The 57,671-nt window shown below is 74.9% G+C and carries 40 protein-coding genes (2 of these 40 running past the window's edge); 19 read left to right on the top strand and 21 right to left on the bottom strand.

Going from position 1 to position 57,671, the window contains the following annotated elements; all coding sequences use genetic code 11:
- The 11 genes from O7625_RS22100 to O7625_RS22050 all read right to left on the bottom strand — a co-directional run.
- A protein-coding gene (locus O7625_RS22100) for a LuxR family transcriptional regulator (protein ID WP_282341173.1) crosses the window boundary here: on the bottom strand, positions 1-2,826 show its 5' portion. The gene continues 27 nt to the left of window position 1, outside the view; the window shows 2,826 of its 2,853 coding nt (coding positions 1-2,826); the start codon lies at positions 2,824-2,826; its stop codon lies beyond the left edge, outside the window.
- A gap of 384 nt (positions 2,827-3,210) precedes the next feature.
- Positions 3,211-3,786, bottom strand: a complete 576-nt coding sequence (locus O7625_RS22095; protein ID WP_282341171.1) for a DUF305 domain-containing protein — start codon at positions 3,784-3,786, stop codon at positions 3,211-3,213.
- A gap of 142 nt (positions 3,787-3,928) precedes the next feature.
- Positions 3,929-4,702: a lytic polysaccharide monooxygenase gene (locus O7625_RS22090; RefSeq protein WP_282341169.1), complete on the bottom strand. Its 774-nt coding sequence runs from the start codon at positions 4,700-4,702 to the stop codon at positions 3,929-3,931.
- Positions 4,703-4,988: 286 nt separating this feature from the next.
- A complete protein-coding gene (locus O7625_RS22085) occupies positions 4,989-7,118 on the bottom strand; it encodes a transporter substrate-binding domain-containing protein (protein WP_282341168.1) in 2,130 nt (709 codons plus the stop codon).
- A gap of 315 nt (positions 7,119-7,433) precedes the next feature.
- On the bottom strand, positions 7,434-10,523 hold the full coding sequence (locus tag O7625_RS22080) for a M48 family metalloprotease (RefSeq protein ID WP_282341166.1): 3,090 nt from the start codon (positions 10,521-10,523) through the stop codon (positions 7,434-7,436).
- Between the two features lie 94 nt (positions 10,524-10,617).
- Positions 10,618-11,241 (bottom strand): hypothetical protein, encoded by a 624-nt coding sequence (locus tag O7625_RS22075; protein WP_282341165.1) that lies wholly within the window; start codon positions 11,239-11,241, stop codon positions 10,618-10,620.
- Between the two features lie 171 nt (positions 11,242-11,412).
- Complete coding sequence (locus tag O7625_RS22070) at positions 11,413-12,507, bottom strand: zinc-binding dehydrogenase (protein ID WP_282341163.1); 1,095 nt, start codon at positions 12,505-12,507, stop codon at positions 11,413-11,415.
- On the bottom strand, positions 12,507-12,869 hold the full coding sequence (locus tag O7625_RS22065; protein WP_282341160.1) for a hypothetical protein: 363 nt from the start codon (positions 12,867-12,869) through the stop codon (positions 12,507-12,509). Before O7625_RS22065 ends, O7625_RS22070 begins: the two co-directional genes overlap by 1 nt.
- On the bottom strand, positions 12,866-13,729 hold the full coding sequence (locus O7625_RS22060) for an extradiol ring-cleavage dioxygenase (RefSeq protein ID WP_145920058.1): 864 nt from the start codon (positions 13,727-13,729) through the stop codon (positions 12,866-12,868). The genes O7625_RS22065 and O7625_RS22060 overlap by 4 nt, the downstream gene beginning before the upstream one ends.
- Positions 13,730-13,767: 38 nt before the next feature.
- Positions 13,768-14,565, bottom strand: coding sequence for a citryl-CoA lyase (locus tag O7625_RS22055; protein WP_282341155.1), 798 nt, complete (start codon positions 14,563-14,565; stop codon positions 13,768-13,770).
- Positions 14,547-15,707, bottom strand: coding sequence for a CoA transferase (locus tag O7625_RS22050; RefSeq protein WP_282341154.1), 1,161 nt, complete (start codon positions 15,705-15,707; stop codon positions 14,547-14,549). Before O7625_RS22050 ends, O7625_RS22055 begins: the two co-directional genes overlap by 19 nt.
- A 250-nt stretch (positions 15,708-15,957) precedes the next feature.
- Here O7625_RS22050 and O7625_RS22045 point away from each other — a divergent pair, with 250 nt between their 5' ends.
- Both O7625_RS22045 and O7625_RS22040 read left to right on the top strand, forming a co-directional pair.
- Positions 15,958-17,418 carry an amidohydrolase family protein gene (locus O7625_RS22045; protein WP_282341153.1) on the top strand — a complete coding sequence of 487 codons (1,461 nt, stop codon included), beginning with the start codon at positions 15,958-15,960 and terminating at the stop codon, positions 17,416-17,418.
- Between the two features lie 59 nt (positions 17,419-17,477).
- Positions 17,478-18,293 carry an IclR family transcriptional regulator C-terminal domain-containing protein gene (locus tag O7625_RS22040; RefSeq protein WP_282341152.1) on the top strand — a complete coding sequence of 272 codons (816 nt, stop codon included), beginning with the start codon at positions 17,478-17,480 and terminating at the stop codon, positions 18,291-18,293.
- A gap of 82 nt (positions 18,294-18,375) precedes the next feature.
- On the opposite strand, the gene O7625_RS22035 is transcribed toward O7625_RS22040, so the two are convergent.
- Positions 18,376-19,026 (bottom strand): TetR/AcrR family transcriptional regulator, encoded by a 651-nt coding sequence (locus tag O7625_RS22035; protein WP_282341151.1) that lies wholly within the window; start codon positions 19,024-19,026, stop codon positions 18,376-18,378.
- A 188-nt stretch (positions 19,027-19,214) separates the two neighbouring features.
- On the opposite strand from O7625_RS22035, the gene O7625_RS22030 reads away from it, so the two are divergent.
- The 5 genes from O7625_RS22030 (at position 19,215) to O7625_RS22010 (ending at position 25,162) form a co-directional block, all read left to right on the top strand.
- A complete protein-coding gene (locus tag O7625_RS22030; protein WP_282341149.1) occupies positions 19,215-20,381 on the top strand; it encodes an acyl-CoA dehydrogenase family protein in 1,167 nt (388 codons plus the stop codon).
- The gene (locus O7625_RS22025) at positions 20,371-21,510 is read left to right on the top strand and encodes a CaiB/BaiF CoA-transferase family protein (RefSeq protein WP_282341147.1); all 1,140 of its coding nucleotides are present in this window, start codon (positions 20,371-20,373) and stop codon (positions 21,508-21,510) included. The genes O7625_RS22030 and O7625_RS22025 overlap by 11 nt, the downstream gene beginning before the upstream one ends.
- A 138-nt stretch (positions 21,511-21,648) precedes the next feature.
- A complete protein-coding gene (locus O7625_RS22020; RefSeq protein ID WP_282341144.1) occupies positions 21,649-23,256 on the top strand; it encodes an RICIN domain-containing protein in 1,608 nt (535 codons plus the stop codon).
- A 101-nt stretch (positions 23,257-23,357) separates the two neighbouring features.
- Complete coding sequence (locus O7625_RS22015; RefSeq protein WP_067308334.1) at positions 23,358-24,338, top strand: ATP-binding cassette domain-containing protein; 981 nt, start codon at positions 23,358-23,360, stop codon at positions 24,336-24,338.
- Positions 24,335-25,162 (top strand): ABC transporter permease, encoded by an 828-nt coding sequence (locus tag O7625_RS22010; RefSeq protein ID WP_282341141.1) that lies wholly within the window; start codon positions 24,335-24,337, stop codon positions 25,160-25,162. Before O7625_RS22015 ends, O7625_RS22010 begins: the two co-directional genes overlap by 4 nt.
- On the opposite strand, the gene O7625_RS22005 is transcribed toward O7625_RS22010, so the two are convergent.
- Both O7625_RS22005 and O7625_RS22000 read right to left on the bottom strand, forming a co-directional pair.
- Positions 25,122-28,346, bottom strand: a complete 3,225-nt coding sequence (locus tag O7625_RS22005) for a BTAD domain-containing putative transcriptional regulator (protein WP_282341139.1) — start codon at positions 28,344-28,346, stop codon at positions 25,122-25,124. The genes O7625_RS22010 and O7625_RS22005 overlap by 41 nt on opposite strands.
- A gap of 49 nt (positions 28,347-28,395) precedes the next feature.
- Entirely contained in the window at positions 28,396-29,598 is a 1,203-nt protein-coding gene (locus O7625_RS22000) for a hypothetical protein (protein WP_282341137.1), read from the bottom strand.
- Positions 29,599-29,863: 265 nt separating this feature from the next.
- Here O7625_RS22000 and O7625_RS21995 point away from each other — a divergent pair, with 265 nt between their 5' ends.
- From O7625_RS21995 to O7625_RS21985, 3 genes are all read left to right on the top strand, one after another.
- Positions 29,864-31,513, top strand: coding sequence for an ABC transporter ATP-binding protein (locus tag O7625_RS21995; protein WP_282347050.1), 1,650 nt, complete (start codon positions 29,864-29,866; stop codon positions 31,511-31,513).
- Between the two features lie 50 nt (positions 31,514-31,563).
- The gene (locus tag O7625_RS21990; RefSeq protein WP_282347048.1) at positions 31,564-33,243 is read left to right on the top strand and encodes an ABC transporter ATP-binding protein; all 1,680 of its coding nucleotides are present in this window, start codon (positions 31,564-31,566) and stop codon (positions 33,241-33,243) included.
- A gap of 63 nt (positions 33,244-33,306) precedes the next feature.
- Complete coding sequence (locus O7625_RS21985; protein WP_282341135.1) at positions 33,307-34,050, top strand: VOC family protein; 744 nt, start codon at positions 33,307-33,309, stop codon at positions 34,048-34,050.
- Between the two features lie 90 nt (positions 34,051-34,140).
- On the opposite strand, the gene O7625_RS21980 is transcribed toward O7625_RS21985, so the two are convergent.
- Complete coding sequence (locus O7625_RS21980) at positions 34,141-34,440, bottom strand: STAS domain-containing protein (RefSeq protein ID WP_282341133.1); 300 nt, start codon at positions 34,438-34,440, stop codon at positions 34,141-34,143.
- Positions 34,437-38,564 (bottom strand): SpoIIE family protein phosphatase, encoded by a 4,128-nt coding sequence (locus tag O7625_RS21975; RefSeq protein WP_282341131.1) that lies wholly within the window; start codon positions 38,562-38,564, stop codon positions 34,437-34,439. Before O7625_RS21975 ends, O7625_RS21980 begins: the two co-directional genes overlap by 4 nt.
- Before the next feature lie 366 nt (positions 38,565-38,930).
- Here O7625_RS21975 and O7625_RS21970 point away from each other — a divergent pair, with 366 nt between their 5' ends.
- Positions 38,931-39,947, top strand: a complete 1,017-nt coding sequence (locus O7625_RS21970) for a LacI family DNA-binding transcriptional regulator (RefSeq protein WP_067308301.1) — start codon at positions 38,931-38,933, stop codon at positions 39,945-39,947.
- Between the two features lie 101 nt (positions 39,948-40,048).
- Here the strand turns inward: O7625_RS21970 and O7625_RS21965 are convergent, their stop codons facing one another.
- Complete coding sequence (locus O7625_RS21965) at positions 40,049-40,699, bottom strand: formylglycine-generating enzyme family protein (protein WP_282347047.1); 651 nt, start codon at positions 40,697-40,699, stop codon at positions 40,049-40,051.
- A 179-nt stretch (positions 40,700-40,878) separates the two neighbouring features.
- The gene (locus tag O7625_RS21960; protein ID WP_282341129.1) at positions 40,879-42,537 is read right to left on the bottom strand and encodes an FAD-binding dehydrogenase; all 1,659 of its coding nucleotides are present in this window, start codon (positions 42,535-42,537) and stop codon (positions 40,879-40,881) included.
- Between the two features lie 95 nt (positions 42,538-42,632).
- Between O7625_RS21960 and O7625_RS21955 the strand changes: the two genes are divergently transcribed.
- From O7625_RS21955 to O7625_RS21935, 5 genes are all read left to right on the top strand, one after another.
- On the top strand, positions 42,633-43,922 hold the full coding sequence (locus O7625_RS21955) for a helix-turn-helix domain-containing protein (protein ID WP_282341127.1): 1,290 nt from the start codon (positions 42,633-42,635) through the stop codon (positions 43,920-43,922).
- A 32-nt stretch (positions 43,923-43,954) separates the two neighbouring features.
- Complete coding sequence (locus tag O7625_RS21950; RefSeq protein ID WP_282341126.1) at positions 43,955-45,592, top strand: copper resistance protein CopC; 1,638 nt, start codon at positions 43,955-43,957, stop codon at positions 45,590-45,592.
- A 111-nt stretch (positions 45,593-45,703) separates the two neighbouring features.
- Positions 45,704-46,957: a kynureninase gene (kynU, locus tag O7625_RS21945; protein ID WP_282341125.1), complete on the top strand. Its 1,254-nt coding sequence runs from the start codon at positions 45,704-45,706 to the stop codon at positions 46,955-46,957.
- A 79-nt stretch (positions 46,958-47,036) separates the two neighbouring features.
- Positions 47,037-48,602, top strand: a complete 1,566-nt coding sequence (locus O7625_RS21940) for a Na+/H+ antiporter (protein ID WP_282341124.1) — start codon at positions 47,037-47,039, stop codon at positions 48,600-48,602.
- A 275-nt stretch (positions 48,603-48,877) separates the two neighbouring features.
- A complete protein-coding gene (locus tag O7625_RS21935) occupies positions 48,878-49,048 on the top strand; it encodes a hypothetical protein (RefSeq protein WP_282341122.1) in 171 nt (56 codons plus the stop codon).
- A 48-nt stretch (positions 49,049-49,096) separates the two neighbouring features.
- On the opposite strand, the gene O7625_RS21930 is transcribed toward O7625_RS21935, so the two are convergent.
- Positions 49,097-49,897 carry a helix-turn-helix transcriptional regulator gene (locus O7625_RS21930; protein WP_282341120.1) on the bottom strand — a complete coding sequence of 267 codons (801 nt, stop codon included), beginning with the start codon at positions 49,895-49,897 and terminating at the stop codon, positions 49,097-49,099.
- 103 nt (positions 49,898-50,000) lie between these two features.
- On the opposite strand from O7625_RS21930, the gene O7625_RS21925 reads away from it, so the two are divergent.
- The 3 genes from O7625_RS21925 (at position 50,001) to O7625_RS21915 (ending at position 53,795) form a co-directional block, all read left to right on the top strand.
- Positions 50,001-50,489 (top strand): VOC family protein, encoded by a 489-nt coding sequence (locus O7625_RS21925; RefSeq protein ID WP_282341119.1) that lies wholly within the window; start codon positions 50,001-50,003, stop codon positions 50,487-50,489.
- A gap of 133 nt (positions 50,490-50,622) precedes the next feature.
- Positions 50,623-52,344 (top strand): pectinesterase family protein, encoded by a 1,722-nt coding sequence (locus O7625_RS21920; protein WP_282341118.1) that lies wholly within the window; start codon positions 50,623-50,625, stop codon positions 52,342-52,344.
- 71 nt (positions 52,345-52,415) lie between these two features.
- Positions 52,416-53,795, top strand: a complete 1,380-nt coding sequence (locus O7625_RS21915) for a glycosyl hydrolase family 18 protein (protein ID WP_282341117.1) — start codon at positions 52,416-52,418, stop codon at positions 53,793-53,795.
- Positions 53,796-53,899: 104 nt separating this feature from the next.
- On the opposite strand, the gene O7625_RS21910 is transcribed toward O7625_RS21915, so the two are convergent.
- A complete protein-coding gene (locus tag O7625_RS21910; RefSeq protein WP_282341115.1) occupies positions 53,900-55,759 on the bottom strand; it encodes a LamG-like jellyroll fold domain-containing protein in 1,860 nt (619 codons plus the stop codon).
- A gap of 242 nt (positions 55,760-56,001) precedes the next feature.
- On the bottom strand, positions 56,002-57,671 hold the 3' portion of the coding sequence (locus O7625_RS21905; protein WP_282341112.1) for a carbohydrate-binding module family 20 domain-containing protein. Its footprint extends 529 nt past the window's final position; 1,670 of the gene's 2,199 nt are visible here — the last part of the coding sequence; its start codon lies beyond the right edge, outside the window — the gene reads right to left on this strand; its stop codon occupies positions 56,002-56,004.

Raw genomic sequence — 57,671 nt, 5'->3', positions numbered from 1 at the left:
CACCCAGGCGACCAGACCGGACCGGGACTCCACCCCCGCCTTGCGGTAGATCCGGGTCAGGTGCGCCTCCACCGTGCGGGGGCTGATGTGCAGCCGGCGGCCGATCAGCCGGTTGGTGACGCCGGTGGACGCCAGCCGGGCGATGTGCCACTCCCGGTCGGTCAGCGCGGTCTCGGCGAGTGCCCGGACCGGTCGGGTCAGCCGCAGGCCGACGCGTTCGGTGCCGCAGCGCGCGGCCAGGTCCAACGCCTGTTGCCGGGCCCGCGCGGCGGGACCGCCCTGGTCCACCGCCTCGGCCGCCCGGGCGACCGCGACCAGGGCGAGGCTGTGCCGCAGGGTCATCCCGGCCATCCGGAACCGGTCCGCCGCGGTACGCAGGTACGGCATGGCGGCCGCCACCTCGCCCCGGGCGAGCAGCACCTCCCCGTACGCCGACTCGGCGAAGGCACGCTGCCCGGACAGGTCGATCAGGTCGGCGGCCGCCAGCGCCTCCCGGGCCCGCCGCTCCGCCTCGGCCAGGTCCCCGCCGGCCAGGGCGGCGGCGCAGAGCAGTTCGTGCCACATCGGCCGCAGGGAGGCCTGGAGGCGGGTCAGCCGACCGTCGCCACCGGCGTCGGTGAGCATCTCCACGCAGGTGTCCGGGTCACCGGCGAGCAGCGTCGCGGTGGCCAGCGCGGTCGCCGCGGTACGCCCGGACCAGCTGTCCAGGTCGGTGGCCAGCTCCACCGCGCCGCGGGCCAGGGCGACCGCCCGCTCGTCGTCGCGGGGGCCGCCCCGCCAGGCGGTGGCCTGCGCCTCGAAGGCGAGGGCGAAGCTGAGCAGGGAACGGCTGCCGATCCGGCGGGCGACGATCCCGGCCTCGGTGGTCAGGCCGATCACCGTGCCGAGCTGTCCCCGGTGGTAGGCCACCTGGCTGCGGCCGAGCAGCAGCTGGCAGAGCCCGTCGTCCCGGTGGGCGTCACGGACCAGGGCGATCCCCCGGTCCAGGTGCCGGGTGGCGTCGGTGGGCCGTTCCAGGAACAGCTCGGCCAGCCCGAGCGCCAGCAGACAGTCGGGGTGGTCGCGCAGGTCCCGGTCGGGTAGCGCGTCGACGATCGGCGCACTGGTGGCGACCAGGTCACGGGCCAGGTCGACGGCACCGTCGTGGGCGGCGGCGAGTCCGCGTACCGCGAGCAGGCCGGCCCGGTCGATGCCGCTGGCGTCCCCGTCGGGAGCGTCGCCGGACATCGGCGCGGGATGGCCGGACAGGATGCCGACCGCGCCGAGTTCGGTGGCGAGCTGGTACGTCCCGGCGGACCGGGTCGGCGTGCCGATCAGCTCACGACGGCTGATCGCGGCGGCCTCCGCGTAGTTGCCGAGCAGTCGTTCGACCCGTACCCACTGGGCCACCGCCCGGGCCCGGCGGCCGCCCGGGTCGGCGGGCAGTTCGGGGACGACCTCCCGCAGCAGCGCCCGGCTCTCGGCGAGGTTGCCGGCCTCCCCGGTGATCCGGGCCAGCAGCAGGGTGACGTCGTGGCGGCTGGTCGGCGAACCGGCCGGCGGCCGCAACGCGCGCAGCGCCGTGCGTAACCAGCGCACGGCCAGGTCCGGGGCGTCGCGGCGAATCTCCTGGGCGGCCCGGCAGAGCACCTCGACGTACGGGCCGACCGGCCGGTCGTGGGGCAGGGTGAGCAGCGCCTCGACCTGCGCCACCCGCGCCGCCGGGGGCGCGCCCCGGGCGACCAGCGCGCCCAGCGCCCGGTGCTGGGCCTCGACCCGCCAGGCCGCGTCGGTGTCCTGGCCGACCGCGGCGCGCAGCACCGGGTGCCGGAAGGTGAACCCCGCCGCTGCCGGGGCGGCCCGCAGCAGGTCACGACGGACCAACCGCCAGGCCGCCTCGTTGGCCACCGGCGCCGGCAGCTGCGCCACCTCGGCGAGCAGGTCCACCGGGCAGGGGGCGTCGAACACGGCGGCGGCCCGCAGACACACGGCGTCGACCGACGGCAGACCGGCCCACTCGGCGCGCAGGGTGGCGACCGCCCGGTCGGTCAGCCGGGACGGACCGGGCAGCGGGGTGGCCGCCCGGTCGGCGTCGACCGGCGCGACGTCGGCCAGCGCCGCGAGGTAGCCGGGATTGCCGCCGGCCCGGTCGTGGCGCTCCCCCAGCTCGGTCGGGTCGGACCCCGGGTACAGCTCGACGGTCTCGGCGAGGCTGAGCGACCCCAGCTCGATCCGGTCCCGGCAGCGGTCCGCCGGGGCGGCGGGGTCGGGCGGGCCGAACGGCATGACGGTGGCCGTCTGCCGGGGCCGGTAGACCAGGACCAGCAGCAACGGCGCCGGCACCGGGTAGCGCAGCAGATGGGTCACCAGGCCGGTGGAGGAGGGGTCCGCCCAGTGCAGGTCGTCCAGGACCAGGGCCAGCCCCTCCCGGGCGGCCAGGGTGAGCAGTCGGCGGGCCAGTTGGTAGGTGCGGAACAGGCGCACGTCGAGCGGGCCGGCGTCGCCGGGCACCAGTGCCCCGTCGGCGTCGAGCCCTCCGACGGGCTGTCGTCGCGGCCCGGAGTCGGCGGGATGGAGGGCGCCGAAGGCGTGCCGGAAGACGTGGAACGGGATGTCCCGTTCGGCTTCCGCACAGGTGCCGACGACCCGGGGCAGGGCGGGGCCGCAGCGGTCCAGCGCGGCGTGGACGAGGCGGGTCTTGCCGATTCCCGGGTCGCCGACCACTTCGCACGCCACCTGCCGCCCGGTGTGCGTGCTCTCGGCGTGTGCGGCCTGGATACGCGCGATCTCCGGGCGCCGCCCGACGAATGGTGGGCCGGACAGCGCATTTTCCAGTCCAGCTGCCATCACGCAGATCACGTGCTTTCCCTGCGACACTCCAATGGGGATTGACGGGACTATACCCGGGGGGCGGGAAGACGAGGAACATCGATGTCGGCGGGGTGGCCGAACGATTCGCCCCGATGACCGTACGGATGGCGGAATTGGCCGCTTCGGTGTCACGACGATCCTGGAAACCGATTCCGTCGGCAGTTCGCTTCGGATCGCCGGCTATCACGCCGGATCTGTCGCGGTAATGGTGACCGGTTGTGGATTCTGCTTTTCGCGCGTTTTTCCCGGGTTGGGGATCCGGCGGGACCGGTGGTCAGTTCCACGGGGGCTCCGGGGACCAGGCCCGGCCGGCCGCCGACGGCGGACCCCGGTGCGGGTCGCCGCCGGTACGGCCGCCGGTCAGGGCGTGGGCCGGGCGACCGGCAGCGCGGCGAGCAGCCGCAGCTGCGCGGTCCGCGACTCGTCGATACGCCGGGCCAGGTCGCGCACGACCGGGGAGACGGCCAGCGCCAGGTGGGCACGGGCCAGTTCCGCGGCCTGCCGTTGCTGCGGTGCCAGCACCGCCACCAGAGCGGCGTCGTAACCGGCTGCCGGGGTGCCCCGCAACCGGGCCACCGGGTCGGCGTCGCCGGTCGGCCCGGGGTGCTCGTGCCGGTGCCCGCCGGATTCCGGGTCGGCGGCCCGGATCCACTCGCGGGCGCGGGCCACCTCGTCGGCCTCGGTCGCCTCCACCGCCGCGACGAGGGTCCGCAGTGCCGGCTGACGGATCCGTTCCGGGGCGACCCGCAGGATGGCCAGGGTGCGGTCCTGGTGGGCCGTCATGGTGTGCAGGAACACCAGGTCGAGCCCGCTGACCGCAGCCGGTGGCCCCGATCCGGTCGCGGCCGGGTGCGGCGGGTCGACCGGGCGGGTGGCGGCAGCGCACCCGGCGAGCGACAGGCTCACCACGACCAGCGCGACGGCCAGGCACCGCACCGGCGCCGACGGTCGCACCGCCGCCGGACGGGGCGCGACGGCGGGCGGTCCACACGCCCCGACGGTCGCCCGTCGCGAGCCCCTACCGGCCCCGCCCGACCCACCCCGTCCCCGCTCGACGACTCTCATCGGTGCGGCCGGGTCAGACCTGGGTCCACAGGGCGGGCACGTAGGGGGGCTCCCAACCGGGGAGGGCGGTGTGCGCCTGCCGGCACCGGTAGCCCACCCCCTGGTAGGTGACCAGGTCACCGACCTGGTAGCTGCGGCCGGCGGTCCAGGTGCCGCCGGCGGTCGGCGCACCGGTCGGGGTGGCCGGCGGCGGGGTGGCGGTGCGGGTCGGCGTCGGGGTGGGGGTGGGGGTGGGGGTACGGGTCGGCGTCGCGGTGGGGCTCGGGGTCGGTCCACCCCCGCCGATCTGCACGTCCACGCAGGAGTAGAAGGCGTTGGCGGTGTCGGAGATGTTCCAGACGGCGAGGATCTTCTGTCGACCGGAGAAGCCGGCCAGGCTGACGGTGTGCGCCACGGTGGCCTCGGGCTGCCGACCACCCCCGTCGACGATCCCGACCCGGGTGCCGCCGATGAAGTACTCCCAGTTGCGGGTGGCGTGCCGGGCGGTGTTCACCCAGGTGAAGGTGACCGTGCTGCCGACCGACGTGGCCGGCCAGCCCCGGGCGTCGTCGTCGAGGACCGCGAACTGGGTGATCCCGGCGCTGCAACTCCGCAGCCCCTTCACCCCTTCGACGCTCTGCGGCTCGTACCGGATCTGGCCGCAGTCCGGCACCTTCCCCTGGGCGCAGAGCGCCTGGCGGCTGGGTGGGGCGGAGACGTAGCCGTGGGCCTGGGCCGGCAGCGCGAGGCCCAGCGAGGTGACGACGGCCCCCGTCGCCACCAGGGGGACGGTGATGGTTCGACGCATGGCGTACTCCTCGACGGTCGAGCCGGTCCGGACGGGCTCGGTGGACTCCGGTGGGCCCGGGCCGTCCGACGACCCCGCACCCGGTCGGATCGGATCCACCTCGGGACGATTGCCATCACGGTAAATTAAAGTTTGTTAACAGTAAAGCGTCCTTACGATTTTTCTCCGCATGCCGGTGGACGGCCTGAGCCGACGCCTCGGGACGGCGCCGAGCCGGATCGACGTCGCCCGGCCCGCCGTGGCCGAGCACCGTCGCTGGCTCGGCCGCCCGGGACGGCGGCCGGGCCTAGCCGTCGGGACGCAGCAGACAGCGCGGATCCTGCACCGTCGTCGGCCGTTGCCGGCGGGCCAACGCCTTGAGCAACGACTCCCGCAGCGGCAGGCCGAACAGCTCCGCCGAGTCGCCCGGCAGGTCGACCAGACTGGGGCAGGACACCCGCGACCTGATGACGTCGTTGGCGACGATCTCCACCCCGCCCCGGTCGGACAGTACGGTGGTCGCCTCGTCGTCCGTCGAGACGACGTACCCGCGTAACTGGCGGGTCGGCGGGTCGGTGTCCGGATCGTTCGGGGCCGGTGACCCCGACGGGGCGGGGGTGGGCGGCGCGGCCGTCGGCACGGCCACCTGGATCGCGGTGGACGGCAGGATCGGCGTGCTCACCACCGCGTACAGCACGCCCAGCGTGAGAAGGACGGCCAGCAGGGCCGCAGCCCGGACGAAGGCGGCCACCTGCCCCGGACGCAACGGCCCGGTGGCACGGGTGAGCAGCAGTACGGCCGGCCAACCGGCGATCAGGGCGAGCGCCTGCTCCCCCTCGGCGAGAGCCGCCCCGACGGCCGCCCCGACGACTGCGGCGTAGAGCAGCAGGCCCACCGCCACCCAGCCGCGACCCGGCCGGCGGCCACCGACCCGGCCGGCGGCCCCGCGCCGACCGACGACCCGCAGCGCCAACGCCCAGGCCGGGACGAACACCAGCGGGGTACTGGCCGCGGCGGCCAGAATGCTGCCCCACACCGCCCATCCCGGTGCCCGGTCCGTCCAGCGGGCCACCGCGTACCGGTCCCGCAGCCGCCGCCGGTCGGCGCCGTCGACCGCCGCCCCGAGCACCACCGCGCCGATGATGAAGACCAGGGCGGGCAGAGCGGGGAAGACCCACACCACGGAGAGGCTCACCGCGGCGAGGAAATTGATCGGGTTGATGCTCTGCGCCAGCATCAGGGTGAACTGGCGGTCACCACCGGACTGGATCCACAGGTACAGCGCGGAGACCGCGACCGGCACCCCGACCAGCAGCGACCACACCCCCGGCGCGGCGCCGCCCGGCCCCGGCTCGCCCGCCGGGGTACCCCCGACGCGGGCCGGCCGGCGGGTGACCGTCCGCCCCGACGTGCGGCGGCGTCGCCGGTGTGCCAGCGTCCGCCCCCGGCGGGACCTCCCCGCCACCACGGGCGACACCGCCGCCGGCAGGCCGACGATCCCACCCGTGCCGTCCTGCCCGTCACTGCCGTCGCGCAGCAGCCGCCCCGGCGCGTACGGCTGCGAGCCGGCGAACCCCGCCTTGCGCAGGGTGGCGTCCATCGCCTTCTCCCAGGCCCCGGACTTCTTCTTCCGCAGGCTGGCCACCAGGAACGAGTCGACCAGAGCCTTCAGCGCGGGATCGTCGCGGGCCACCCCGATGCCGTACGCGATCGTCGCCATGCCGGGGAACGGGACCACCTTCCACCCCCGTCCCGCGGCCCAGACCAGACCACGCAGCAGGATCTCGTCACCGACCACCGCGTCGGCCCGGTCGGCGCTGACGGCGGCGAGGCAGCGCCGCAGATCCGGGGCGAGCAGCAGCGGGTGCCCCGACCGGGCGGCGTCGGCCGCGGCGGCGGAGCCCGGCACCACGCACAGGCGACCCGGCTCCGAGCCGGGTGGCCAGCCGGTACGGGTGGCCATCACGGTCTCGCCGATCAGGTAGGGGCCGGCGAACTCGACGACCCGTTGCCGCTCCGCGGTGATCACCAGGCCGCCGAGGAGGACGTCGACCCGACCCGAGGTCAACGCGTCCAGCCGCTCCGTCGACTCCAGCGGCACGAACTCGGCGGACACCCCGATCGACCGGGCCAGGAAGGTGGCCAGGCTGGCGTCGAAGCCGGTGAACTGCTTCTGGGCGTCCGGGTCCGTGGTGCCCGGGTCCTTGACCGGCGTGCTCAGCAGCGGTTGGTCGGCCAACACCCCCACCCGCAGCTCGCGACCGGCGATCGAGGACCGCCGCAGGTAGTCCGCGATGGTGGGGCTCTTCGACGCGACCAGGGAGAACGCGGCGGTGGAGACGGCCACCAGCGCCAGGGCGAGGAACGGACCGGTGCCGCGCCACGGATCCACCCGGCCAGGTACCCGGCCGGGCAGACGGCGGACGCGCAGACGCATGGCACCATCCCGGCGGGTGACGAGCGGCAGCGGACCGGCCGCGATCGGTTCTCCGAACCTGTCCACATCGGAGTCCTCAGTCAGATCATCAGGCGGTCGATCCGCCCGCATCCCCCGGTCGGCCACACCGGCTGTCGGCAACCGGACCCGGTCGCACCGGTCGTCCTCCCCGGCGGCAGCGCACCGCCACCGGCCGGTCGCACGGCGTCCGGCCCGGACCCGGTGTCCGACCGGCCGGGCAGGGGCAACGGTCCGCCGGGTTCCGACCGGCAACCAGCCGCGCGGTCGGGTGGCCGGGCCGGCGCATGCCGACGGTCAGGGCCGGTCGAGGGCGTCGACCACGGTGGTCACCACGTCGGCGAGCAGCCGCTCGTCCAGTGGCTCCGCCACCGCGACCACCGAGACGGCGACCAGGTTGTGCCCGACCCGCACCAGGACGAGGGCGCTGGCGCCGGTGATCCGGCTCCGACCACTGCCGACCGTCAGGGCGTAGTCGACCCGCCAGGACTGTTCGCCCAGCGCGGGGGCGGGCCGACCCCCGACGGTGAACCGCACCCCGCCGGCGGTGAACCGTCGACAGGCGGTCCGGGCGGCCCCGGCGGCGGCGAACACGGCCCCGGGCACCGGCTCGGCGTACGAGGTGACGTCGACGGCCACCGTGGTCGAGGCGATGCCGAGCCGGCCGGGCGGGGTGGCGTACCTGACCTCGCCCCGGGCCCGTTCCCCCGGCCGGAGCCGGTCGAGGTATCCGCTGCGGGCCAGGGGGCGGCAGTCGGCGGGCTCGATCGGGTCGTCGCCCTCGGGGGTGACCGGTCGGGTCACCCAGGACCCCGGCAGCGCCGACCGGGCGGCCCGGCTGACGGCCCGCGCCTCGGCGGTGGTGAGCCGCCTTCCCGGGACGGACGAGGTGCCGGACGCCGGGCCGGCGGCAGTCGGCCGGCCGGTCGGCGTCCCGCCCGGCGAGGTCGGCAGGGCCGGCGGGGCCGCCGCGGTCGGCTGGGACCGGGGCACGGACGGGGTGCCGGCCGCCGGCAGCGGCACCCGGGTGCCGGGCACCCCCGGCCCGAGCACCAGCAGCGTCAGCGTCAGCGTCAGCGTCAGCGTGGTCAGCGCCACCACCGGCGGCAACGCCCGTGCCGGCACCGGCCACCGGCGGCGGTCGACCCGGCCGGGCCGGGCCAGCAGCAGGAACGGCACCCCGAGGGCGGTCAGGTACAGCAGCCAGACCAACGGGTTGCCCACGGTCAGCCGGAACGCCGGTCCGTCGGCGGAGCGGCCGGCCAGCACCGCGTCGAGGTACTGGAGCAGCGCGGACCCGAGGGTCGTCGCCACCGCGGCGGGCAACGCCCGGCCGAGCCGGTCCGCCATGCCCCAGGTGATCGGGCTGGACCCGGCCGGGACGGCCCCGGAGGCGGTGTCGTCGGTCGAGGAGGCGGTGTCGGGTGAGGAGTCGGTGGCTGCGGGGCCGGGGTCGGTCGCGGACCCGGCCGCAGTGCCCGCGCCGGTCCCTGATTGCGGGCGGGTCGCGGTCGCCAGCAGGACGACCCCGCCGGCCAGGGCGGTGAGCAGCCAGCGGGCCTGCGCGTCGGCCACCGCCTCGTCGAGGCTGCCGGGCGGGGCGAGCCGGAGCTGCCCGACGGCACCACCCGTGCAGACCAGCACGGCGACCGCGACCACCCGGACCCGCGTCGACCGGGCCACCCGACGGACCCTGGTGACGGCGGACCGGCGGCCGTTCGGCGGCCCGCCGGTCGGCCGACGCCCGGTCAGGCCCCGCAGGGCGAGCAGCGCCGGCAGCCCGAGGGCGGGCAGCAGCCAGCCGGTGGCGGGCAGGTCGTAGGCCAGCCAGCTCCGGACCAGGTCGGGATCGTGCCATAGCGGAGGGAGCCCGGGTACCGGCCACAGCACCGCGACCGTCACGCCGAGGGCGCTCGCGTACCCGGCGAACCACCACCGGGCACCCGACCGGGCCAGTGCCGCCGCGACGAGCACGCAGAGCCCGACCGCGCCGGCACCGAGCACCGCCGTCACCACGGCGAAGGCCAGGCTCGCGGTGGCCCCCCGGTCGAGGAAGAGGTCAGCGCCGCCGGGCAGGGGCAGCCAGGCGGTGCCGAGGGTCGCCACGAACAGGCCGACGCCCGTGCCGGCGACCGGTCGCCACCAGCCGACCGTCGTCCCGGACCGGCGGGCCGCGGCCGCCCGGCGGCGCAGCGACGGCAACAGCCCGCCGACGATCAACACCGCGCCGACCCAGACGTCGACCAGCCGGGGCAGCCAGCCCAGCGCCGGATAGTGCCCGTTCATGACGAGTTCGTGGACGGCGGCCATGGTCACCACCGCCACCGCGCCGACCGCCACCCCCTGGACCAGCTCGCCGGCCCGCCGGTCGGCCGGCTCCCGCAGCGAGCGGATCCGTTCCGCCGCGGTCGGATGCCGGGCGAACAACCGATGCCACAGCGCCGGCGACCGCCGGCCGACGCCGACGCCGGAGCCGACGCCGACGCCGGAGCGCAGCAGGGCGGTCAGCGACCCGGCCGGGCCGCCGGCCGCCGCGTACCGGTCCGCGGCACGTTCGCGCGCCCGCAACAGCGCCGCCGCCAGCACGGCGACCAGGCCGGCCAGCAGCCCGGCCCGCAGGAACGCACCGGCGACGACCGCGTTAGGTCCGAACGCGCCGATCTCCAGCAGGCCGCCGACGGCGACCGCCGGCAGCGGCAGCCAGACGAGGGCCCGGACGGCGGCCACCCACGTCACGTCCCGCGCCCGGACGTGCGCCAGTTCGTGCCGCACCACCGGCTCGAACCGGTGCGGATCCCGGTACGCCACGGCGAGCCCGACCGGGAGGACGACGATCGGCCGCCGGCCGACGAGACCGACGGTGAAAGCCTGCCGGACCGGTGGGCCGGCGATCAGCAGGCGCGGCCGGTCCCGGCCGGTCAGGTGCTCGGCGGCGCAGAGCGCGCCGAACCGCCGCGCCGCCGCCTCGACGGTGAAGCGGCCACGATGGCGGCGCAGTCGCCACAGGTCGACCGCCGGCACCGCCACCAGCAGCACCGCCGCGCCGGCCAGCACGACGGCGACCGCGACGAGCAGCACCAGTGCCCGCTGGCGGGCCGGTGCGGCCAGGCAGTCGGTGAACCCGGGCGGCACCGGGTTCGCGGCGGTCGCCCCGAAGGCCCGCTCACAGGCGGCGAAGGCCACCGCCCAGGGCAGGCTGCGGGACCGGTCGGCGAGGAAGTACAGGTCTCCCGCACCGACGCCGACCGCACCGAGGGCCGCCACCACGAGCAGGTACCACCAGCCCAGCCGTTCCGGTGCGGCACCGGGATCCCGGCGGAACGCACCGACCGGCCCGGCGTCGACGGACCCCGCCCCGGATGCCCCGGCCGGGTCGGTGGCGGTCATCCGGCCGGAGAGGGCGGTCGGGTGTCGGCCGGGTCGGTGGCGGTCATCTCACCACACCGCCCACAGGGGACGGTCGGGTTGCCGGCCGGCTCGGTCACCGGTCGTCCGACGTGACCGTCGCGCCGACCGCGGCGTCGGCGAGCAGGTCGGCCGCCTCCGGGGTCAGACCCAGCGCGAGCGCGTGTCGCCGGCACGCCGCCCGCAGCCGGGCCGCCTGCTCGGCGGTCAGCTCCAGCGGCTCCGTCGGCGTCGGCGCCGCGGCGTCGGCCTGCCGTACGGCGGGCGGGGCGTCGACGGCCTGCCGTGCGGCAGGAGGGGCGGTGTCTGGCTGTGGCGCGGCGGACGCCGGGTGGTCCGCCGGCCCATCGGCCGCGGGGGTCGACCCCGAGCCGGCCGGCGGCGTCGGATCGGCCCGTCGGCGGCGGCGACGCCAACCGGCGCGGATCCCGGCCCCGATCCCGGTCGCCCCGAGGACGAGCACCTCGCTGCTGGCGGCGGCGACCGCCTGGAGGAACAGTTCGCTGACCAGTGAGGTGTCGATGCCGAACCCGACCGCGCTGCCCGGTGCCCGGGAGGTGCGGGCGGGACGTGCGCCGCCGGTACGCCAGTCGACGGCGACCGTGTCGAAGACCTCCAGCTCCTCGGGTGCGTACCGGGTCACGGCCGTCCGGGCGGCGTCGACGACGAGGACGGCGAACTGCGGGGGAAGATCGGGCACCAGTCCATCTTCGCGCTGCCGGGCAAGCCGACAGCAGCCGACGGTCAGGAATCGGTCAGCCGGCGGGGCGGGACGGGCCGGGCAGCGCGACGGGCCGAAGTCAGGCGGTCGGGCGGGTCGGGTCAGGCGAGGCGGGACGCGTCGGGCGGGACGGCGAGGCGGCGGGGCGGATCAGTCGGGTGGGGGCACCAGCACGATGCGGCCGGCGGCAGTGCCGGCCCGCTGGTCGGCCCAGGCCTCCGCCGCCTCGGCCAACGGCCGTACCTGGTGGGCGACGGTCAGCCGGCCGGCGGCGGCGTGCCCGGCCACCTGGGTGATCGCCGTCGCGCGTTCGGCGGCGGTCAGCTCGTTGTTGGTGTAGCCCAGGATCCGCAGCGATCCGCCGCGCAGGGTCGCCGAGTCGATCGGCGCGGTCGGCGCGGCCGAGCCACCGAGGTTGACCAGCCGCCCGCCCGGGGCCAGGGCGCGCAGGGCCGCCGCCGCCGGCACCCCGAACAGGGGGTCCAGCACCAGGTCCACCGGGCCGTCGGCGGCCTGCCGGAAACGCCGGGCCAGGGTCTCCGGCTCGTCGTCGGCGGTGAGCCGGACCACCGCGTCCGCGCCGGACCGGCGCGCGGAGTAGACGGCGGCATCGGACCGGCAGGCGGCCACCACCCGCCCCGCCCCGGCGAGCCGGGCGAGCTGCACCGCCGCCTGGCCGACCGCGCCACCGGCGGCCAGCACCAGCACCACCTCGCCGGGGCGCAGGCCACCGCGCAGGGTCAATGCCGCCCACGCGGCGACCGCCGAGAGCCCGAGGGCCGCCACCAGCCGGTGGTCGGCCCCCGGTGGCAGGGGCACCGGGTCGGTCGCGGGGACCACCGCGTACCCGGCCAGGCTGCCGTCGCCGGGGGCCATCCCGGCCCGGGTCGGGAACCAGACCGGGGTGCCGTCGTCCAGGGTGCCGACGCCCTGCACGCCGGGGACGTACGGCAGGGCCGGGGCGCCCAGGTAGGAGGTACCCGAGGCGCAGAGCAGGTCCAGCGGGGTCAGCGGCGCGGCGGTGACCCGTACCGACACCTCGCCCTCGGCCGGGACCGGGCGGGGGCGCTCGACCACGACGGGCGGCTCGCCGTGACCGGTGACGACGACGGCGGGCATCGACGCCGCAGCGGGCACCGGCGCACCGTCCGGGCCGGCGGTCGGCGATGCGGCAGCGGGACCGGCGGTCCCCGGCGCGGCAGCGGGACCGGCCGTCGGCGGCGTGTCGGCGGGGTCGGCGGTCATCAGGTGGCGATGTCGGGGTAGGGCAGCGAGAAGTGGGCCAGCCGCAGGCCGTACTGCTTCTGGTAGGCCATCGGTTCGGGGTGGTCCCGCTCGAACATGGCGATGAACAGGGTCAGGGTCAGGAACGGGTGCGCGCCGAGGGCGAACAGCCGGACGTGGTCGTGGCTGGCCAGCGCGTCGCGTTCCTCGTCGGTGAAGCGCAGCCAGGTGCTCGCCTCACCGGCGGTGCAGTTGAGCACGGCGTTGGCACGTTCGGCCTCCCACCAGGTCACCGTGCCCAGCGGGTCGGTGCGGTAGCGCTCGACCAGCTCCGGGTCGCGGTCGACGGTGTAGAGGAACTTGTCGACCAGGTAGCGGCTCATGCCGGCGCTCCGTTCGGGTACCAGGTGAAGTACGCCTCCATGGTGTGGAACAGGTCCAGGGTGTCCACGTGGTCGGCCTTGGCGCCCGCGCCGGCCACCCCCATCATCAGCATGAAGTCCATGAAGCCGTGGGTGGCGTTGCCGGGGGCGTGCAGGCTGTCCAGGGTCACCTCGGACAGGCAGCCGTCGAGGTCCCCGTTGGCGATCCACTCCACCGCCCGGCGGTCGAACTCCGGGTCCGGACCCTGCGGGCCGAACTGACGCGGCCCGCCCAGCTCCAGCGACAGGTGGCCGGTGCCGATGACGGCCACCCGCAGGTGGCTGGGCCAGCTCTCGACGATCTCCCGGATGGCCGCGCCGAGCTGGACGAACCGTTTCGGCTGCGGCAGCGGCGGGGCGAAGATGTTGGTGTAGATCGGCACGATCGGCAGGTCCGCCTCGGGCCGCAGCGTGATGATCGGGCAGGTGATGCTGTGGTCGATCCGCAGCTCGTTGCTGAAGGCCAGGTCGAACCCGGCGTCCAGGCCGGCGCGCAGCACGTGGGCCGACAGGTCCTCCTGGCCGCGCAGCAGCATCCGGGGCAGGCCGAACTCGCGCTCCTCGTTGTACCAGTTGGCGTCGTAGAACGGGGCCTTGCCGACCAGGAACTGTGGCATGTTGTCCAGCCAGAGCTGGTGGAAGTGGTCGGAGCCGACCATCACCAGCACGTCCGGCCTCGCCCGGGTGAGGGTCTCCCGGAAGGCGAGGATCTTGCGGGCCCACTCGTCGGCGAACGGGGGCCGGTCCTCGCCGGTGGCCGTGGTGGCGCGGTAGTAGAACGGATGGTGGGTGGAGGCGATGACCGCGACGACCTGGGCCATGGCCGCTCCTCTCGCAGACGGTGGAGGTGGTGGGGGGATCAGTCGGCGTCGTCCGGCACGTACCGGGCGTTGCGGTCGACGGTCTGGTAGATGTCCATGCCGAGCGGGCGGCGGCGCTCCTCGGCGAGGTGGCCGAGCAGGCCGGCGGTCCGGGCCAGCAGGGCGAAGCCGCGCAGCAGGTCGATCGGCAGGCCGAGGTCGGCCAGGGCCGCGCCGCACACCCCCGCCCCGTTGAGCGGCAGGGTGCGGCCGAGCACCTGCGGGTGGACCCTGCCGATCGCCTCGAACAGCCGCAGGTGCGGCCCGCGCAGGCCCTCCTGCTCGGCGATCGCGATCAGCACCGGGGTGCGCGGGTCGGTCTCCTTGTGCACCGGGTGGCCGAGGCCCGGCACCAGGCGCTTGGCGGCGCGGGCGGCGCGTACCGCGTCCAGGGCGACGGCGTCCCAGCCGGCGTCGTCGGTGGGCGCCTCGGTGAGCCCGGCGAGGGTGTCGGCGAGGAACCGGCCGCAGTCCTCGGTGACACCGAGGAAGCGGGAGCCGCCGCCGAGCAGGCCGGCGGCGATCGCGCCCTGCAACGCCTCCGGCGCGCTGAGGTAGGTCAACCGGGCCGCGATCGCGGTGGGGGTGAAGCCGTGGTCGGCCAGGGCCACCAGGACGGTCTCGAAGACGCGCACCTCGCCGGGGCCGGGGCGACGCCCGGCGACCAGCCAGAACGCCAGTTCGCCGAAGCCCACCCGGCCCATCAGGTCGCCGGCCAGGTCCTGGCCGAGCAGCCGGATGGTGGTCGGGTCGGAGGTGCCGATCGAGGTCGGGAAGTCTAGCTGCCGGTCAGCCACGCGCGGATCTCCTCGCCGTGTTCGTCGAGCGCGGGCGGCGGGGTGCCGTACCGCGCGGGGGTGTCCGAAAGGGTGATCGGGTGCCGGATGCCGGGCACCGCGGCGGCGCCCTCGCCGACGGTGACCACCGGGTCCAGCCCGAGGCGTTCGGCGAGGGCGACCCCGCCGTCGATGGTGTTGATCGGGGCGCAGGGCACCCCGGCGGCCATCAGGTCGGTGAACCACTCGTCGCGGGTACGCCGGCGCAGCCGCTCGACCAGCAGCGGGCGCAGCTCCTCCCGGTTGGCGGTGCGGTCCTGGTTGCGGGTGAACCGGGGGTCGTCGACCAGCTCCGGCAGGTCGAGCACCTGGCAGAGCCGGCGGAACTGCCCGTCGTTGCCGGCGATGACGATCAGCTCGCCGTCGGCGACCGGCAGCGGCTCGTACGGGAAGAGGCTGGGGTGGGCGTTGCCCATCCGGAACGGCACCACCCCGCCCGCGACGTAGCCGCTGCTGTGGTTGACCAGGCCGGACAGCGCCGAGGAGAGCAGGTTGACCTCGACGTGCTGGCCGCGCCCCGAGTCGTGCCGGTGGTGCAGGGCGGCGAGGATGCCGATCGACGCGTGCAGCCCGGCCATCACGTCGAACACGGAGATGCCGGCGCGGTAGGGCGGGCCGTCGGGGTCGCCGGTGAGGCTCATCAGCCCGGAGATCGCCTGCACCATCAGGTCGTAGCCGGGGTAGCCCGCGCCCGCGCCGGTGCCAAACCCGCTGATCGAGGCGTAGACCACCCGGGGGTTGCCGGCGGCGACGGTGTCGTAGTCCAGCGCGAAGCGGCGCAGCCCGCCGGGCTTGAAGTTCTCGATCAGGACGTCGGCCCGCGCGGCCAGCTTGTGCGCCACGGCGAGGTCGTCGGGGTCCTTCAGGTCGAGGGCGATGGACCGTTTGTTGCGGTTGATGCCCAGGTAGTAGGTGGATACGTCGTTGCGGACCGGGGGCATCCAGGTGCGGGTGTCGTCGCCGCCCGGCCCCTCCACCTTGATCACCTCGGCGCCGAGGTCGGCCAGCAGCATGGTGGCGTACGGCCCGGCGAGGATGCGGGAGAAGTCGGCCACCACGACGCCGTGCAGCGGGCCGGTCCGCCCCGGTGTCTCCTCCGCCATGCCCCACCCCTCTCGTTGACCGCCAGACGGACGAGTGTCCGCTCGATCAGTTTCCCGATGACTCTATGAGACGTCAACACCTCGGCTAAATTCTCGGGAAACTCCCAGGTCCACGCATTAGAAAGCAACCGGAGACACGACGGCAACGTGGTCTTGACATGGCCGGTGACCGGGAACACACTGGCGAAACCTGAAATGACCGTACAGCGGACAAGCGTCCGCTGAGCACCCCGGAACGGAAGTGGCGGCGATGAGTGCGAACGAGGGTCGGACACCGGCGGCGGGCCAACCGGTGGTGTTCCGCAACGGCCTGGTGCTGACCATGGACGACACCCACACGGTGCTCCCCCGCGCCGACGTGCTGGTGATCGGCGACCGGATCGCCGCCGTCGGCGCGGAGCTGGCGGTGCCGGAGGGCACCCGGGAGATCGACGCGGCCGGCGGCATCGTCATGCCCGGCATGATCGACACCCACCGGCACATGTGGCAGACCGCGATGCGCGGCTACGGCGCCGACTGGACGCTCACCCAGTACTTCGTCTGGTACTACCTGGAGTCCGGCAAGCTGTTCCGCCCCGAGGACGTCCACGCCGGCAACCTGCTCGCCGCCATCGAGGCGATCGACGCCGGGGTCACCACCACCGTGGACTGGTCACACGGCCTGCAGACCCCGCAGCACGCCGACGCCGCCGTCGACGCCCTGGAGGCGGTGCCCGGCCGGTTCGTGCTCGCCTACGGCAACCTGCAGCAGGGGCCGTGGGAGTGGGCCACCACCCCCGAGTTCCGCGACTTCGTCACCCGCCGCATCCACGGCCGGGGCGACCGGCTCGGCTTCCAGATGGCCTTCGACGTCACCGGCGACCCGGCCTTCCCCGAGCGGGCCGCCTTCGAGGTGGCCCGGGACCTCGGCGTGCCGGTCACCACCCACGCCGGGGTGTGGGGGGCCACCAACGACGACGGCATCCGGCTGATGCACGAGCACGGCTTCATGACCGACTCGACCGTCTACGTGCACGCCGCCACCCTCAACCGCGACTCGTACCACCGGATCGCGGCCACCGGCGGCTCGGTCTCGGTCTCCACCGAGAGCGAGCAGAGCGCCGGCCAGGGCTACCCGCCCACCTGGCAGCTGCGCCACCACGACATCCCGGTCTCGCTGTCCATGGACACCAGCGTCTGGTGGAGCGGGGACCTGTTCTCCGCGATGCGCGCCACGCTGAGCGCCGACCGGTCCCGGGAGCACCTCGAGGCGCACGGTCGACAGGAGACCGTCACCCACTGCCACCTGCGCGCCGAGCAGGTGGTGGAGTGGGCCACCCGGGGCGGCGCCCGGGCGCTCGGCCTCGACCACCTCGTCGGCGCCCTCACCCCGGGCCGCAAGGCGGACGTGGTGCTGATCAAGAACGACCGGTCGCCGGTGATGTTCCCGATCCTGCACCCCTACGGCCACGTGGTGTTCCAGGCCCAGCGCGGCGACGTGCACACCGTGCTGATCGACGGCCGCCTGGTCAAGCACGAGCACCGGCTGGTCGGCGTCGACCTGGCCGCCGCCCGCACCGCGGTCGGCCGCACCGTCGAACACCTCACCGCCACCATGGGCGTCGACGCCTGGGAGAAGGGGATGAACCCGGACGTCCCCGAGACGGCGGTGCTGGACAACCCGTACACCTACACCCAGTGGGACGCCGGCTCGGCGCAGTGGAAACAATAGCCGTCCGACGCCCGGCGGGTGACCACCCGCCGGGCCGGGGCAGCCAGCGAAGGGACTCCATGGGGCGCGAGACCGGATCCGACTTCATCGAGGCGCTGGCGCGCGGCCTCGACGTGCTGCGCTGCTTCCGTCCGGGCCAGCCGACGATGACGCTCAGCGAGATCGCGGCGGTGACCGGCCTGGCCCGCCCCACCGTGCGGCGCATCCTGCTCACCCTGGAGGAGCTGGGCTACGTCCGGGCCGCCGACCGGGGTTTCGCGCTCACCCCCCGGGTGCTGGAGCTGGGCGTGGCGTACGTCAACTCGCTGGGCATCTGGGACGTCGCGCGCCCGCACATGCGGCAGCTGGTCACCGAGACCGGCGAGTCGACCTCGCTGGCCCAGCTCGACGGCAGCGACATCGTCTACGTGTCCCGGGTGGCGGTGCCCAAGATCGTCACGCTCGCGGTGACCATCGGCACCCGCTTCCCGGCCGTGGCCACCTCGATGGGCAAGGTGCTGCTGGCCGCCCTCACCCCGGCGGAACTCACCGCCGTACTGGCCGTCCCGGGCCGCTCCGGCATCGACGCCCGCTGGCGGCCGGACCGCGACGAGCTGGACCGGGAGCTGCGCGAGGTGCGGGCGCGCGGCTGGGCCCTGGCCGACCAGGACCTGGCCGCCGGCATCCGGTCGGTCGCCACCGGGGTCCGCGACGGCGACGGCCGGGTGGTGGCCGCGCTCAACGTCACGGTGCACGCCGCGGAGACCTCGCTGGAGCGGCTCACCGACGAGCACCTGCCCCGCCTGCTGCGCACCGCCGCCGAGATCAGCCGGGACTGGGCCCGGCTCGACACCGTGCCGATGACCGTGCAGCCACCAGCGGGCCGCCCGGACTGAGCCGGGACACAGCGGAAAGCGGCGGGGACGCGACGGAGAGCGGCGGGACGGGAAACGGCCGGGCTCAGGCGGGCGGCGGGGCTCAGGCGGACGGCGGGCGGCCCGTCGCGGGCGGGCCGTCGGCGATGGCGGGGAAGACCTGCTCCACGATGGTCAGCAGGGTGGCGGTCAGCAGCAGGTGCACCTGGGAGCGGTCCAGGGTGCCCCGCTGGAGCCACTCCCGGGCGGTCGACGTGGCCAGCCCGCCGTACGCCCGGATCATGCCGCGCAGCTCCGTGCGGTGGGCGGTCACGTCGGCCAGCCCCACCGCGACGAGCACGCTGTCCGCCGCGACCTCCTCGGCCCCGGTCAGCACCAGGGCGACGTCCGGGTCGTGGCCCATCCCCCCGGCGGTCACCGCGGCCAGCCAGGAGCTGCGGTGCCGGGACACCACGTCGAGGAACCAGGTGACGCTGGCGTCGACCCGGGTCCGCAGGTCCCCGGCGGGCAGCCCCGCGACGGCCACCTCGGGGACGGTCACCATCACCCGGATGACCTCCAGGTAGAGCTGCTTCTTGGTGCCGAAGTAGTGGTTGACCAGGCCCCGCGCCACCCCGGCCGCGCGGGCGATGTCGGTGGTCGACACGTCCGCGTAGGGGCGCTCGCCGAACAGCCGGACCGCGCAGGCGAGGATCTGGCCCCGCCGGGCGTCGGGCTCCAGCCGCCGTCGCCGGGGTGCGGTGTCAACGCTCACCCACCGACCCTACCGGCCGCCCGGCGGGGCGGATTCCGGGTCGGGGCGGTCCCGCCAGCCGGGCGATCGGCGGCGCGGCCCGCCGCACCCGCCGCACGACCCGACCGCACCCGACGTACGGGGCCCGGCCGCACCCGCGACGATCAGGACTCGTTGACACATCGCCAACACGGCGTGAGGGTGTAACCATGCCGACGCCCGGACTCGACCACTACACCTCCCCCTGGCGCGAGCCCGAGCACGACGACCTCGCCGACCTGGCCCGCGACTTCTTCACCCGGGAGGTGCTGCCGCACACCGAGCGGCTGCTGGCCCAGGGCCATCCGGACCGCGACCACTACCGGCGGGCCGGCGAGCTGGGCCTGCTCGGTCTCTCCGTCCCCGAGGAGTACGGCGGCGGGGGCGGCGGCTTCAGCCACGAGGCGGTGCTGCTGCACGAGCAGGCGCACGTCGGGGAGAGCACCCTCGGCCTCGGCGTGCACAGCGGCATCGTCACCGGCTACCTGGTCGCCTACGGCAGTGCCGAGCAGAAGCGGCGCTGGCTGCCCGGACTGTGCCGGGGGGAGTTGGTGGGGGCGATCGCGATGACCGAACCCGACGGCGGTTCCGACCTGCAGGCGATGCGGACCCGGGCCGTCCGCGACGGCGACGACTACCTGGTCACCGGGGCCAAGACGTTCATCAGCAACGGCGGCCTCGCCGACCTGGTCGTCCTGGCCGTCAAGACCGACCCCCGGCAGCGGGCCGCCGGCATCTCCCTGCTGGTCTGCGAGGTCGGCGACGACCCGGAGGGTTTCCGGCGGGGCCGGCTGCTGTCCAAGATCGGACTGCACGGCAACGACACCGCCGAGCTGTTCTTCGACGGTCTGCGGGTGCCGGCGGCGAACCTGCTCGGCGGGGCCGAGGGGCTCGGCTTCGGCCAGATGATGCGGCAACTGCCCCAGGAACGCCTGGTCATCGGCGTCTCGGCGGTGGCGGCGATGCAGCGGGCGGTGGAGCTGACCACCGCGTACGTCAAGGAACGCACCGCCTTCGGCCGGCCGCTGATCGACCACCAGAACACCCGGATGGTGCTGGCCGAGTGCGCCACCCGTACCCGGGTCAGCCGGGTCTTCCTCGACGACTGCATCAGCCGGCACGACCGGGGTGAGCTGGACGTGGCCACCGCGGCGATGGCGAAGGCCTGGCTCACCGAGGGGCAGTGCGAGGTCGTCGACCGCTGCCTGCAGCTGTTCGGCGGCTACGGGTACACCACCGAGTACCCGATCGCCCGGATGTACGCCGACGCCCGGGTGCAGAAGATCTACGGCGGGACCAACGAGATCATGAAGGAGCTGATCGCCCGTGCCCTCTGACGCCGACGCGCCCGCCACCGGGCCGCTGGCCGGGGTGCGGGTGGTGGAGCTGGCCAGCCTGGCCCCGGCGCCGTTCGGCTGCATGGTGCTGGCCGACCTCGGCGCGGACGTGGTGCGGGTCGACCGGCCGGACGGTCCCGCCCCGGGGCGGCTGGCCGCCCCGTCGACCGGGCCGCTGCACCGGGGCCGCCGGGTCACCGCACTGGACCTGAAGACCCCCGCCGGACTGGCCGACCTGCTGCGCCTGGTCGAGCGGGCCGACGTGCTGGTCGAGGCGTACCGGCCGGGGGTGGCCGAACGGCTCGGGCTCGGCCCGCGCGTCTGCCGGGAGCGCAATCCCCGCCTGGTGTACGCCCGGCTGACCGGCTGGGGTCAGGACGGCCCGCTGGCCGACCGTGCCGGGCACGACATCGACTACATCGCGGTGGCCGGCGCGCTGGAGCCGCTGGGCCGCGCCGGTGGCCCCCCGCACGCCCCGCTGAACCTGCTCGGCGACTTCGCCGGGGGCGGGATGCTGCTCGCCACCGGCGTGCTGGCCGCCCTGCTGGAACGGGAACGCTCCGGCCTGGGCCAGGTGGTCGACGCCGCGATGGTCGACGGGTCGGCGCTGCTCACCGCGTTCCTGCACGGGATGGTCGCCGCCGGCCGGTGGTCCGCGCCGCGCGGCGGCAACCTGCTCGACGGCGGTGCCCCGTTCTACGACACCTACCGCACCGCCGACGACCGGTTCGTGGCGGTGGGCGCGCTGGAGCCGGCGTTCTACGCCGCGCTGCTGACCGGGCTGGGCCTGGCCGACGATCCGGGGCTGCCCGCGCAGTACGACCCGGACGGCTGGCCGGAGCTGCGCCGCCGGTTCACCGCCCGGTTCGCCGCGCGCACCCGCGACGAGTGGACGGCGGTCTTCGGCGGGCTCGACGCGTGTGTCGCGCCGGTGCTCGCCCCCACCGAGGCGCACCGCCACCCGCACAACGCCGCCCGGGGCACCTTCGTCGAGGTGGGGGGCGAGGTGCAGCCGGCACCCGCGCCCCGGTTCGCCCGGACACCGGCCCCGCCGCCCCGCCCGGCCCCGGACCCGACGCAGCCGCTGGACGTCGCCACCGTGCTCGACGGCTGGCCCGCCCGACCCTGACCGGGCGGCCCCGCCCCCGCCGTTCCGCCGCGCGCCCGGCGTCGGGTTTGCCGGGATTCATCGATGTCGATACGGTGCAGCGGAGAGACCGCCCGGCGGCCCGTCCCGGCCGTACCCCACCACCGCGGAAGGAGCCAGATGCCCCCTGCGACCCCCACCCGAGGTTCCCCCCGGCGGCCCGGCCTGCTGGCCGTCACCACCCTCGCCCTGGTCGCCGCCGCCACGACCGTCGCCCCACCGGCGGCCACCGCGGCCACCGTCGACACCGGGGCCAGCTACGTGCTCGTCAACCGCAACAGCGGCAAGGCGATGGACCTGTACGACTGGTCCACCGCCGACGGCGCCCCGGTCAAGCAGTACACCCGCAACGACCTCGCCGTGCAGCAGTGGCGGTTCGTCGACATGGGCAGCGGCTACTACCAGATCCGCTCGGCGCACAGCGGCAAGGTCCTCGAACTGCCCAACGCCCTCGACGGCACCCCGCTGGTGCAGAACCCGGCGGTCAGCGGCAACACCCGGCAGCACTTCCGGCTGGTCGACTCCGCGGGCGGCTACGTCCGGCTGCTCAACCGGCACTCCGGCAAGGCGCTGGACGTGTGGGAACGGTCCACCGCCGACGGCGCGACGATCTCGCAGTACCAGGACCTGGACGGCGCGAACCAGCAGTGGCAGCTGGCCCGGCTGGGCGGCACGGCCGACTGCGGCGGTGGCGCGTTCCAGGCCGAGGCGGTGCTCAGCGGCGGCACCTGGACGGTCCGCAACGGCGGGACGACCGTCCACACCGGCACCGACCTGCGGGCCGCCGTGCAGGCCGCGGTGAACAGCCTGACCGCCGGCCGGACCAGCAAGCAACGGGTGGTGGTCCGCGGCTCGGGCACGATGAGCGCCAACTCCCGCATCTCGCTGCCCAGCTACACCACCCTCGACGTGTGCGGCACCATCAACGTCACCGGCACCGGCTCCGGTGACCAGGCACCCGTCTACTCCCGGGGCACCACCCAGGTCGAGGTGCAGCACCTCACCCTCACCGGCACCCCGCTGTACGGGATCTTCCTGCGCAACGTCACCGACGTCGTGCTGGGGCAGCTCGACATGCGGCTCTCCGCCGGCCTCGGCGTCCGCATCGACAACCGGGGCGACACCAGCCAGTGGACCCGCAACGTGCGTATCGACAACGTGTACGTCTCGGGCGCCAGCTCACACGCCGTCGAGACATACGGCGTCGACGGGCTGACCGTGGGCACCGTCACCGCCCGCAACGTCGGTGAGTCCGGCCTGCTGCTCAACCAGACCATCAACGCCACCGTGTCCACGGTGGACGCCGAGAACGCCGGCACCGGCACCGGCTACGCCGCGTTCCGGATGGCCAACCGCAACGGCCGCATCGGCGACGGCTACCCGACCAACATCCGGGTCGGCACGGTCCGGGCCCGCGGCGGCGGCCGGGGCGTGTTCTGCGTCTCCGAGTCCGGCGGCGCGACGATCGACCGGGTCGACATCGCCAACACCGGCAACAACGCCGTGCTCATCGAGAACTGCTACGGCGTGAGCCTGGCCACCAACGGCGGCACGATCAGCGGCGGCGGCGAGGTACGGCTGGCCGAACGCGCCGAGTTCCCCGGCAACCGGGACCTCACCCTGCGCAACTTCACCCTGGTGAACAACCGCATCGTGGAGAACCCCTGCGCCGACAACCTGACCATCAGCAACGTCACCCTGACCAACGCGACCATCCAGCGCTGCTGACCCCACCGCCGCACGCCCGGGTGCCACCGCCGACGGTGGCACCCGGGCCGTGTCAGCGGCGTGTCAGCGCGGTGTCAGCCGGCCGGCGCACGCTGCACGGCATGACAACTGATCTGATGATCGAGGCCGAGGGTCTGGTCAAGACCTTCGGGCACACCCGGGCGTTGCAAGGGGTGGACCTCGCCGTGCCCCGGGGCACCGTGCTCGGGGTGCTCGGCCCGAACGGGGCCGGCAAGACCACCGCCGTCCGCATCCTGTCCACGCTGCTCACCCCGGACGCCGGCACCGCCCGGATCCACGGCCTCGACGTGGTACGCCAGGCCGAGCAGGTCCGGCAGTCCATCGGCCTCACCGGCCAGTACGCCTCGGTCGACGAGGACCTGACCGGGCGGCAGAACCTCGAGCTGTTCGGCGTGCTGCTGGAGCTCGGCCGGGCCGGTGCCCGGCGGCGGGCCACCGAGCTGCTCGAATGGTTCGACCTGACCGCCGCCGCGCACCGACCGGCCAAGACCTACTCCGGCGGGATGCGGCGGCGGTTGGACCTGGCCGCCAGCCTGGTCGGCTCACCAGAGGTGATCTTCCTGGACGAGCCGACCACCGGTCTCGACCCGGCCAAGCGCGAGGACATGTGGGACGTGGTCCGGTCGCTGGTCGCCGACGGGGCGACCGTGCTGCTCACCACGCAGTACCTGGAGGAGGCCGACGCGCTCGCCGACGCGATCACGGTGATCGACCACGGCCGGGTCATCGCGCACGACACCCCGGAGGGGCTCAAGCGGGTCGTCGGCGGGCAGACCCTGGAGGTCCGGCCGGCCGACCCGGCACACCTGGCCCCGACGGCGGCGATCCTGTCCGGGGTGGGCTCCGGCGCCTCCGCCGACGAGATCCGGCGCGGGGTGCTCGCGGTGCCGGTCGCCGACGACACCGCGCTGACCGAGAGCGTCGCCCGGCTGGCCGCCGCCGGCATCCCGGTCACCGAACTCTCGCTGCACCTGCCCAGCCTCGACGAGGTGTTCTTCACCCTGACCGGCCGGACCGCGGCCGACGACGACACCAGCGCCCGTACGGAGGTCGCCGCATGAGCACCCTGACCGGTACCCCGCCCAGGACCAACCCGCGACTGTCCAGGGCGGTGGCGAACCCGCGCCCGCTGCGCCTGCTGCGGCACTCGCTGGCGCTGGCCCAGCGCAGCCTGATCAAGACCTGGCGCACCCCCGAGGCGCTGATCGACGTCACCCTGCAACCGATGCTCTTCCTGGTCATCTTCGTCTACGTCTTCGGCGGCGCGGTCGCCGGCTCCACCCACGACTACCTGCAGTTCCTGCTGCCCGGCATCCTGGCGCAGACCATCGCCACCGGGTGCATCGCGATCGGGGTGAACCTCAACGCCGACATCGCCAAGGGCATCTTCGACCGGTTCCGGTCCCTGCCCGTCCCCCGTTCCGCGCCGCTGCTCGGGGCGGTGCTGGGCGACGTGGTGCGGTACGTGATCGTCACCGTGTCGACGCTGGGGATCGGCTACCTGATGGGCTTCCGGATCGAGTCCGACCCGCTGCGGGCCGTCGCCGGCTGCCTGCTCGCGGTGCTGTTCGCGCTCTGCCTGAGCTGGCTGCCGGTCTACGTGTCGATGAAGGTGCGTACCCCGGGCGCGGTGCAGGGACTGATGTTCGCGCTGATCATGCCGCTGAGTTTCGGATCCAACGTGTTCGTCGCCGCCGGCACCCTGCCGGGCTGGATGCAGGCCGTGGTGACGGTCAACCCGTTGACCCACCTGGTGACGGCGATGCGCGGGCTGTTCCTCGGCACCCCGGTCGGCGCCCACGTGTGGTGGACGCTGCTCTGGTGCGCCGGCTTCGTCGCGGTGTTCATGCCACTGGCGCTGCGTGCGTACCGCCGGAAGGTCTGACCCGGCCGAGCAGATCGTCCATCAGCTCGCGGACCCGGGTGACGGCCGCGCCGGGTGGGCGGGACCGCCACCCGGCCAGCATCGGCTCCCGCTGCTCCTCGTCGACGAGGGCGGCGGTGAGCCGTTCGCCGGTGCCGGACGGGAAGAACGTCGCCGAGTTGCTGCCCAGCCGGGTGCCGAGCACGAACAACTCCCGCGCGGTGTCGACGTCGGCACGGTGCGCGGCCAGCTCGGCCCCGCCCAGCGCCCACGTGCCGATCACCGGCAGGTCCCGGGAGGAGAGCGCCTCCCCGCCGGCCCGGACCAGCAGCCCGACCGCGTGGGCGTCGGCGGTCCACCCGGCGTCCGGCCGCACCTGGGCCACCCGCAGGTGGAACACCGCCACCGTGACCAGGAGCACCACCCGGGGCTGCGGCGGCGGACCGGTCCATCCGGCCAGCGCCCTGGTCACCGCGTCGGCGTGCCCGAGCACCTCGGCGTACCGGCCGCGTCGCCAGGCGAGCTGGGCCAGGCCCAGGCTCGCCTGCGCGGTGTCCAGCACCGCGCCCTGCCCCGGTGCCGCGGTCTCACCCAGCCGCCGCTCGGCGGCCGGGTCGCCGGCCAGGGCGAGCTGCACGTCCAGCAGCACCCGGATCGAGCGGGAGTCCTGGGTGGCGCCGATCAGGTCCATGTGGTGCACGCTGCGGGCCAGCCACGCGGTGGCCCGGCCGCCGTCGGACGCGGTGACGGCGTGCCCGATGGCCTGCGCCGCCATCGCCATCCCCCAGTGGTCGCCGGCCGCCTCGAAGCGGTGGTACGCCTGCTCCGCGTCGGCCGCGGACGCGTCCGGCAGACCACCGCTCTCCCGGATCGCGGCGCGGGCGAACAGCCCGAACCCCTGCACGTACGGGTCCGGATGGGCGATCAGCACGGCGGTCCCCGGCAGCGCCTCGCCCGCGTCGAACAGGGCGAGCGCGGGCAGCGCCGCGGCGAGCGCGATTGTCCGGGAGGAGACCTCGCCGGGCCGCTCCGCCAGCAGACGGCGCAGGGCCCGCTGGGCGAGCGCGGCGAGCCGGCGTGGACCACTGATGCCGGCGTTCACCGACACCAGCAGGCACGTCCAGGCGAGCCGGCCGGCGTCGGGCAGCGGCCGGCCGCTGGACCGCCCGGCCAGGATCGCCGAGCCGGTGCGACGGGCCGGGTCGTCCACGTGCAGCAGGCTTCCGGCCCACCCGGAGACCTCCACGTGCAGGCCCCGCACGGTCCAGAGGTGGAACAGCGCGGTGGCGACGTCCACGGCCGCCGGCTCGTCGTCGTGCCCGAGCGCCCCGCGCAGGCCGGCGATGAGGTTGTCCTGCTCGGCGGCGCACCGGGCGAAGGCGTCGAGCTGGCCGGGGCCGATGAACCGGTCGACGAAGCGGACCGCCTCCCGCCGCGCCCAGTCGACCAGGCCGGCCGTCGCCGCGTCCCGGTCACCGGCGGCGTCGAGGCGGGCCTCGCCGTACTCGCGGACGGTCTCCAGCATCCGGTAGCGGGGCGGACCCTCCCCCTCCACCAGGGTCAGCAGGGACTGCTCGACCAGCGTCGCCAGCCCACGTCGGACGTCGGCGGTCCCGGCGACGGCGGCGGCCAGCTCGGCGGTGAACGGGCCGGGGACGACCGCGAGCCGCTGGAGGAGGTGCCGGTCGGCGGGCGCGAGCAGCTCCCGGCTCCAGTCGACCATCGCCCACAGGCTCGCGTGCCGCTCGGGCAGTCCGCGCAGCGCGGCGTCGAGCAGCGCGAACCGGTCGGTCAGCCCGGCGAGCACGTCGTCGATCGGCATGTGCCGCAGCCGGGCGGCGGCCAGCTCCAGGGCCAACGGCAGGTTGTCCAGCCGGTGGCACAGCTCCAGCACCCGGACCGCGTCCCCGGTCAGGGCCGCGCCACCGGCGCGGGCCCGGGACTCGATCAGCTCCAGCGCGTCGGCGTCCGGCAGCATGGTCAGCCGGTGGACCCGCTCACCGACCAGACCCAGCGGGGCCCGGCTGGTCGCCAGCACGGCCACCTCCGGTGGGGTCACCGCGACCAGGTCGGCGACCACCGTCGCCACGGTGTCCAGCAGGTGCTCGCAGTTGTCCAGCACCACCAGACCGTCGAGGTCCGGCGCCAGCGCCCGCAGCCGTTCGCCGGGGCTGAGCACCCGACGTTCCCGACCCAGCGGGCCGCCTGCCGTCGTGGTGTCCGCCCCGCCCAGGGCCGCGAGCACGGTGGGCAGCACCTCCTCGGGTGCCCGCAGGCCGGCGAGTTCGATCACCCGGGCCGGTCGTCCGGCATCGGCCGTACGCCGCACCAGCTCGGCGGCGAGCCGGGTCTTCCCCGCGCCGCCGGTCGCCACGACGGTCACCAGGGCCGCCTCGGTCAGCGCCGCCTCCACCGCCTCGACGTCCCGCTCCCGACCGACCAGGGCCGTCCTCGGCCGGCGCCACGCGCCGGGCAGGGTGCTGCGCGGCACGGCGGCCGGGGTCGTACCGACGGCGGCGGGGGCGGCCAGCTCGCCGCGCAGCAACGACAGGTGGACCTGGGTGATCACCGGTGACGGATCGGTGCCGTACCGGTCGGCCAGTTCGGCACGGAGCCGTTCGATCACCTCCAGCGCCTCGGCGTCGCGCCCCTGGGCGGCGAGCACCCGGACCAGCAGGGCCGCCGACGGCTCGTCCGGCGGGGTACGCGCGACGAGCCGCCGCAGGTCCGTCTCGTCGTGCCGCCCCGCACCGGCCAGGGCGGCCTCGGCGCGCAGTGCGGTGACGTCGGCGAACAGCCGGGCGTGCTCCGTGGTGTCCAGCTCGGGGACCTCGGGGAACAGCGCGCGGGCCGCGTCGGCCGCCGTCCCCGCCGCCGGCACGTCACCGGCTCGCAGGTCGGCCCGCCCCCGCTCGACCAGGCTGTAGGCCCGTACCGCGTCGACGGTGACGTCCTCGGTGGGCAGCCGGTATCCGCCCGGTACGGCGACCACCGGCAGCCCGAGCCGGCGCACGCGGGACATCAGCGCCTGCACGGCACCGGTCGCGTCGTCGGGCGGCGTGCCGTCCCACACCGCGTCCACCAGCAGCGGGGTGGCGACCGCCCGGCCCCGGGCGTCGACCAGCGCGCGGACCACCGCGGCGAGCCGTTCACCCCGGACCGGCCGGCCGTCGACCGCGAGCGGGCCGAGGATCGTGATCTGCACGGGTCCAGCATCCCTCACCGGGAAGTCGGGCCGTCGCCCGTCCCCGGGGTCAACGCCCGGTGCGCCGCGCCCGGGCGGCACCGACCGACGCCACCAGCAGCAGACCGGCGACGATCACCCCGACCCCCAGCAGCAACGACCGGACCCCACCGGCGTCGGCCCGGTGACGACCGGCGTCGACTGCGCCCGGCGCGGGGGCGGACGACGACCCGGTGGCCGGCGCGGACGCGGCCGACACGGCGACGGACACGGACGGCACCGGCGACGCGGCTCCCCCGGGCAGGGCGTAACGCAGGACCGTCGGCCGGGTTCCGGCCGGCTGGCCGGCGGTCTCGGAGACGGTGAGCAACCACCGGCCGTCCCGGCTGTAGCTGACCGACTCGCCCTGCGGCTCGTCCGGCAGCGGGACCACCCGGGGCGGCGTGCCGCCGGTCAGCGCGGCCACCACGTCGCCGTCGGGGACGTCGAACTCGAACGCGTCGGCGTAGGTGCGCAGCACCACCCGACGGCCGTCCGGCGCGGTGGCCCCACCGGTGACCAGTCGACGGCCGAAGAACGAGTACGGGTTCGCGGTCGTGGTGGTCGGCAACCGGAGCTGCCCGGCCCGCCGCATCGGCACCGTCACACCGGCCCGGGGCGGCCCGGTCGGCACGTACACGCCGGCCTCCCCGCCCTGCTTGGTCACCACCACCGGCAGGCCGTCCCGGCCGAGCAGCAGCGCCTCCGCGTCGTGCGGGCCGTCGGGGTAGGACAACCGGTGCAGCACCGGTCGGCGGGAGCCGGGCGCGAGCCGCCACAGCGCCACCGTGGACCGGACCCGGTCGTTGTCGCCGATGTCCGCGACCCAGACCGTCCCGTCCGCACCGACCGCCAGGTCCTCGGTGTCGCGGGGGCGCGAGGGGTAGGGCACCGAACGCACCACCGCGCAGCGGGTGTCGAGGAAGAAGATCCGCCGTCGGGACGCCTCGTCGGCGCCGTCGTTGACCATCACGAACCCCGAGTCGGTGGCCACCATCCCGGAGATCTCGGTCAGCCGCTCGTCGCGTACCCGGCACGCCACGTCGGCAGCCGCGGCGCGGGCCGTGCCCGGCAGCGCCGCCGGGGCCGGAACCGGCAGCGCCGCCGAGACCACTGCCGCCGGGACCGGGGCCGGCAGGGCCGCCGGGGCCGGGACGACGGCGGGCACCACGAACGCGGCGAGCAGCCACGTCGACCAGCCGGCCCGCGCGGGCGCGCCCCCTCGCCGCGTCATCCACCCTCCCCCGTCGTGCCGGTGGCGGTTCTCCGCCGCCGGGGATCCGTCCACAGGGAGCTTGTCCGCTCGCCGGCCACCACGTCAACGCGGCGGGCGGGGCGGCCGGGGCCCCGGGTGCCGGCCGGACGGGCCGGCATGCCCGACGATCGATGGTTAGCCTGGGCCGGTGCCCCCACGACTACCCCACCCCGACCCCGGCAGCCCGGACACGGCGGGGCCGCTGCGGTACATCTGGTGGCTGGTCCGCTGCCAACCGGGGCGGGTGCTGCGCGGCGGGCTGATCGGCAGTGTCTGGATGGTGGGGCTCTCGGTGCGGCCCTTCCTGATCGCCCGGGCCATCGACGACGGGCTGCGCACCGGGGACACCGGGGCGCTGCTGCGCTGGTGCGCCGCGATCGTCGCGGCCGGGGCCGCGGTGGCCTGGGCGGGCATCCTGCGGCACCGGACGATGACCTACGTCCGGGAGGACGCCAGCGCCCGTTCGGCGGCGGTGCTGCTGCGGCAGCTCGCCCGGGTCGGCGCGGTGCTGCCCCGCCGGCTCGCCGCCGGTGACGTCGCCACCGTCGGCGGGTACGACATCGTGCGTACCTCGCAGGTGCTCACGCTGACCGGCCCGGGGGTGGGCGCGGTGCTGGCGTACGCGGTCGCCGCCGTGGTGCTCTGGTCGATCGACCCGCTGCTGGCGACGGTGACGCTGCTGGGGGTGCCGGCGGTCGCGTTGACCATCGGGCCGCTGCTGCGCCGGTTGGAGCGGGCCGAGTCGGTCTACCGGCAGCGGCAGGGCGAGCTGACCACCCGGGCCGACGACATCGTGGCCGGGCTGCGGGTGCTCGCCGGGGTGGGTGGTCGGCACCTGTTCGCCCGCCGGTACGTGGCGCGGTCGCGGCGGCTGCGGGCCGAGGGGTACCGGGTGGGCGCGGTGCTCAGCTGGGTCGACGCGCTGACCACCGTCGTCCCCGGGGCCTTCCTCGCCGCGGTGGTGTGGCTGGCCGCCCGGATGACCGCCGAGGGCACGCTCACCGTCGGGCAGCTGGTGGCCGTCTACGGCTACGTCGCGGTGCTCGTCGTGCCGGTCTGGTTCCTGTTGGAGGGCAGCTACCAGTTGATCCAGGGACGGGTCGCCGCCCGGCGGATCGTCGACCTGCTCCGGCTCGCCCCCGACCCGGTGGGTGGCCCGGTGGCCCACGCTGCCCCGACCGGTCCGGCCGAGCTGCACGACCCCGACACCGGATTGACGGTCAGGCCGGGCCGGTTGACCGGGGTCGCCGCCGACGACCCGGCCGAGGCGGTCGCCCTGGCCGACCGGCTGGGCCGGTACGTCCCCAGCGCGGTGACCTGGGGCGGGGTTCCGGTGACCGGGGTCGGGCTGGACGAGGTACGGGCCCGGATCCTGGTCGCCGACCACGACGGGTACCTCTTCGCCGGCACGCTGCGGGAGATCCTGGCCGGCCCGACCGGCGGGGCGGCCGACGACGCCCGGATCGGCGCGGCGCTGGACGTGGCGTCGGCCCGTGACCTCGCCGACGGCCTCCCCGCCGGCCTGGACACCCCGGTCGGCGACCGGGGCCGCACCCTGTCCGGGGGCCAGCGGCAACGGGTCCGGCTGGCCCGCGCCCTGCTCACCGAGCCGGAGGTGCTGATCCTGGTCGACCCGACGTCGGCGGTGGACGCGCACACCGAGGCGCGGGTGGCGCAGCGGCTGCGGCAGGCCCGCGCCGGCCGGACCACCGTGGTGCTGAGCACCTCGCCGGTGCTGCTCGGCCACGCCGACACGGTCGCCCACCTGCACGCCGGCCGGGTCACCGGCACCGGCCCGCACACCGCGCTGCTGGCCGACGACCCGGGTTACCGACGGCTGGTGTCCCGCGCGGGCGGCACGGACGACGAGCCGGTCGGGCGGCCGGTCCGGTGACGCGCCTTCCGGTCGCGGGTGTCCCCGTGGTACGCCGGGCCGCGCGGGACATGCTCGCCGGTGACCGGCGGGCGGTCGTCGTCGTGCTGGTGCTGCACTGCGCCGCCGCGCTCGCCGGGCTGGCCGCGCCGTGGCTGGTCGGTCGGATCGTCGACGAGATCGCCGCCGGCTCGGGCACCGGCACGGTGGACCGGTTGGCGCTCGCCATCGGCGGTTGCGTGCTGGCCCAGGGGCTGCTCTCCCGCTACGCCCAGTACGCCGGGCACCGGTTCGGTGAGCGGGCGGTGGCCCGGCTGCGCGAGGACTTCGTGACCCGGCTGCTCAGCCTGCCCGTCTCGGTGGTGGAGCACGCCGGCACCGGTGACCTGGCCACCCGGGGCTCGGTGGACGTGTCCACGGTGGGCACCATGCTGCGCGACGTGGTGCCGGTGCTGGTCATCACGGGAACCCACCTGGTGCTGCTGTTCGGCGCGGTGTTCCTGCTGGACCCGCTGCTCGGCCTGGTGGCGCTCACCGGGCTCCCGTCGATCCTGGCGGCGGTGCGCTGGTACCTGCGCCGGGCCACCCCGGCCTACCTGGCCGAGGGGGCCGCGACGGCGGAGCTGACCGAGGCGCTGACCACGACCGCCGAGGGCGCCCGTACCACCGAGGCGCTGCGGCTGGGCGGGGAGCGGATCGCCCACGGCACCCGACGCATCGGCGCGGTGTGGGCCACCCGCCGGGCCACCCTCGCCCTGCGGTCGGTGGTCTTTCCGGTGGTGGAGGGCAGCTATCCGATCCCGATCGCGGCCGTGCTGCTCACCGGGGGCGTCCTGCTGGCCCGGGGCCGGGTCAGCCTGGGTGAGGTGGTCGCCGCCACGCTCTACCTGCAACAGGCGATCGAGCCGCTGGACCGGCTGCTGCAGTGGGTGGAGCAGGCGCAGCGGGGCGTCGCCTCGTTCGCCCGGGTGCTCGGGGTCGGGCAGGTGCCACCCGAGCCGCGCGGCCGGGCCGCCGTGCCCGTCGGGCGCGCGGTGCAGGTGAGCGGGGCGACGTTCCGCTATCCGGACGGTCCGCAGGTGCTGCACGGCATCGACCTGACGGTCGCGCCGGGGGAACGGCTCGCGGTGGTCGGCCCGTCCGGGGCGGGCAAGTCCACCCTGGCCAGGCTGCTGGCCGGGATCGACGTGCCCGCCGAGGGAGAGGTACGCCTCGGCGGCGTCCCGGTCACCGACCTCGACCCGGCCGAGCGACGTCGGCGGATCGCCCTGGTCACCCAGGAGCACCACGTCTTCATCGGTTCGCTGCGGGACAACCTGGCGTTCGCCGCGCCGGGCGTCACCGACGACCGGATGCGGGCCGCGCTGGCCACGGTGGGCGCCGACTGGTACGCCGACCTGCCGGACGGTCTGGACACCCCGCTCGGTGCCGGGGTGCGGGACCTCGGCCCGGCCGAGGCCCAGCAGCTGGCACTGGCCCGGCTCGTCCTCGCCGACCCGGACATCCTCATCCTCGACGAGGCGACCGCCGCGCTGGATCCGACGACCGCCCGGCGGACCGAGCGGGCGCTCGGCGCGGTGCTGGCCGGGCGGACGGTCGTCGCCATCGCGCACCGGCTCGACACCGCGCACGACGCCGACCGGGTGGCGGTGCTGGACGACGGCCGGATCACCGAGGTGGGCCGGCACGACGAGCTGGTCGCCGCGGACGGCGGCTACGCCGCCCTCTGGCGCTCCTGGCACGGCCACTGACCCGCTCCCGCCGGCCGGCGTAATTGCCTTGTCGTCCCGCCGGCCCGTGTCTACCGTGCGGTGATGCTCTCCCGACCGTTGACGGTGACCTTCGACGCGCACGATCCGGTCCGCCTGGCGCGGTTCTGGGCCGGACTGCTCGACCGCGAGGTCGCCGCGGAGGCCGGCGGCGGCGCCTGCCTGCCCGGCACGGCCACCCAGCCCGGCCTCCGGTTCGTGCCGGGTGCCACCCGCAGGGCCGGGCCGAACCGGATGCACCTGCACCTGACCAGCACCGACCCCGACGACCAGCAGCGGCAGGTGGCGACCGCGCTGGATCTCGGCGGCACCCACCTCGACGTCGGGCAGCGGCCCGAGGAGCGGCACGTCGTGCTGGCCGATCCCGAGGGCAACGAGTTCTGCGTCATCGGGCCGGGCAACTCCTTCCTCGCCGGGTGCGGCCTGCTCGGCGAGATCGCCTGCGACGGCACCCGGGCGGTCGGCCTCTTCTGGAGCGCGGCGCTGGGCTGGCCGCTGGTGTGGGACCGGGACGAGGAGACCGCCGTCCAGTCGCCGGACGGTGGCACGAAGGTCGCCTGGGGCGGCCCGCCGGTGAACCCCAAGCGGGGGCGCAACCGGCAACGCTTCGACCTGGTGCCCGAGGGTGACCGGCAGGCGGCGGTCGATCGGCTGGTCGGCCTCGGGGCCACCCGGGTCGAGGTCGGCGCGGACGGCGTCGTCGTGCTGGCCGACCCGGACGGCAACGAATTCGGTGTGCTCCCCGGCTCAGGCCGGGACGGCAACGAGTCCGGTGTGCTCGCCGGCTGAGCCGGGACGGTCCGACGTCGGCTGTCGCAGCCGGCCCGCCGGGCGTACGGTCCGGCCGGCCCTTCGGTGCGGGGCGGTCGACCGGTCGGGTCAGTCCCGGATGGTCACCGTGGTGAGGTCGCGGAGACCGGAGATGGTCAGCACGCTGTCCAGCAACGGATTGGCCACTACCCGGAGCTGGTCGACGTGCGCGAACAACGCCGCGAGCGCCGCGCTGTCCAGGTACTCCACGGCGGTCAGGTCCACGGTCAGCCGGTGTCCGTCCACGACGGCGTCGGCGATCGCCGTCCGGAACAGGGCGGCGTTGCTCATGTCGATCTCGCCGACGACGGTCAGCACCGGGGCGCCGTCCGCCTGGAGGCCGGTGGCCAGGTCCAGAGGCGTGTTCATGCGGGGATCCTCGTGTGCAGCTCGACGGTGGTGCCGGTGTCGGTGGTCCGGATGTCGACGTGTGCCATCAACGCGCGCATCAGCTTGATGCCGCGTCCCCGTTCGTGATCGAGCTCGGGCACCTTCCACCGTCCCGAGTCGACCACCGTGACGAACAGGTCGGCGCCGGTGGCCACGGCGAGCAGCCGGATCAGGCCGGGGCGGGCGTCGCGGTGGCCGTGCTCGACCGCGTTGGCGCAGGCCTCGCCGGTGGCCACCAGCACGTCCTGGGCCAGGTGCGGATCGGCGCCGGTGCGCCGCAGCCACTGCCGCAGGGTGGAGCGCACCGGCGCCATCTGCGACCGGTCGGCGGGGAACGACAGCTCCAGCGGCGCCGGATGACGGTAGAGCAGCAGGGCGATGTCGTCGTAGCCGCCCTGCGGGGTCATCCGGCTCATCACCCGGTCGGCGAGCTGCTCCACGCCCACCGTGTGGTCCTCGCGGACGGCCGAGGCGGCCTGCGCGATCCCGGTGTCGAGCGACTGCCGGCGGCGCTCCACCAGACCGTCGGTGTAGAGCAGCAGCACGGCGCGGGGCGGGACGACGCTGGTGGCGTCGGGGCGTCCGCCCCGTGACGGGATGCCCAGCGGGCTGCCCCGCCCGCCGGCGAGCAGCTCGGTGCGGCCGTCGGGGTGGGTCAGGATCGCGGGCGGATGCCCGGCGCTGCTGTAGGTCAGCTTTCCGGTCTCCGGGTCGAGGATGCCGCAGAACACCGTGGTGCAGGCCGCTCCGGGCAGCATCCGGGCGAACCGGTCCAGCGCGGTGAGCACCTGCGCCGGGCTGGACGCCTCCAGCAGCAGCGCCCGGCAGGCACTGCGCAGTTGCCCCATCACCGCGGCGGCGGGCAGCCCCCGGCCGACGCAGTCGCCGACGACGATGCCGATCCGGCCGTCCGGCAGGTCCACCGCGTCGTACCAGTCGCCGCCGACCTCGAGCGGGCGGGTGGCCGGCTCGTAGCGGACGGCGAAGCCCTCGGGCAGGTCGGCCGGGCCGAGGATGGCGCGTTGCAGCGCGACCGCCACCGCGCGCTGCTGGTCGGCGGCGTGGGCGCGCTGCAACGCCTGGCCGAGCGCCCCGCACAGGAGCAGCAGCAGCATCTGGTCCTCGGTGCCGAAACCGCGCGCCGGGTCGAGTTCGAGCCAGATCACCAGTGGACCCTGCGGCGAGTCGACAGTGGTGCCGGCACCGGCCGGCCGGACGCCGGTGGCCGGGTCGATGGTCACCCGCAGCGCCGGCTGCGACCGGAGCCCGGTGATCGTGTCGCGGACCGGGCCGGGGAGCTGTGCCCAGTCGACGTCGGGGGTGGCGGTCAGGGTGGGTGCGCCGTCCGCCGCCCAGTGGGTGGCGAACACCCGGTGCGCCTGCCACAGGTGGCGCAGCTCCTCGACCCCGGCCTGGAGCACCTCGACGGTGCTGGCGGCCCGGGACAGCCGCTGGTTGAGCACGCTGAGGGCGGTCTCCCGCTGCACCGCGTACCGTTCGGCGGTGACGTCGCGGATGGTGCCGACGACCATCCGCCGGCCGTGGTCGTCGGTGACCGCGTTGAACGCGACGGCCGTCCAGAGCCGGTGCCCGTCGCGGTGTCGCAGCGGCACCACGAACGAGCCGTGCGTCACCGTCATGGCCTGGGCGAACGCGTCGGCCACCAGCCGGTTCGCCGACGGGTCGGCCGGGTCGTCGGGCCACCACGGGTAGCGGGGGCGGTAGGGCAGCCCCTCCGGGCCGTAGCCGAACAGGTCGGCGAAGGCGGTGTTCATCTCGACCAGGACACCCTCGGCGTCCAGGACGAAGAAGCCCTCCTGCAACGAGTTGATCATCGCGGCCCGCCAGGTGGCGTGGTGGTTGCGCAGCCGGGCCAGGTCGACGTTGGCGCGGACCCGGGCCAGGAGCTCCTCGGCGGAGAACGGCTTGACCAGGTAGTCGTCGGCGCCGGCCTCCAGCCCCTCGACGGCGGCCTCCTGACCCGCGCGGGCCGACAGCAGCAGCACCGGCACCCCCATGGTGCGGGGATCCGCGCGGAGCGCGGCGACCAGTTCGAGGCCGTCCAGGCCGGGCATCATCACGTCGCTGACGATCAGGTCCGGCAGGTCGGTGCGGGCGCGGGCCAGGGCGGCGTAGCCGTCGCCCACCGCGGTGACGTCGTAGCGGGAGCGCAGCAGCCGGTGCAGGTACTCCCGCATGTCCGCGTTGTCGTCGGCGACCAGCACCCGGGGGCGGTCCGGGCCGACGTCGTCGGACCGCGTCGGCTCCGGCAGCGGCCGGTGGTCGGTGCCGTCGGCGGGCAGCCAGCGCAGCGCCTCCCGGACGAACGGTTCGGCCGTGTCCGACGGCGCCGTGGATCCGGTGTCTCCGACGACGTGCTCGGCGGGCAGGTGGGCGACGCCGAACGGGATCCGCACGGTGAAGGTGGTGCCGACGTCCGGGGTGCTGTCCACGGCGATCGTGCCGCCGTGCAGGCCGACCAGTTCCCTGACCAGGGCCAGTCCGATCCCGCTGCCCTCGTGCGACCGGGACCGGGCCTGGGGCACCCGGTGGAACCGTTCGAACAGCCGGGGTATCTCGTCGGCCGACACGCCGATGCCGGTGTCGGCGACCTGCACGGTCGGCACGCCGTCGCGCTCGGCCACCGAGACCCGGATGCCGCCGTGGAAGGTGAACTTCAGGGCGTTGCTGAGCAGGTTGAGGACCACCTTCTCCCACATCGTCCGGTCGACGTGCACCGGGCCGGACAGCGGCGGGCAGTCCACGTCCAGGGTCAGGCCGGCGCGTTCGACCGCCGCCCGGAAGACACTGGCCAGCTCGGCGGTGAACCGGGCCAGGTCGACGGGCTCGTAGCTCGCCTGCATCCGGCCGGCCTCGATGCGGGAGAAGTCGAGCAGCGCGGTGACCAGCTTGCCCAACCGCAGCGCGTTGCGGTTGATCACCTCCAGCTCGTCGCGGACCTGCTCGTCCCGGTCGCCCAGCCGGGCGCGCAGCTCCTGCAACGGTCCGTTGATCAGGGTGAGCGGGGTGCGGAACTCGTGGCTGATGTTGGAGAAGAACGCCGTCTTCGCCCGGTCCAGCTCCACCAGTTCCTCGGCCCGCTGCTGCTGCACCTCGTAGGCCACCGCGCCGTTGATCAGGGCGGCGGTCTGCCGGGCCACCAGGTCGAGGAAGGTGCGGTAGCCCTCGTCGAGCGCCCGGCCGGCACTGGCGGCCAGCACGATGACGCCGATGTCCTCGGCACCGGTCTCGCCGTGCAGCGGCAGCACCACCGCCTCGGTGGGCGCGGTCTGCCAGCCGCCCGTGGGCAGCTCGCCGATCCGGGTGACGACGTCGGTGACGTGCGCCGGCTCACCGTCGGCGAGGACGTCGGCCACCGGCCACACCGCCGCGGTGTCCCCGGCGGCGGCCCGGTCGGCCTCGCCGGCCAGCGTGCTGGCGGCCAACCGCAGGGCACCGCCCGCGGTACGCAGGTGCACCGCCGCATACGGCACGTCCACCCCGGCCCGGCCGAGCGACGCGGCGACCAGCCCGCACGCCTCGTCCACGGTGCGGGCGGTGCCGGCCTGCGCGCCGAGGTCCTGCAGGGCGGCGAGCCGGCGCTGGCCGATCACCCGTTCGGTGGTGTCGCTCACCGCGGTGAAGACACCCCGTACCACGCCGTCGTCGTCGTGCAGCGGGCTGTAGGAGTACGTCCAGTAGGTCTCCTCCCAGTAGCCGTGCCGGTTCATCGGCAGCAGGAGGTCCTCCGACCAGGTCGCCTCGCCGGTCTCCACCACGCCGCGCAGCATCGGCCCGATGATGTGCCAGATCTCGGCCCACACCTGGTCACCCGGCTTGCCCAGCGCGGGATGCTTGCTGCCGAGCAGCGGGCCGTAGGCGTCGTTGTAGATGAACCGCAGCTCCGGCCCCCACCACACGATCATCGGGAAGCGGGAGGTCAGGCAGATCCGGGTGGCCGTGCGCAGGCTCGCCGGCCATCCGTCGACCGGGCCGAGGGAGGTGGCGGACCAGTCGACGGCGCGCATCCTCGCCGCCATCTCGCTGGTGCCGGTGAACACGGAACGCCACGCCTCGGCCATCGCCGTCCTGCCCTCCCGCACGTATCGCGCGTGGACGACCGCGTGTCCGCGGGTCGTCGCCGGCCACCGGCAGTGGTTCCCGCCGTTGCGGCCCAGCATGCCGTATCGGCGACCGGTGCCGAAATCCGGCACCTGCCGACCCGGCCCGGACCGCGCCGGGCACGGCTCCCGTCCGGTCGCCGGCGGCCGGGACGACGACGCCCGGCCGCCGGACGACCGTTTCGGGAAAGTTTCGGCTGCCGCACCCTCCGGTGGTACGCCCCGGCAGCGCGGGGCGGCGAACGGTGGTGGCGGACCGGCCGAAACGCCGAACCGGTCGGCCCGCCCCCGACTTCCGAAACTTTCGGGCTATGCTGCCCGCGGGCGTGTGACTGTGAGGAGACGGGCATGGCGGAAGACCGGGCGACGCTGTCGGAGATCGCGACGGCCGCGGGGGTGTCCGTCCCCACCGTCTCGAAGGTGCTCAACGGTCGCCCCGACGTCGCCCCGGCGACCCGACGGCGGATCCAGGACCTGCTCGACCGGCGGTCGTACACCGCCCGCCGGGCGCCCGCGATGCCCGGCGCCGCCGGCCTCATCGACCTGGTCTTCAAGGATCTCGGCAGCCCCTGGGCGATGCAGATCCTCGACGGCGTCGAGGAGCTGGCCTACCGGGCCGGGGTCGGGGTGGTCGTCTCCGCGGTACACGGCCGCAGCCGCAGTCGTCCCGACCGGCGGTGGATCGAGCAGCTCTCCAAACGCCGCTGCGACGGGGTGCTGCTCGTGCTCTCCGACCTCTCCCCCAGCCAGCAGGGGCAGCTCGACGAGCTCGGCATCCCGGTGGTCATCATCGACCCGGCCGGCCAGCCGGGCGCGGGCATCCCGTCGGTGGGCGCGACCAACTGGTCCGGTGGGGTGGCCGCCGCCGAGCACCTGCTCGACCTGGGCCACCACCGGATCGCCGTGATCGGCGGGCCGCCGACCGTGCCGTGCAGCCGCGCCCGGCTCGACGGGTACCGGGCCGCGATGAACGCCGCCAACCGCAAGATCCCCGCCGGGTACGTCCGGCACGGCGACTTCACCTCCCCCTCGGGGTACCGGGAGATGAACGCCCTGCTGGATCTCGCCCAGCCGCCCACCGCCGTGTTCGCCTGCGCCGACGAGATGGCGTTGGGCGCCTACGAGGCGTTGTACGAGCGCGGTGCCCGGGTGCCCGACGACATCAGCATCGTCGGCTTCGACGACCTCGACTCCGCCCGGTGGGCCGCCCCACCGCTGACCACCGTCCGCCAGCCGCTGGCCGAGATGGCCGGGATGGCGACCCGGATGCTGCTGTCGCTGGTCGCCGGCGAGGGACTGGACAGCCACCGGATCGAGCTGGCCACCCCGCTGATCGTGCGGCAGAGCACCCGCCGCCTGCCCTGATCCGCACCCGGGGCCGGACACACCTACGCCGCCGGGTCGCCGCTCCGGACGGACACGGCCCGGAGCGCCCGCGCCGGACGCACGCCGCGTCGTTCCGGGGGTCAGCGGGGCAGCGAGCGGGCCAGCCGGAAGCCGACGTCGTCGATCCGGAACGTCGGGTGGCTGCGGCGGCGTACCGAGGCCCGGCAGCTCCAGTGTTCGTCGAACCAGCCGCCCCCGCGCAGCACCCGGTAGCTGCCGTACACCTCGGCGTCGTAGACGTCCCAGCACCATTCCCAGACGTTGCCGAGCAGGTCGTACAGGCCCCACCGGTTGGGCTGGCGGTCACCCGCCGGGTGCAGCCGACCATCGGAGTTGCCCCGGTACCAGGCGATCTCGTCGAGCGGCCCGTAGCGCGGGCCGGTGGTGCCGGCCCGGCAGGCGTACTCCCACTCGGCTTCGGTGGGCAGCCGGTAGCCGTCGGCGGCCCGGTCCCAGTCGACGCCCTCACCGTCGTCGTGCAGCCGGTACGCGGGTGTCAGCCCCTCCTGCCGGGACAGCGCGACGCAGAAGCGCACCGCGTCCGACCAGGACACCCCCTCGACGGGCAGCCGGTCGCCCCGGGCGGTGCCCGGTCGCTCGCCGGTGACCCGGGCGTACCACCCCTGGGTGACCGGCACGACGCCCAGCCGGTACGCCGCCACCCCGACCGACCAGCGACGCTCGGTCCGCCGGTCGGACAGGGTCACCCTCCCGGCCGGGAGGGTGACCATCCCGGTCAGCGCGTCGTCGTCCACGACCGACGAGCGTAGTGAGTCCGGAGCCGGCCGCCGTCCGGCCCCGGTCGGGCGGACGACCGGGCCGGGGCCGCGACGAACAGGGGGACGCCACCAGCCGGGCCGTACAGGCGGAGCGAGCCGGGCCGGCACGGACGACCGGGCCGGGACGCCGGTCAGCCGGCCGCTGCCGCCGCGGCCCGGCCGGCGGTCCGGCCGGAGAAGAGGCAGCCGCCGAGGAAGGTGCCCTCCAGCGCGCTGTAGCCGTGCATGCCGCCGCCACCGAATCCGGCGACCTCACCGGCGGCGTACACCCCGCCCAGTGGTTCCCCGTCCGGGCGCAGCACCTGGGCGGACAGGTCGGTGTGCAGCCCGCCGAGGCTCTTGCGGGTGAGCACGTGCAGCTGCACCGCGATCAGCGGACCGGCCGCCGGGTCGAGCAGCCGGTGCGGGGTGGCGACCCGGATCAGCCGGTCGCCCCGGTAGCGACGGGCGCCCCGGATCGCGGTGAGCTGGGCGTCCTTTCCGAACGGGTGGGTGATCCCGCGGTCGCGCGCCTCGACCAGGGCGGTCAGCGCGGTGACGTCGAGCTGCGGACCGTCGGTCTCGGCGGCCAGCTTGTTCATCCCGTTGACCAGCTCCGGCAGGGTGTCCGCGACGACGAAGTCGGCCCCGTGCCGCTTGAACGCCTCCACCGGCCCGGGTGCGCCCGGCCGGACCCGCTGCAGCACCTGCCGGACGCTGCGGTTGGTCAGGTCCGGGTTCTGCTCCGAGCCCGACAGCGCGAACTCCTTCTCGATGATCTTCTGGGTGAGCAGGAACCAGCTGTAGTCGTGGCCGGTGGCCCGCAGGTGCCGCAGGGTGGCCAGGGTGTCGAAACCGGGGAACAGCGGGGCCGGCAGCCGGACCCCGGTGGCGTCGAGCCAGAGCGAGGACGGGCCGGGCAGGATGCGGATGCCGTGCTGGGGCCAGATCGGGTCCCAGTTGCGCAGCCCCTCGGTGTAGTGCCACATCCGGTCCGGGTTGATCACCTGCCCGCCGGCGGCCTCGGTGATGGCCAGCATCCGGCCGTCGACGTGGGCGGGCACCCCGGTGACCATCCGGGTCGGCGGGGTGCCGAGCCGGGCCGGCCAGGCCCGCCGGACGAGATCGTGGTTGCCGCCGATGCCGCCCGACGTGATGACCACCGCCTGCGCACCGTGGCTGAAGTCGCCGACGACCTCCCGGGAGCTGCTGCGTCCGCGCGGCGCGTCGTCGGGGGCGAGGACCGCGCCGCGTACCCCGGTGACCACGCCGCCGGTGGTGACGAGTTCGTCGACCCGGTGCCGGAACAACAGGGTCATCCGCCCCGCGGCGACGGCGGCGTGCACCCGCCGGGCGAACGGCTCGACCACGCCGGGACCGGTGCCCCAGGTGACGTGGAACCGGGGTACGGAGTTGCCGTGCCCGTGGGCCGCTCCCCCACCCCGTTCGGCCCAGCTCACCACGGGGAAGACCCGGTGCCCCAGCGACCGCAGCCAGGCCCGCTTCTCTCCGGCGGCGAAGTGCACGTACGCCTGTGCCCACTGGCGCGGCCAGTGGTCCTCCGGCCGGTCGAAGGCGGCGCTGCCGGTCCAGTCCTGCCAGGCCAGCTCGACCGAGTCGCGGATGCCCATCCGCCGCTGCTCGGGCGAGTCGACGAAGAAGAGCCCGCCGAACGACCAGTATGCCTGGCCACCGAGGTTCTCCGCCGACTCCTGGTCCAGCAGCAGCACGCGCCGGCCGGCGTCGGCGGCCTCGACGGCGGCGACCAGGCCGGCGAGACCGGCGCCGACCACGATGACATCCGTGTTCATGCGCCGACCCTACGAACGGGAATGCCAAAATGATCCGTCCCGGGGCGCAGTATTCGCCACCGGAATTGTCACCTGGATGACAAAGGAGGCCGACCGTGTCCGACACGTTGCTCGACATCGAGCCGGGCCTCGCCGGTCTTCCGCCCACCGTCGGCGACCACCTGCGGGGGCTGCGGGGGGCGCTGCACCTGCGGATCCTCGGCACCGTCCGGGCGGCGATGCGGGAGCAGGGCCGCTCGCTGACCGGCGCGCAGGGGCAGGGCCTGGCCCTGGGCGTGCGGACCGCCGTCGACACGTTCGTCGACGCGGTCGCCGAACCCGACCGGGCACTGGCCCCCACCCGGGCGGTGTTCCACACCCTGGGCCGCACCGAGTACCGCGAGGGGCACCGGGTCGACGCGCTCCGCGCCGTGCTGACCCTGGGCGCGCGGGACATCTGGGCGTTCCTGGTGGAGCAGGCCGCCGCCCCGGCCGCGACAGGCGGCACCCCGACCGGCCCGGACACCGGACGGGCGGGGACGGATGCCGGACGGGCGGGGACGGACGCCGGGCCGGCCCCCGCCGACCTGTACGTGATCGCCGGGGCGCTGTTCGGCTACGCCGACGCGCTGGCCGGCGCCGCCGCCGAGGGGTTCCTCGACGAGCAGCGGGACACCGCCCAGGACTGGGCCACCCTCCGACGCCGCCTGGTCACCCTGCTCGTGCAGCCCGACCCGCCGGCCGAGGAGGTGCTGCGCGCCGCCGCCGAGGCGGCCCGCTGGCCGTTGCCGGCCACCGTGGCGGTGGTCAGTGTGCACGGCACCGATGCCGAGCACCTGGCCCGCGTCGTCGGCGCGGGCACGGTCGCCACCGTCATCGGTGACGCCGTACGGCTGGTGCTGCCCGAACCGCGTACCCCCGGCCGGCTCGACCAGGCCCGGCAGGCGCTGGCCGGGCGGCGGGCCGCGGTCGGTCCGGCGGTGGCGCGGCACCGGGCCCGGCTGTCGTACCGGCTGTCCCGCCGGGCGTTGACCCTGCACCAGCAGGGCGCGCTCGGCCCGGATCCGGTGCTGTCCTGCGACGACCACCTGCTCACCCTGCTCACCGACTGGGAGCCCGGCCTGGCCGGACACCTCGCCGACACGGTGCTGGCCCCGCTGGCCGGGCTCCGGCCGACCACCCGACGGACCCTGGCGCAGACCCTGCACGGCTGGCTGCGCCGGCAGGGGCAGGTGGTCGCGGTCGCCGAGGACCTGCACACCCACCCGCAGACGATCCGGTACCGGATGCGCCAGCTCCGCGCCCTGTTCGGCCCGGCGCTGGACGATCCGGACGCCCGCCTCGTGCTGGCGCTGGCCCTGCGCTCCCGGCCGACCAGCGGCGCAGATCATTCCGACGCCGGTTGAACCATGTGATCATCGAATCCGAACCACTGGGTGTGCGTACCACCCGTTCCGCCGTGCTGCTGGGGTTGCTCCTCGCGCTGCTGTCCGTACCGCTGACCCCGGCGACGCCGGCCGCCGCCCACGCCGCGCTGGTAGCCACCAGCCCGGTCCGGGACGCGGTGATCGGTGCCCCGCCCGCGGAGGTGGTGCTGGTCTTCAGCGAATCGGTCTCCCCGGTCGTCGGCCGGGTGCAGGTGCTCGGCCCGGACGGACGGCGGGTCACCGCCGGGGATCCGGTCGCGCAGGGCGCCACCCTGCGGATCCCGGTGCGGGTGCCGGACCGGCCGCTCGGGACCTACCTGGTCAGTTACCGGGTGATCTCGGCCGACAGCCACCCGGTCGCCGGGAGTTTCGCCTACTCCGCCGGTGCGCCGTCGGCGACGCCACCGGAGCCGGTCGTCGTGGACGAGCGGCCCGCCGGGGCGCTGACCCCGGCCGCCCGGTTCGTCGGCTACCTGGGGCTGGTGCTGGTGGCCGGTCCCGTGCTGCTCGGCGCGGCGGGGTGGCCCCGCCGTCGCCGTCGGCGGGCGGTGACCGCCACCGGGCAGGTCGGGCTGGCCCTGGTGGCGGCCGGCACCGTCGGCACGTGGGTGGCCCAGGCCGCGGACATGGTGGGGGTGCCGGTCGGCGCTCTGGCCCGGGGCGACCTGACGGCGGTGGCGGGCAGCGACGTCGGGCCGGTGCTCGGTGCCCGGCTGGCGCTGGTCGGGCTCGCTGCCGTGCTGTTGCCGGCGGTGGCCGGCGGCCGGGGCGGTCGGGGCCGGCGGGCGGCGCTGGCGGTGGTGGCCCTGGCCGGGCTGCTCACCTGGCCGCTGGCCGGGCACCCGGTGGCGTCCCCGCTGCCGCCGGTGAGCATCCTGGCCGACGTGGTGCACCTGGCCGGGATGAGCGTGTGGCTGGGTGGGCTGTTCGTCCTGGCGGTGTTCGTGCTGCCCGGCACCCACCGGCGGGTGCTGGCCCGGATCCTGCCGGCCTGGTCGCGGTGGGCGGCCATCGCGGTGGGGTGGCTGGTCGCCTCCGGGGTGGGGCAGGCCGCGATCGAACTCGGCCGGCCCGGCGCGCTGTTCGGCACCACGTACGGTCGGCTGCTCTGCGCGAAGGCGGCCCTGCTCGCCGCCGTGCTCGTCGTCGCGGCCTGGCAGCGGCGGCTGGTGCGCGGCGGCCGGGCCGCCGACCGGCCCGGCCGGGTCGCGCGGGCCGCCGGGGTGGAACTCGCCGCCACCGCGGTGGTGCTGGCGCTGACCGCCGTGCTGGTGCAGACCCCGCCCGGCCGGACCGCCGACGCCCAGGCCGCCCGGGCCAGCCGGGAGGGCGTCGCCCAGACCCTCACCAGCGGCTACTACACCCTCCAGTTCGACGTCTATCCGGTCCGGGTGGGCGTACCGAACTCGTTGCACGCCTACGTCTACACCCCGCAGGGGCAGCCGTTGCCGGTGGTCCAGTGGACGGTCAGCCTAGCCCTGCCGGCCGCCGGGATCGAGCCGATGGTCGTGCCGGTGGAGAGCCCCGAGCCGCACCACGGCAGTGCGGAGATCAGCCTGCCGGCGCGCGGCGACTGGACGATCCGGTTCACGGTCCGGACCAGCGAGGTCGACCAGGCCACCGTCACCGCCACCGTGCCGGTCGGCTGACCGGCACCGACCGGCCGGGGTACGGGGTGCTGGGGCCACCGGCCGTTACCGACCACCGGGCTGATCAGCTAGCCTGCATCGGCCCGGGTGTCCGGGCGGAGGGAGGACCCCATGGCTGAGCACACGTCCCGGCAGGTCGCGCAGGAGTGGGACGCCGCCGACCCGCTGGCCGGGCTACGGGACCGGTTCGTGGTGGACGACCTGTGCTACCTCGACGGCAACTCGCTGGGCCGGCTGCCGGCCGCCACCGGCGACCACCTGGCCGCACTGGTGCGCGACGGCTGGGGCACCGAGCTGGTCCGGAGCTGGCCGACCTGGATCGAGTGGCCGCGCCGCATCGGCGACCGGATCGCCTCCCACGCGCTGGGCGCCCGGGAGGGCGAGGTGATCGTCTCCGATTCCACCTCGGTCAACCTCTACAAGCTGGCCGCCGCCGCCCTCGACGCCCGGCCCGGCCGGCGGACGATCCTGGCCGACGCCGAGGAGTTCCCCACCGACCGTTACCTGCTGGAGGGGTTGGCCGCCCAGCGGGGGCACACCCTGCGGCTGCTCCCCTCCGACCTGGACGAGGGGCTGGACCAGGCCACCCTGACCGGGGCGCTGACCGAGGACGTGGCGCTGGTGGTGCTGTCGGCGGTGTCGTACCGCTGCGGGGCGCTGCTGGACGTGGCGGCGGTGACGGCCGCGGCCCACCGGGTCGGCGCGCTGGTGCTGTGGGACCTCTCGCACGCGGTCGGCTCGGTGCCGTTGGACCTGACCGGCGCCGGTGTCGACCTCGCGGTCGGCTGCACCTACAAGTACCTCAACGGCGGTCCCGGCGCGCCGGCCTTCCTCTACGTGCGGCGGGAGTCGCAGGAGTCGCTGCGGCAGCCGATCTGGGGCTGGTTCGGCCAGCGCGACCAGTTCGGGATGGGTGCCGGCTACGATCCCGCGCCCGGCCCGGAGCGGTTCCTGGTGGGCACCCCGCCGGTGCTCGGGATGGCCGCCCTCGACCCGGCCCTGGACGTGCTGGCCGACGCCGGGATGGACCGGGTACGGGAGAAGTCCCTCCGGCTCGGCGAGCTGATCATAGAGCTGGCCGACGCCTGGCTGGTCCCGCACGGCTTCCGGCTCGCCTCCCCGCGCGACCCGGGCCGGCGCGGCGGGCACGTGTCGCTGCACCACCCGGAGGCGCTGCGGATCTCCCGAGCCCTGGTCGACGCCGGGGTGGTCGGCGACTACCGGGTACCGGACCGGCTGCGGCTCGGGCCGGCGGCGCTCTACACCCGCTACGTCGACGTGTGGGACGCGATGGACCGGCTGCGGGACATCGCCGAACGGCAGGCCTGGACCGGGGTGCCGGCGGAGCGGTCCCGGGTCACCTGAGCCGAGCGGGGCAGATCCCGGATTCCCCCGCGTCGCCGCCGACTTCGTACCAGCATGTCGGGTGGAGGCGGGGGGTGCCGTGGACGTCCTGGTCCTGATCGTGGTGCTGGCCGCCACCGTGCTGGTCGGCACCACCATCGGGGGCCGGTACCGGGTGGCCCCGCCGGTGCTGCTGATCACCATGGGTGGCCTGCTGGCGCTGCTGCCGCCGCTGTCGGACGTGGTGCTCCAACCGGACGTGGTGCTGCTGCTCTTCCTGCCGGCCGTGCTCTACCGGGAGAGCCTGGTGATCAGCCTGCGGGAGATCCGGTCGAACCTGCTGGTGATCGCCTCGCTGGCGGTGGCGCTGGTGGTGGTGACGATGGTGGCGGTGGCGCTGGCCGCCAAGGCGCTGGGGATGAGCCCGCAGGCCGCCTGGGTGCTGGGCGCGGTGCTCGCCCCCACCGACGCGGCGGCGGTCGCCGGCCTGGCGAAGCGGATGCCCCGCCGCATCCTGACCACGCTGCGGGCGGAGAGCCTGGTCAACGACGGTACGGCGCTGGTGCTGTTCTCGGTGACGGTCGGGTTGATCGTGGGCGGCGCCGCGCCGGGGGTGTTCGGGTTCCTGGGCCGGTTCGTCGGCTCGGCCGGGGGCGGGATCGTCGCCGGGCTGGTCGTCGGCCTGGTGGTGGTGCTGATCCGTCGCAGGCTGGACGACCCGCTGCGGGAGGGCGCGTTGAGCGTGCTCACCCCGTTCGCCGCGTTCCTGCTCGCCGAGGTGGTGCACGCCAGCGGGGTGCTCGCCGTCGTGGTCGCCGGCCTGCTGCTGTCCTACTTCAGCCCGAGGATCATCCGGGCACGGTCCCGGGTGCTGGCGTACGCCTTCTGGGACCTGTCCACCTTCCTGATCAACGGCGCGCTGTTCGTGCTGCTCGGCATGCAGATCCCCCGGGCGGTGAACCACGTGACCAGCATCTCGACGGGCCGGTCGGTGGCGATCGCCGCCTCGGTCACGCTGGTGGTGGTGGTCGTCCGGCTGGTCTGGTTGCAGTTGTTCTCCTACGGCCTGCCGGTGACGGGCCGGGGCGCCACGGTGAGCCGGCGGGTCCGGGTGGCGGCCGGCTGGGCGGGTTTCCGGGGTGCGGTGTCGCTGGCCGCCGCCCTCGCGGTGCCGGTGACCACGGCCACCACCCACGCGCCGGTGCCGGAACGGGATCTGATCATCTTCTGCACCGCCGTGGCGATCGTGTCGATCATGCTGGTGCAGGGCACCACCCTACCGGCGGTGGCCCGCTGGGCCGGTCTGCGCGGCGACGAGACGCGCGGCGACGAGGTCCGGCACGCCCACCGCCGGGCCACCGAGGCGGCGCTGTCGGCGCTGCCGAACGTCGCCGCCGACCTCGACGTCGACGCGACGGCGGTGGACCGGTTGCGCGCCGACTACCAGCGGCACCTGGACCTGGTGACCGAGACCGGCGGCGGTCAGGACGCCGACCGGGCAGAGGAGTCGGAGGCCCGGCTGCGGTTGGGGGTGTTGGAACACAAGCGCCGCGAGGTCACCCGGCTGCGCGACCGCAACGAGATCGACGACAGCGTGCTGCGCGAGGTCCAGGCGACGTTGGACATCGAGGAGATCCGCCTGCTCGGCCCCCAGACCGAGGACTGACGCCGGCCAGCGCGCCCGGTCCCCGGCCCGCAGGCCGGCGACGCGGACACGTCACTCGGACGATCAGCTCGTTGAGCAGGCGTAGGCCGCCGGCTGCGCATTGTCCGCACGTGGCTGGCGGACTCTCGTGCTCGACCGTGACCGACCCGTCACTGAATGCTGATCTCGGGTGTGGCTCGTAGGACAACTGCCGTTTCCGGCCAGGAGCCACGCCCCTCGTTCGACGCGCCGGTCCCGCCACCCGGACACCGCCGCGTCCCGGTCAAGGAGGAGCGATGGACAGTACGCAGGGGGAACCGACGGCGAGTCGGGGCGAGCAGATCCAGGCGGCGGAGCACGAGGCGGCGAGACGACGGCTGCTCGCCCAGGCCGAGAAGGAACGGATACCGGCCGAGGAGACCACCCGGGCCGTACCGGACCGGCAGTGGCGGCGTGCCCAACCGTGACCCGTCGCCGGTGGACGGTGAGCTGCTCTTGGCCGCGGACCTGACCCCTCATCTCAGGCGGTCGAGCTTCTTCCGGGCGTCGGTGCCGGTCCGCGGGGTCAGGACCACGAGACGGAGATCGGTGTTCTGCGTGGTCAGCACGTTGGCGTCCAGGGGGATGGCCCCCACCTGCGGATGCACGGCGGTCTTGTGGGCACTCTCGTGGGTGGCCACCGCGCGTTGCGCCCACAGCCGCCGGAACCGTTCGTTGCCGGCCAGCCGGGCGATCAGCGCCGCCACGTCGGGGTCGTGCGGATAGCGGGCGCTGGTGGCGCGCAGGTCGGCGACCAACGACTGCTCGAAGTACGCCCGCTCGGCGTCTGTCTGGCGGACCCGGCGGTTCCGGGACTCGAACTGGATGATCATCGCGTTGCGGTCGTCGGCGGTGGCATCGGCGGGGTCACCGAAGACGGCCACGAACAGCGGGTTTCCGTGTAGCAACCGCCACGCGGCGTCGTAGACGGCCAGCGGGGTGTCGCCGAGCTGGTCGATGACGCGCCACAGGCTGCGGGGGATCAGGGTGGGCACCCGGTCCGAGGCCGCCGCCAGGCCGGCGAGGCGCATCAGGTGCGCCTCCTCCTCGGTGGACAGTCGTAACGCGCGGGCCAGACAGGAGCAGACCTGGGACGACGGCGTGGCGGCCCGCCCCTGCTCCAGGCGTGCCACGTACTCCACGGAGATGCCGGCCAGCATCGCCAGCTCGCCGCGTCGCAGGCCGGCGACACGGCGGGGATTCGCGCTCGTCAGTCCGACCGCGGCCGGGTCGACCCGGTCCCGCCAGGCCCGTAGCGCCGCACCAAGCTCATTCATGTACGCCATGATCCGCCACCGGCCGGCGGGGCCGGGTGGTACCGGCGGTACGCGGAAGACCCGTGCCTTCCCCCGCCCGGCACCGCCGCCGATGATGACGATCATGAGTAGAGTGACCAGGGTCAACCACATCGGAGTGCCGGTCAGCGATCTCGCCCGTTCGGTGCGGTGGTACGAGGACGTCCTCGGCATCGCGCCGACCGGCGTCACGATCTCGGCCTCGAATCCGGCGATCGGCGCGGTCGTGGAGGTCGAGAACCCGTCGATGCGGGCGTCGTTCGCCCTGGCCGGCGACAACGTCCTGCTGGAACTCATCCAGTACGACAGCCCTCGGCCCCGGCCCTTCACCGGGCGCAACTGTGACGTCGGGGTCATCCACCTGTGTTTCGAGGTCGACGACCTCGACGCCGTGCACCGCGAGCTGGTGGGGCGGGGCGTGCACGTCAACGCCGATCCGGTCGTGTTGCAGGACGGGGAGAACATGGACGTGGGAACGCTGGCCGGCACGAAGATCCTCTACCTCCGCGACCCCGACGGAATCCCGTTGGAACTGTTCGAGCTGCCCGACCAGGACCCGGCACGGTCCCGCTGACGTTGCGTCCACCACGTCGACCGGCGGGGCGACTGACGCATTGACAGTCGCGCATGGGCGCGGTTACGGTCGCAGGAAAGCGCTTTCTTAGGTCGTTCGCCACCTCCACCCCGTCCCCGGAGGTCCATCCGCCATGCGCAGGAACCGCCGCCCGCTCGCCGTCGCCGCCGCGGCGGCACTCAGCACCGCGCTGCTCGCCCTCACCCCGCTCGGCGGCGCGCAGGTCGCCCACGCCGCCACCCTGTTCAGCGACGACTTCACCGACGGCGACCTCGCCGGCTGGTCGCGCTCCGGCGGGACCTGGTCGGTGGCCGCCGACGACAGCCCGGCGTTGCAGCAGGCCAGGGGCGACACCGGTGACGCCCGGCTGTTCGCCGGCAGCGCGTCCTGGGCCGACCAGGCCGTCCAGGCCCGGGTGAAGCCGCTGACCCTGCCCGGCAACGGCATGGTCGCGCTGCTGGCCCGCGCCAGCGGCGCGACCAGCTACTACCGGCTCGCCCTGCTCGCCGGCGACCAGGTCCGGCTGGAGGCGGTACGCAGCGGCCGGGTCACCCCGCTGGGCACGGTGTCCCACCGGGTGATGACGGGTGGCTGGCACACCCTGCGGATCGAGGTCGCCGGGACGGTGGTGCGCGGCTGGGTGGACGGCTTCCCCGTCGGCTCCGGCACCGGCACCCTGACCGCGACCGGCCGGATCGGCGTGCAGACCGGCAACGCCACCGCCCGCTTCGACGACGTGCTGGTGACCCGGGGCGAACCGGCCCCGACCAGTGCGCCGCCGAGCCCCACGGCCACCCCGTCCGGCACCCCCACCGCCAGCCCCACGGCGACCCCGCCCGAGACCCCGTCGCCCACCGGCCCGACGCCCACGCCCACCGGCACCGGGCCGGCCGAGCGGTCCTCGGTGGTCGCCCCGGACGGCAGCGGGGACCACACCAGCGTGCAGGCGGCGATGGACGCGGTGCCGGTGGGCAACGCGAGCCGGTACACCATCACCATCAGGCCGGGCACCTACCGGGAGCCGGTCACGGTCCCGGCCGGCAAGCCGTACGTGTCGTTCGTCGGGTCGACCGGCGACCCCCGGGACGTGGTGATCGTCTACGACAACGCCTCGGGCACCCCGAAGCCGGGCGGCGGCACCTACGGCACCTCGGGCAGCGCCTCGGTGACCATCGACGGCAACGACTTCACCGCCCGGCACCTGACCTTCGCCAACGACTTCGACGAGGCGGCGCACGACTACAGCGCCGAGCAGGCGGTGGCCGTGCTGACCCGGGCCGACCGGCTGGTCTTTGACGACGTGCGGTTCCTCGGCAACCAGGACACGCTCTACCACAACAGCGCCTCCGTCGACGCTGTCGGCCGGGCGTACTTCCGGGACTGCTACGTCGAGGGCGACGTCGACTTCATCTTCGGCCGGGGCACCGGGGTCTTCGACGGCTGCGAGATCCGGTCCCTCGACCGGGGTTCGGCCAGCAACAACGGGTACGTCACCGCCGCGTCCACGATGATCGGCAATCCGTACGGCCTGCTCTTCACGGGCTGCGCCCTGACCACCGACGCGGCGGCGGCGCAGAGCGTGCACCTCGGCCGGCCGTGGCACCCGAGCGGCGACGTCAACGCGATCGGGCAGGTGGTGTTCCGCGACAGCGTGCTCGGCGCGCACGTGAAGGACTCCCCCTGGACCGACATGTCCGGCTTCTCCTGGCGGGACGCCCGGTTCGCCGAGTACCGCAACAGCGGCCCGGGGTCGACGGTCACCGCCGACCGGCCACAGTTGACCGACGCGCAGGCCCCGAGCTACACCCCGCAGCGGTACCTGGCCGGCGCGGACGGCTGGAACCCGATCCCCTGACGACGGCGCCGGGGATTTACATTAAACAAAGTTAACTGATAACCTCCCGGCCATCGACGAGGAGGTATGTCATGCGACTTCGACCCGGGACGACAGCCTGGCTGGCCGGTGCGGTGCTGCTCGCCGCCGCACTGCCCGCCGCGAACGGCTTCGCCGCGCCGACCACCGCCACGGGTGCCGCCAGCGCCCTGGCGGCCTGCTCCGCACCGGCCTGGGCCGAGGGCGTCAGCTACCCCGCCGGCACCCGGGTCAGCTACCTCGGCCACCTCTACGAGTCGCTGGTGACCCACACCCCGCCGGCCGGCGCCGGCTGGAACCCGGCAGCCGTGCCGGCCCTCTGGCGGGACCTCGGCGTCTGCACCGGCACCCCCTCCCCCACCCCGTCGCCGACCCCCACCGCCACCCCCACCCGGCCCCCGACCCCGACACCCACCCCGACCCGCACCCCCTCCCCGACCCCCACCCCCGGCACGACGACACCGCCGCCGGACGGCACCGGCTGCGCGCTGAAGCCCCGCCCGGCCGGCAAGGTGCTCCAGGGTTACTGGGAGAACTGGGACGGCGCGGCGAACGGCGTCCACCCGCCGCTGGGCTGGATCCCGATCACCGACCCCCGGATCACCGGGCACGGCTACAACGTCGTCACCGCCGCCTTCCCGGTGATCCGCGCCGACGGCACGGTGCTCTGGGAGGATGGCATGGACGCCACCGTCAAGGTGCCCACGCCGACCGAGATGTGCCAGGCCAAGGCCGCCGGGCTGACCCTGCTGCTGTCGATCGGCGGGGCCACCGCCGGCATCGACCTCGGCTCGGCCACCGTCGCCGACCGGTTCGTCGCCACCGTGGTGCCGATCCTCAAGCGGTACCACTTCGACGGCATCGACATCGACATCGAGACCGGGCTGACCGGCAGCGGGGACATCACCCGGCTGTCCACGTCGCAGGCGAACCTGGTCCGCATCATCGACGGGGTGCTGGCCCAGATGCCGGCCGGCTTCGGCCTGACCATGGCCCCGGAGACCGCGTACGTCACCGGCGGCAGCGTCACCTACGGCTCCATCTGGGGCGCGTACCTGCCGGTCATCAAGCGGTACGTCGACAACGGGCGGCTCTGGTGGCTCAACATGCAGTACTACAACGGCAGCATGTACGGCTGCGCCGGTGACTCGTACCCCGCCGGGACGGTGGCGGGCTTCACCGCCCAGACCGACTGCCTCAACGCCGGCCTGGTCGTCCAGGGCACCACCATCCGGGTGCCGTACGACCGGCAGGTGCCCGGCCTGCCCGCCCAGCCCGGTGCCGGTGGCGGCTACCTCGCGCCGGCCTCGGTGGCCCAGGCGTGGAACACCTACCGGGGCGGCCTGAAGGGGCTGATGACCTGGTCGGTCAACTGGGACGGATCCAAGGGCTGGACCTTCGGCGACAACGTCCGCACCCTCCAGGGCCGCTGAGTCCACGGTCGGGGGCACCGCCCCGGCCGGGGAGTCCGGGGAGAGTCCGGCCCTGCGGCGCGGTCGCGCTCCCGTCGGTGCGGGCGGGAGCGCGACCGGGTGGCTCAGAGCCGGGCGCCCACGTCGGTGCCGTCGGCCGGGCGGAGGAAGTCCGACGTCGGGATGGACCCGTCGGCCGCCCGGGGGCCGGTGATGGTCGACGGGTCGGTGCTGGCCAGCGGCCAGCTGCCGCCGAGGTTCCAGGAGTTGTCGGCCCCGGTCGAGGAGCCGGGCGACACGTCGGGGGCGTTGCCGGCCGCGAGGTTGCGGCTGAGCCGGGAGGTCGAGCGGGAGACGTCGAAGCCGGCCCTGCCGTTGCGCCAGGCGGTGTCGCGCTCGAAGACCAGCGTGCCGGGGTTGCCGTTGTCGATGAACCCGCCGGCCGAGTTTCCCCAGGCCATGCTGTTGCGGGTGACGTGGTCGGCGGCCGGACGCGGGTCGTTGCCGCCGCCATGCTTGAAGCCGTTGCCGTCACCGGCGTAGTCGGGCAGGTTCCAGTAGTTGTAGCCGTTGTCGTAGGCGACGCTGTCCTCGATCAGGATCGGCGACTGGAACAGCCAGGCGTCGAAGCCGTCGTCGGAGTTGCGCCAGAGCCGCGCGCCGCGTACCTGGTTGTCGACGCCCGAGCCCTCCTTGATGGCCAGGCCGTCGGCGCTCTCGCCGTTCTTGCGGGGATCCCGGTTGCCGTAGCTGTCCAGGTTGACGATCCGGTTGCCGCTCGACGCGCCCTGCAGGTGCAGCCCGGACTCGTAGTTGTCCCGGGTGACCAGCCGCTCGTACCTGCCGTAGTTGGTGTCGACGCCGAAGATCCCGTACGGGCCGTGGATGATCTCCAGGCCGACGAACCGCCACCAGTCGGCCTCGACGTGCAGCGCGCCCCGGTCGGCGCGGGGAATGCTGGAGCCCACCGCGCCCGGGGTGTACGGCATGTTCTCGCCGTCGATGACCACCCTCTCGCCCTGGTAGTTCGTCAGGGTGATCGGGTGGTACGGGGTGCCGTCCTTGAGGATCTTGATGGTGCTGGTCGGCGCGTAGGTGCCGCCGCGTACCGCGATGGTGGTGCCCGGCTCGGCCAGGTCGTGTGCCCGCTGGATGGTGCGTAGCGGCCGGGCCATCGTGCCGGGGTTGGCGTCGTCGCCGTCGGTGGCGACCACCAGCACGACGACCCCGGGCGGCGGGCTGGTCGGCGGCGGCGTGACCGGCGGCGTGGTCGGCGGGGGCGTGGTGACCGGCGGCGTGGTCGGCGGCGGCGTGGTCGGCGGCGGCGGGGTGGTGGGGCTCGGCGGCGGCGTGGTGGGCGCGATGCCGCCGTCCCGGACCAGGACGTCGTCGAAGGCGGCCGTCGCGGCGGCGGTCTGCACCCCGATCCGGCCGGCGGCGATCAGCGGGCTGGTGGCCTGGCCGACGGGGAGGCCGTCGACGCTGCCCCGCACGGTGGTGCCGGTGACCTCGACGGCCAGGGTGTACCAGGTGCCGGTGGCCACCGGACGGGCGGCGCTGGCGAGAACGGTGACCGCGTTGCCGTTCACCGCCTGCAACTGCACCTGGTTGCCGGACAGCAGTGCCAGCCGGTAGTAGCGGGTCGCCCCGGACGCGCGGGCCAGCAGGCCGACCTGGCCGGCGGCACCGAGGCTGAGCGGTTTCACCCGGGCCTGGACGGTGTAGTCGGCCCAGCCGGTGCTGCCGGCGAAGAGCCGGGCGTTGTCACTGTCGACGTTCGACTGCCGCAGGGCCGGGGAGCCGTCGGTGACGACGCCCCAGCTGCCGCCCGACTTCGACCAGCCGGCGGTGTCGCCGTCGGTGAAGTCGTCGCTGAACAGGGTGGCGGCGGAGGCCGCCGCGACCGGCCCGAGCAGCGGGGCGGTCGCGGCGGCGAGCACCCCGGCGAGCAGCAGGGCGAGCCGGCGCTGGCGGGACGGGCGCATGAGGCGTACCTCCGACGGTGGGGGAATCGGACGGGCGGCGAGAAAGCGCTTTCCCGGACGATACGAGGATGCATCGACACTCGTCAACCTCTAGCTTCCGGTGCGGGTCACCCGGCCCGCGGTGCCACCCAGGAGCCCGGCCCGGAGCCTGGTCCGGATCCGACGCCGGCCGGGCTGCCGGTCCCCGATCGGCGCGGCGGCCGACCCCCGGAGGGGACCGGCCGCCGCAGCCGACAACAGCGTCACCGCCAGGTGTCGTTGGCGCTCCACGAGCCGGTGGACCCGACGGTGGCGCTGCGGTTGCCACCGGACTCCCAGGTCACCGTGCCGTCCGGGTTCTTCTTGAGGTACTTGTACTCGAACGCCGTGTTCGCCGGCAGGGCGACCGTGGCCCGCCACAGCGGGTAGGCGGCCGAGGAGAGCGCCACCGCGTTGGCCGGGTTCCAGGAGCCCAGCGCCGCGACGCTGCCCACCACGAAGACGTTCTGGCCGTACGAGGTGGTGGCGTTGACGGTGAACGACGCGCCCTGGGTGCCGGCCGGGTCACCCCGGAAGGTGTCGGTGACCGACGAGGTGCCGCCGGCCGGCGTGGTCAACGTCCGGTTGCCGCCCGACTCCCAGGTCACCACGCCGGCCGTGGTCTTCTTGAGGAACTTGAACTCCACCGTGGTGGCCGCCGGCAGGGTGACCACCGCCCGGTAGACCCCACCGCCCTGCGCCGTCAGCCTGACCGCGTCGGCCGGGCTCCAGGAGCCCAGCGCCGGGACGCTGCCGACGACGTAGGCGTCCTGGCCACCGGCGAGGGACGCGGTGACGGTGAAGGTGGTGGCGACCGTGCCGGCGGGCGCGGTCGGGGTGGGCGTCGCGGTCGGCGTCGGCGAGGCGGTCGGCGTCGCGGTCGGCGTCGGCGTGCTGCCGGCCTTCGCGTTGGCGTGCAGCGCCACCGCGCCGTTGGCGGGGATCCGCACGGTGGCCCGGCCGCCGCTGACGGTCACCGTGGTACCGGTGCAGCCGGCCGTGCCGCGCGCCCCGGAGATCACGTCGCAGTACGACCCGTCGGCCAGCCCGGTGGTGAAGGTGGCGGTGCTGGCCGACCCCGAGTCGTTGATCCCGATCCAGGCCCGGTCACCCCGGTGGAAGCCGATGACGTTGCTGTTGACCACGGTGAAGTCGGAGACGGTCCTGACCGACTTCGCGGTGTTGGCCCAGCCGACCATGCCCTTGATCCCGGTGGACCGGGTCAGGCAGTTCCAGCTGCCGCCGCAGACGGTGTCGGTGACGTAGCCGTTGCCGTCGGCGGGCGGCGACTGGTTGCGGTTGGACCAGGTGAAGCTGTCGTAGACCGACGGCTTGCCGTGCGGGTAGGCCAGCGCGAAGTAGTTGGCCAGCACGTAGTCGCTGCCGTCGCGGTAGGACAGCACCACCCCGTCGCGCTCCAGGTCGTGATTGGTGACCATGGCGAACACGTTGGCGCTCGGCGCGTCGAGGTTCCAGCTGCCGACGTTGGCCAGGTTGGCGATCGAGCCCTGGAACGCCGACTTCAGGCCCTTGGCGTACCCGAAGTCGAGCACGTCACCGTTGCCGATGAAGGCGCGGGCCTTGAGGGCGTCGTTGCCGGCCCCGTCGAAGATCTCCTGGGCGACGTACGGACGCTTGTTCTCGGCGGTGGTGTTGCGCACCTTGCCGAGGATGGCGGCGAAGTCGTCCTTCCGGACGTGCTTGACCGCGTCCACCCGGAACCCGTCGACCCCGAGGCCGACCAGGTCGTTGAGGAACCCGGCGATCTTGGTGCGGACGGCGTCCTTCTCGGTGTAGAGGTCGGTCAGGGAGAGCAGCTCGCAGCTGGTCACCTGGGCCTCGTTGTTCCAGTCGTTGATCGCGCCGGAGGTCGGGCAGTTGTCCCCCGGGCGGT

It is taken from the genome of Micromonospora sp. WMMD714 (assembly GCF_029581315.1).
Lineage (GTDB): Bacteria > Actinomycetota > Actinomycetes > Mycobacteriales > Micromonosporaceae > Micromonospora > Micromonospora rifamycinica.
The sequence above is the reverse complement of the archived record's forward strand: the minus strand, read 5'-3'. Positions and strand labels throughout refer to the sequence as shown.

Coding starts and splice junctions, on each gene's coding strand:
- O7625_RS21985 (WP_282341135.1), top strand. CDS start 33,307: ATGCTCTCCCGACCGTTGACGGTGACCTTCGACGCGCACGATCCGGTC.
- O7625_RS21920 (WP_282341118.1), top strand. CDS start 50,623: ATGCGCAGGAACCGCCGCCCGCTCGCCGTCGCCGCCGCGGCGGCACTC.
- O7625_RS21965 (WP_282347047.1), bottom strand. CDS start 40,699: ATGGTCACCCTCCCGGCCGGGAGGGTGACCCTGTCCGACCGGCGGACC.
- O7625_RS21990 (WP_282347048.1), top strand. CDS start 31,564: ATGCTCGCCGGTGACCGGCGGGCGGTCGTCGTCGTGCTGGTGCTGCAC.
- O7625_RS21910 (WP_282341115.1), bottom strand. CDS start 55,759: ATGCGCCCGTCCCGCCAGCGCCGGCTCGCCCTGCTGCTCGCCGGGGTG.
- kynU (WP_282341125.1), top strand. CDS start 45,704: ATGGCTGAGCACACGTCCCGGCAGGTCGCGCAGGAGTGGGACGCCGCC.
- O7625_RS21930 (WP_282341120.1), bottom strand. CDS start 49,897: ATGAATGAGCTTGGTGCGGCGCTACGGGCCTGGCGGGACCGGGTCGAC.
- O7625_RS21935 (WP_282341122.1), top strand. CDS start 48,878: ATGGACAGTACGCAGGGGGAACCGACGGCGAGTCGGGGCGAGCAGATC.
- O7625_RS21980 (WP_282341133.1), bottom strand. CDS start 34,440: ATGAACACGCCTCTGGACCTGGCCACCGGCCTCCAGGCGGACGGCGCC.
- O7625_RS22060 (WP_145920058.1), bottom strand. CDS start 13,729: ATGGCCCAGGTCGTCGCGGTCATCGCCTCCACCCACCATCCGTTCTAC.
- O7625_RS22045 (WP_282341153.1), top strand. CDS start 15,958: ATGAGTGCGAACGAGGGTCGGACACCGGCGGCGGGCCAACCGGTGGTG.
- O7625_RS21915 (WP_282341117.1), top strand. CDS start 52,416: ATGCGACTTCGACCCGGGACGACAGCCTGGCTGGCCGGTGCGGTGCTG.
- O7625_RS21925 (WP_282341119.1), top strand. CDS start 50,001: ATGAGTAGAGTGACCAGGGTCAACCACATCGGAGTGCCGGTCAGCGAT.
- O7625_RS22020 (WP_282341144.1), top strand. CDS start 21,649: ATGCCCCCTGCGACCCCCACCCGAGGTTCCCCCCGGCGGCCCGGCCTG.
- O7625_RS22090 (WP_282341169.1), bottom strand. CDS start 4,702: ATGCGTCGAACCATCACCGTCCCCCTGGTGGCGACGGGGGCCGTCGTC.
- O7625_RS22080 (WP_282341166.1), bottom strand. CDS start 10,523: ATGACCGCCACCGACCCGGCCGGGGCATCCGGGGCGGGGTCCGTCGAC.
- O7625_RS22030 (WP_282341149.1), top strand. CDS start 19,215: ATGCCGACGCCCGGACTCGACCACTACACCTCCCCCTGGCGCGAGCCC.
- O7625_RS22085 (WP_282341168.1), bottom strand. CDS start 7,118: ATGCGTCTGCGCGTCCGCCGTCTGCCCGGCCGGGTACCTGGCCGGGTG.
- O7625_RS22040 (WP_282341152.1), top strand. CDS start 17,478: ATGGGGCGCGAGACCGGATCCGACTTCATCGAGGCGCTGGCGCGCGGC.
- O7625_RS22065 (WP_282341160.1), bottom strand. CDS start 12,869: ATGAGCCGCTACCTGGTCGACAAGTTCCTCTACACCGTCGACCGCGAC.
- O7625_RS22010 (WP_282341141.1), top strand. CDS start 24,335: ATGAGCACCCTGACCGGTACCCCGCCCAGGACCAACCCGCGACTGTCC.
- O7625_RS22050 (WP_282341154.1), bottom strand. CDS start 15,707: ATGGCGGAGGAGACACCGGGGCGGACCGGCCCGCTGCACGGCGTCGTG.
- O7625_RS22015 (WP_067308334.1), top strand. CDS start 23,358: ATGACAACTGATCTGATGATCGAGGCCGAGGGTCTGGTCAAGACCTTC.
- O7625_RS21970 (WP_067308301.1), top strand. CDS start 38,931: ATGGCGGAAGACCGGGCGACGCTGTCGGAGATCGCGACGGCCGCGGGG.
- O7625_RS21960 (WP_282341129.1), bottom strand. CDS start 42,537: ATGAACACGGATGTCATCGTGGTCGGCGCCGGTCTCGCCGGCCTGGTC.
- O7625_RS22070 (WP_282341163.1), bottom strand. CDS start 12,507: ATGACCGCCGACCCCGCCGACACGCCGCCGACGGCCGGTCCCGCTGCC.
- O7625_RS22000 (WP_282341137.1), bottom strand. CDS start 29,598: ATGACGCGGCGAGGGGGCGCGCCCGCGCGGGCCGGCTGGTCGACGTGG.